Source organism: Polaribacter sp. (assembly GCF_051251875.1).
Taxonomy (GTDB): Bacteria; Bacteroidota; Bacteroidia; order Flavobacteriales; family Flavobacteriaceae; genus Polaribacter.
The window spans coordinates 1-57,671 of sequence record NZ_JBPOGL010000026.1; the positions used below are offsets into that span (position 1 = coordinate 1).

The window sequence follows — 57,671 nt, forward strand, 5'->3', positions numbered from 1 at the left end:
TTACTGATTACTGATTACTGATTACTGATTACTGATTACTGATTACTGATTACTGATTACTGATTACTGATTACTGATTACTGAACACTGAACACTGAATACTGAACACTGAACACTGAACACTGAACACTGAATACTGAATATATGGGAGATATTTCTAAAGACATAAAATCGAAGTTTACAAGTAACAAAATAAAAGCGTTAATCAATATAAAATACACAGCAAACTGGTTAAGCAGTAAAGAAAATGAGTTCTTTAAACCTTACGGTATTTCTCCACAGCAATTCAATATTTTAAGAATTTTACGTGGCGCAAAAGACAAAATTAAGGTTCAAATTGTAAAAGACAGAATGATTGAAAGAGCACCAAACGCTACTCGATTGATGGATAAATTATGTGATAAAGATCTCATAGAAAGAGAACGTTGTGAGCATGATAGAAGAGTTGTATTTGTGAAAATTACACAACAAGGTTTAGACGTATTGGCTACTATTGATGATCATAAACATTTTTCTTTTCTAGAAAATTTAACGGAAGAAGAAGCGGAAGTGTTAAGCAAACTTTTAGATAAAATTAGGTAGAAAAAATTTACATAAATATTTTCCATGGAAAATAAGTGAAATGCAAATAAAATAAATTATGAAAAATTTAAAAAAAATACAACATAAAGTAACAAGTCCGTTGGTAAACATGGGCCCCATAAAATTGCGTCAACCCATACCAACAGAAGGAATAGAAAATGTAGATCCGTTTTTATTATTACACCATTACGGACCTTATGCAATTTCAGAATTTAACAATCCGTTTGATTTAGGTCCGCATCCTCACAGAGGTTTTGAACCCATAAGCTTGCTTTATAAAGGAGAGCAATTACACAGAGATTCTCTAGGTAATGAAATGGTTGTAAAAGCTGGTGGCGTGCAATGGACAACCGCCGGACGAGGAATTATACATGCAGAAGCACCAACCAAAGAATTTGTAAAAAAAGGTGGAGACTTAGAAGGCATTCAGCTGTGGTTAAATCTTCCTGCCAAGGATAAAATGATTCCTCCAAATTATCAACATTTAGAAGAAAATCAAATTCCGAAACTATTTTCAGAAGATAAAAAAGTACAAGTAAATATTGTTGCCGGAAAACAAAAGTTACAAGTTGGTCTTATTAAAACGCAAACCAAGGTAAATGTGTTTACGGCAAAGGCAGCAGAAGGAGGAACGCTATCGTTAGAAATACCAGAAACCCATCAATCCTTAATTTATTTGTTAGACGGAGAAATTTTGGTAAACAATTCTGAGGTTCTTAAAAAAGGCGAAAACCAAATGGTAACCTTTCACCAAGACGGAAATTTAATAGAGTTTACCGCTACAAAAGAAAGTACGTTGTTAATTCTTTCCGGAGAACCAATTCAAGAAAAAATTACACAATACGGGCCTTATGTGATGAATACGCAAACCGAAATTTTAGAAGCAATGCGAGATTATAATCAAGGAAAAATGGGGTATTTATATTAGGGCGTTACCTAAAAAGGTCGGGCTTTTCACTATATCTTTTTTCTTCTGTTCTCGATACAAATTTTTCATTCTTCAAAATTCACTCGAACTGACAGAAAAAAGGATGTCGTTTCAATCCCTAACGCAAAAAAGCAACCGTTAGCAAATATCATTTAGTTCATACCCATAAATAAAGTGTTTAAAATTAGAAAAATTATGAAAAAAATAATTCACAAATCAGCAACAAGAGGTTTTGCAAATCATGGTTGGTTAAAATCACATCATACCTTTAGTTTTGGCAATTATCAGAATTCAGAAAGAATGAATTTTGGAATGTTACGTGTTTTAAATGATGATGTAGTTCAACCAAAAATGGGTTTTGGAACGCATCCACATAAAAATATGGAAATTATTTCTATTCCAATTTCTGGTGCATTATCTCACAAAGATAGCATGCATAACCAAAGAGCTATAGAGGTAGGCGAAGTACAAGTAATGAGTGCTGGTACAGGTTTAACGCATTCAGAATTTAATGATAGTAAAACGGACGCAGTAAATTTTTTACAACTTTGGATTATTCCAGAAGTAGAAAATGCAACACCGTATTACAATCAAAAAATGTTTGATAAAGCAGATAGGAAAAATAAAATTCAGGTGTTAGTTTCACCAAAAGATAAACAAATAGAAGGCTCTTTACCCATCAATCAGCAAAGTATTATTTCTATGATAGATGTAGACCCAGGGTTTAATACTGAATATCAACTTAAAAAAGGCGCTTATTTTTTCTTAATTGAAGGAGAAATTTCTGTAGAAAATGAAATGCTAGAAAAAAGGGACGCTATTGGAATTACAGATACAAACAACGTTTCTATACAAGCAATAAAACAAAGTAAGTTATTAGTGATAGATGTTCCTATGCATTAAACTTATTGTTTTTACATTTGTAAAAGCCAAAGAATCAATTTCTTTGGCTTTTTCTTTTCAAAAAATAAGCATATCTTGCAAAGTGCTATGCATGCATAGTAAATTTAAATAAGAGATATGAAATACAAACATATATTTGAACCCTTAGATTTAGGTTTTACTACCTTAAAGAATAGAATTTTAATGGGTTCTATGCATACAGGTTTAGAAGAAGAAAAAAATGGTATTGATAGAATTGCTGCGTATTATGCAGAAAGAGCTAAAGGAGGAGTTGGCCTCATAGTAACTGGCGGAATTTCTCCTAACATACAAGGTTGGACAGCACCTTTTTCTTCAAGAATGTCTACAGTAAAGCACGCTAAAGAACATCAAAAAATAACAACAGCTGTACATAAAGAAGGTGGTAAAATTTGTATGCAAATTTTACATGCTGGCCGTTATGGTTATCATCCATTTAATGTTGCACCATCAAAAATTAAATCACCAATAACACCTTTTAAACCTTTTAAATTAACAAAATCGGGAATTAAAAGAACCCTTAAAGATTTTGTAAAATCAGCAAAATTATCAAAATTAGCGGGATATGATGGTGTAGAAATTATGGGGTCAGAAGGCTATTTAATCAATCAATTTATTGCAAAAAGAACCAATAAAAGAACAGATGATTACGGAGGAGATTATAAAAACAGAATGCGTTTGCCCATTGAATTGGTAAAACAAACAAGAGAAGCTGTTGGGTTAGAATTTATAATTATCTACCGCTTATCCATGTTAGATTTGGTAGAAAACGGATCTTCTTGGCAAGAAGTTGTACAATTAGGAAAAGAAATAGAAAAAGCAGGCGCAACCATAATTAATACAGGAATTGGTTGGCATGAAGCAAGAATTCCTACAATTTCAACTTCAGTTCCTAGAGCAGCTTTTACTTGGGTAACCAAAAAAATGAAAGAAGAATTATCGGTTCCTTTGATAACTACTAACAGAATAAATATGCCAGAAACGGCAGAAAAAATATTGGCAAACGGTGATGCTGATATGATTTCTATGGCGCGTCCTTTTTTGGCAGATCCTGAATGGGTAAATAAAGCAGCAGCTGATAAAAGTGATGAAATAAATACTTGTATTGGTTGTAATCAAGCGTGTTTAGATCATGTTTTTCAACAAAAAGTAGCAAGTTGTTTGGTAAACCCAAGAGCTTGTCATGAAACTGAATTGGTGTATTCTAAAACCAACAATCCGAAGAAAATAGCAGTAATTGGCGCGGGACCCGCAGGTTTGGCTGCGGCAACTATTGCTGCAGAAAGAGGTCATGTAGTAACTTTGTTTGATGCAGACAAAGAAATTGGTGGTCAGTTTAATATTGCAAAACAAATTCCGGGTAAAGAAGAGTTTTATGAAACCTTACGCTATTTTAACAAACAAATTGAAATTCATAAGGTAACCGTAAAATTAAACACAAGAGTTGCTGTAGACGATTTTAAAGATTCGGATTTTGATGAAATTGTTATTGCAACAGGCATAAAACCAAGAACATTAAACATAGAAGGTATTAATAACCCAAAAGTTTTGAGTTATATTGATGTATTAAAATTGAAAAAACCAGTAGGAAAACGCGTTGCCGTAATTGGTGCAGGTGGCATTGGTTTTGATGTTTCAGAATATTTAACGCATGAAGGAGAATCTACATCCTTAAATATTGATGCTTGGTTAAAAGAATGGGGAATAGATAAAACCTTAGAAGCAAGAGCCGGAATTGAAAATATAAAGCCGGTATTTGAGCCATCTCCAAGAGACATTTTTATGTTTAAAAGAAGCAAAGGAAAATTTGGTGGTAACTTGGGGAAAACCACAGGATGGATTCATAGATCAACCTTAAAAAAGAAAAAAGTACAATTTATAAGTGAAGTTTCTTATACAAAAATAGATGATGAAGGTTTGCATTTTACTCAAAATGAAGAAGAAAGATTATTAAAAGTAGACAATATTGTAATTTGCGCAGGCCAGGTTCCATTTAAAGAATTGTATCAACCTTTACTAGATGCAGGTAAAAAGGTGCATGTTATTGGAGGAGCAGATTATGCAAGTGAATTAGATGCGAAACGTGCTATTAATCAAGGAGCAAGATTGGCGGCGGCTCTGTAATTTTTTTATTCTAACTTTAAAATAGAATTCAGCAAGTTTTTTACGATTTTTACATCTAAATAGAAAATACAACTCTAAAAATAAAAACAATAATGAAGAACATCTTTTTTATATTCATATCTTTTTTAACCATTAATCTCTTTGCACAACCACCTGGAGGAGGAGGAGGTAGAAGATCGCAAGGCGGAAATCAAGAATCAAGTCAAGCTAAAGAAGTACAGAAGTTTAGTGCAAACGATGTTGCAGGTATTTTTTATTATGATATTGATGATGTTATAAAAAAAGTAAAAGTTAAAGATACCGATAAGCAGTATTCTCTAAAAAAAGCACTGAGAAATTATAATTTTAAAGTAAAAGAAATTTCATTTTTAAATTCTATAAAATTTTCTGATTTAGATGTTTTTGTGAATTCAATGTCTAAAGGAAAAGATAGCGAGTCTAGAAAGGAAATGAGAAAAAAAGTTGAGGAAGCTATTCGGCCTGTTAGAGATAGTATTCATGAACATGAAAAAGTGTTAAATGAAATTTTAGAGGGGTTGCTGTCTGAAAAACAAACTAAAAAATGGTTAAAATATCAAAAGAAAATGAAACAAAGTTTAGAGCCAGAAAAACCACAAAATAATAATAGAGCAGGTTCTAATTCAAATGGTGGCGGAAGGAGAAGACAATAAGTTGAATAAAAAAATCTATGGAAACATAGATTTTTTTTCACTTAAAAAATAAAATTTATTATGAAAATGTTTTCTCTTGAAGAAATAACATCTCGGATAAGCAGTGAATAAATTGGGTTTTACAATGATGAAATTCATGCTTCTTATCAACTTGAAAACGCCGTTAACAGTAAGTTTATTTTAATAGGAAATTCTAAAAAAAAAAAGATAGCGGACTTCAAAAATAATTCAATTTCTAAAATTTGAATGACAGAACAATAGGCATCATAACGCTTACAACTTTTTAAACTCTGTAGTGCAAAGACTTTTTTAGTAAATCTATAACGCAACAGTATCAAATAAATAACGATATTTGCCAATCAAACTAACTAATTAAGAATTATGGGAATGAATAAAAATACTGTGTTGGGATGGGCAACAATGTTAATGTTATTAATGGGAATTGTACTAATTTTAATGGGTGCATATAGATATGAAGATGTAGCTGGTTGGGGTTTTGCAACAGTTGGAATTGGTTTTTTCTGTATCGCCTGGGTATTTAATGCTTTAAAAGGAAGAGTGTAAAACCGTAAACAGTTTTAGTTTACCGTTATAGTTTAGATTTTAAGTAGTTGCTTAGAATCATTTAATTTTTCAATTTTTTAATATATATTACAAATGAGCGACGATAAGAAAGTAATCTTTTCGATGAATAAGTTGTCTAAAACTTATCAATCTACAGGAAAACAAGTTTTAAAAGATATTTATTTAAGCTTCTACTATGGAGCAAAAATTGGTATTCTAGGTCTAAACGGATCTGGAAAATCAACCTTATTAAAAATTATTGCAGGTGTAGAAAAGAATTATCAAGGAGATGTAACCTTTGCACCAGGTTATAAAGTTGGATATTTAGAACAAGAACCACAGTTAGATCCAGAAAAAACAGTTTTAGAAATTGTAAAAGAAGGAGTTGCAGAAACAGTTGCAATTTTAGATGAATACAATAAAATAAACGACATGTTTGGTTTAGAAGAAGTGTATTCTGATGCCGATAAGATGGAAAAACTAATGAACCAACAAGCTGAATTACAAGACAAAATTGATGCAGCAAATGCTTGGGAATTAGATACCAAACTAGAAATTGCCATGGATGCGCTAAGAACACCAGATTCTGATAAGAAAATTGGTGTACTTTCTGGTGGTGAGAAAAGACGTGTTGCCTTGTGTAGATTATTATTACAAGAACCAGAAATATTGTTATTAGATGAGCCTACCAACCACTTAGATGCAGAATCTGTACACTGGTTAGAGCATCATTTAGCACAATATAAAGGAACTGTAATTGCGGTTACGCATGATAGATATTTCTTAGATAATGTTGCTGGTTGGATTTTGGAGTTAGATAGAGGAGAAGGAATTCCTTGGAAAGGAAATTACGCTGCTTGGTTAGATCAAAAATCTAAGAGAATGGCGCAAGAAAGCAAAACGGCTTCTAAACATCAAAAAACATTAGAAAGAGAATTAGACTGGGTTCGTCAAGGAGCAAAAGGTCGTCAAACAAAGCAAAAAGCACGTTTGAAGAACTATGACAAATTAATGAGTCAAGACCAAAAACAAGTTGATGAAAAATTAGAAATATACATTCCTAATGGTCCACGTTTGGGAACAAATGTAATTGAAGCAACTGGTGTTTCTAAAGCTTTTGGCGATAAATTGTTATATGATAATTTAGAATTTAATCTTCCGCAAGCAGGAATTGTAGGTATTATTGGTCCCAATGGAGCTGGTAAAACTACTATTTTTAAAATGATTATGGGAGAAGAAAAGCCAGATGCGGGTAGTTTTGCAGTGGGTGAAACTGCTAAAATTGCGTATGTAGATCAGGCACATTCAGATATTGATCCAGAAAAAACTATTTGGGAAAATTTTTCTGACGGACAAGATTTAGTAATGATGGGAGGTAAGCAAGTAAATTCTAGAGCTTATTTAAGTCGTTTTAATTTTTCTGGAAGTGAGCAAAATAAGAAAGTAAATACCCTTTCTGGAGGTGAGCGCAACAGATTGCATTTAGCCATGACTTTGAAAGAAGAAGGAAATGTTTTGTTATTAGATGAGCCAACAAACGACTTAGATGTAAATACATTAAGAGCCTTAGAAGAAGGTTTAGAAAATTTTGCAGGTTGTGCAGTAGTAATTAGTCACGATAGATGGTTTTTAGACCGAGTTTGTACACATATTTTAGCTTTTGAAGGGAATAGTGAAGTGTATTTCTTTGAAGGAGGTTTTTCTGAATATGAAGAAAATAAAAAGAAACGTTTAGGCGGAGATTTAATGCCAAAACGAATTAAATATAGAAAATTAATTCGATAGTATTTTATCGATAAATGAACATGATTATGTTTAAATAATTAATTTACCATATAGAAAAATAGGGATTTTTATCTATGTTTTTATATGGTAAATTTTTAAAAATAAATTGTCAAAATCAAGAATAAAAACAATTTATTTATAGTTTATCCATCTTGATTTTAAAATAAAAAGTATGAAAAAAATATTCACCATCCTGTTTTTAACATTCAGTTTAGGTATATTTTCTCAAATATTAGATCCCATAAAGTGGGATACTTCAGTACAAAAGGTATCGGAAACAGAATACATTCTTGTTACAAAGGCAACATTAGAAAAAGGATGGCATTTGTATTCTCAAAATGTACCGGAAGATGGTCCTATACCAACTTCATTTACCTATGATACTTCTAAAAATGATTTTAAGCTAATTGAAAATACTTTAGAAGAAACAGGCGTCACTATAGATGATCCTGTTTTTGGTATGGTTATTAAGTTTTTTGAAAAAGAAGCAGTTTTTCAACAAAAAATTAACATCTTAAAAAACAGTACAGAGATAAAAGGAACTGTTTTTTTTATGGTGTGTGATGATACCCAATGTTTAGCACCAGAAGAGATAGATTTAGTTTATAATTTACAAAATGTAAGTACAGTAACGGATAGTTTTCAATCAGATTCTAACCAAAATGAAGAGGAGGATAAAAATTTATGGGCTATTTTTATAGTAGCGTTTTTATCTGGTTTTGCGGCATTATTAACACCATGTGTGTTTCCTATGATTCCTATGACCGTTAGTTTTTTTACAAAACAAAGCAAGTCTAAATCTGCAGGTTTTAGAAATGCTATTATTTATGGGGTTTCAATAATTATTATTTATGTTTTATTAGGGGTTTTTGTAAGTTTAATTTTTGGGGCAGATGCTTTAAATGCTTTATCTACAAATGTCTGGTTTAATGTTGTGTTTTTTCTTTTACTTGTGGTTTTTGCTGTTTCCTTTTTAGGTGCTTTTGAAATTATGTTGCCAAATTCTTGGGCTAATAAAGTAGATTCACAAGCAGATAAAGGTGGTTTAGTTGGTATCTTTTTTATGGCGTTGGCATTGGCCATTGTTTCATTTTCTTGTACTGGACCAATTGTAGGAACTTTATTGGTACAAGCTGCAGCTGGTGGAAGTCAAATAGGTCCTATTGTAGGAATGCTTGGTTTTTCTTTAGCCATTGCGTTGCCTTTTGCTTTATTTGCGGCTTTTCCGGGTTGGTTAAATTCATTACCAAAATCTGGTGGTTGGTTAAATACAGTAAAAGTAGTTTTAGGATTTTTAGAATTGGCATTGGCTTTTAAATTTTTATCAAATGCAGATTTAGTATTAGACCTACATTTATTAGAAAGAGAAGTTTTTATTGCTATTTGGATCGCTATTTTTGGCACATTAGCCTTATATCTTTTTGGTAAAATACAATTACCACATGATTCTCCCAGCAAACATATTTCCGTTGGAAGGTTAAGTTTAGGATTAATTTCATTGAGCTTTACATTGTATATGTTACCAGGATTATGGGGAGCTCCTTTAAATTTAATTAGCGCGTTTCCGCCACCGCAACATTATAGCGAATCTCCTTACGGAGTAGGTTTTATGAAAGTTTCAAGCGCTCAAAATCATTCAAATTCAGATATTCCCGAAGGAGCGCATTTAATGGCGCCACATGATATTTTAGCATTTAATGATTACGACAAAGGTTTAACTTATGCAAAAAAAGTAGGCAAACCTGTAATGATAGATTTTACAGGAAAAGCCTGTGTAAATTGCAGAAAGATGGAACAAAACGTTTGGGTAAAACCAAAAGTGCTAGATATATTAAAAAATGATGTTGTTTTAATTTCTTTATATGTTGATGATCAAAGAAAATTAGAAGACGATGAAATTGTAGACTCTAAATTAAAGCCAGGTAAAAAGTTGAAATATATTGGTCAGAAATGGAGTGAATTGCAAACAATAAAATACAAAACAAATTCGCAACCTTTTTATGTTTTAATGAATCATAAAGAAGAAAACCTCATAAAACCAGTTGCGTATACACCTAATGTAGACACGTATTATAATTGGTTAAAAAAGGGAATAAAGAGTTTTAATTAGTTATTTTTGAAAGAATAGTAACCATAAAAAGTGTATCAATTATGATTTCTTCAAAAGATTCTATAAAAAAATCAGATTTAGAACAGCATTTTTCTGAGTTTAGAAAGCATATTGTTGGCATCAATCAAACTTTTCAATCTCCGTATGGAGAACAACAATTAGTATATACAGATTGGACCGCAAGCGGAAGATTGTATAGACCTATTGAAGAGAAATTACTAAATGATTTTGGTCCATTTGTAGCAAATACGCACACAGAAACTTCAACTTCAGGTGCTGCTATGACTTTGGCGTATCATGAAGCCAGAAACATTATAAAAAGGCATGTAAACGCTAATAAGAATGATGTTTTAATAACTTCTGGTACAGGAATGACAGGTGTTGTAAATAAGTTTCAACGAATATTGGGCTTAAAAATTTCTGAAAATTTAAAAGAACACACCAACATTCCGGAAGCTATAAAACCTATTGTGTTTATCTCTCACATGGAGCATCATTCTAATCAAACATCTTGGTTAGAAACCATTGCAGATGTAGAGGTTGTGCCTTGTAACGATGAGGGTTTACTTTGTTTAAAAGAATTTGAAAAAGCTTTTAAAAAACATGAACATAGACCGCTTAAAATTGCTTCTATTACGGCCTGTTCAAATGTTACTGGTATTAAAACCGATTTTCATAAAGTTGCAGCACTTATTCATAAATACAATGGTTTGTGTTTTGTAGATTTTGCTTGTTGTGCACCTTATGTTACAATAGATATGCATCCAGAAAATGAAGATGAATATTTAGATGCTATTTTCTTTTCTCCACATAAATTTTTAGGAGGACCCGGAACTTCTGGAGTTTTAGTTTTTAATAAAAAACTATATAAAAATATGGTGCCAGATAATCCTGGAGGAGGCACAGTAAGTTACACAAATCCTTGGGGACAACATGATTATTTTGATGATGTAGAAACAAGAGAAGATGGTGGAACACCCGGCTTTATGCAAGCAATTAAAATTGCACTTTCCATTCAGTTGAAAGATAAAATGGGCATAAAAAACATTAAAAATAGAGAAGACCAAATAAATAAAATACTTTTTAAAACCTTAGAAAGTCTTCCTGGCGTTTATATTTTAGCGCCTAAACAAAAAAATAGACTTAGTATTTTTTCTTTTTATTTTGAAAAATATCATTTTAATCTGGTTGTAAAATTACTAAATGATAGATTCGGAATTCAAACAAGAGGCGGTTGTTCTTGTGCAGGAACTTATGGGCATTTTTTATTAAATGTAAATCAAGAGACTTCAAATAGAATAAAAGACGAAATTTTACACGGTTGTAATACCGATAAACCAGGTTGGATTCGCTTGTCTATTCATCCAACAATAACAGCAGAGGAAATTCAATTTATTTGTACATCGTTACAAGAATTATCAGAAAACATTCATACATGGTCTAAAGATTACGAGTATGATGCTATTAAAAATGATTTTGCACACAAAACAATTGCGCCTATTGAAAAAGAATTGGTAAAGAAATGGTTTTCCTTATAATAGGGCTGCGTTGTTCTTTATTTTTATAGGAAATGTAACCAATGAAATTAAAATTGTGCAATCTCTTTAATATAACAAATGGACTTATTTTCTTCAGAAAGAATCATCAATATTTTACCTTTTGATGGAGTAACAAATTACCACGGAATTATACTTTCTAAGGCACAAACATCTTTTTATTATCAACAATTATTAAATAATATTCTTTGGAAAAATGATGAAGCAATTATTTTTGGTAAAAAGATAATTACCAAGAGAAAAGTAGCCTGGTATGGAGAATCTGAATTTTCCTACACCTATTCTAAAGTAACAAAAACGGCAACTATATTTACCAAAGAATTATTAGAATTAAAAGAAATTGTTGAAAAGGAAAGTGGAGAAACGTATAATTCTTGTCTTTTAAATTTATATCATTCTGGTGCTGAGGGAATGGCTTATCATTCCGATGGAGAAAAAATGTTAAAGAAAGATGGCGCAATTGCATCTTTATCTTTAGGAGCAACACGTAAATTTTCTTTTAAACATAAAGAAAACAATCAAAGAATAGATGTGGTTTTAGAAAATGGTAGTTTATTGGTGATGAAAAAAGGGACACAAACCAATTGGTTACACAGATTACCGCCTACAAAAAAAGTAAATTCTCCAAGAATTAATTTAACATTTAGAAGTATCATGATAAATGATTGATTTAAGCCAATTTTGTTTCATGTGTAAGAATAAATAAAAATCAATATGTTTTCTTGAGAACTCTAAAAAATTATCAACCATAAATAATTGTTTGAAGTGTTGTTGTTAAATCCAAACAGAGAAATTATATAAACTATTTGGTTTTCTAGAGGATTAAAATTCTACAAAGATTTATGTAATATTTACACATTTTTCAACAACTTTTACACCTTAAAATAGGATTAAAACCTTTATTAATTGTCAATTTTTTTGATGAATTCGTCTCTATAGTTAAGGCCAATTGGTATCCAATTATCATCTATAATAATTCTATTTCTTTGCACAGAATAAATATGTTTTAATGAAACAATAAAAGATTTATGCACGCGTATAAAATTTGTTTTGCCTAATTTTTCTTCAAAATTCTTAAGACTACTTAATGTTAAAATTGGTTTTTCTCTATTGGTGTGAATTTTAATATAATCCTTTAAAGATTCTATATATTTTATATCGGCTAAGTTTATTTTTAAATTCTCATATTCAGATTTCACAAAAATAAATTCTGGACATACTTCTTGAGTTACCACTGTGGTTTCTTCTTCCTTTTTTGATTTTAATAAATTTTGGGCTCTTGTAGCTGCTTTTAAAAAACGATGAAAAGGGATGGGTTTTACAAGGTAATCTATTGCATTTAGGTTAAAGCCTTCTACAGCATAATGCGAGTACGCGGTAGTAAAAATAAACATGGGTTTGGTGTCTAATGATTTTATAAAATCGATTCCAGAAATATCTGGCATTTCTATATCTGTAAAAATGAGATCTATTTGATGTTCTTGTAAAATGGTACTTGCTTCAAAACTGTTAGAGCAAGAACTTACCAATTCTAAAAATGGCACTTTAGATATAAAGTCTTCTAATAATTCAAGAGCTAGCGGTTCATCATCAATAATTATACACTTCATTTGTTATTTTTTTAGATTGATTTTTAAATTTACTTGAAATGATTTTTTTGTGTTATTAATCTCTAATGTGTGAGCGTTTGGATATAATAAGTTTAACCTATTTTTAATATTTTCTAAACCAATACCAGAATCTTTATTGATAGCGTTTTGTAAGGAAGAAAGGTTGTAAACCTCTAGTTGTAATTCATCATTAATAATAGAAATTTTAATGGTAATGTCTGTTTTTCCTTTATAATCTGTGCCATACTTAAAGGCATTTTCTATAAAAGAAATAAGTAGTAAGGGTTCTATTTTATAATTTAAATTTCCATGAACATTTATTCTAACTCCACTAGAATCTTTTAATCGTAATAACTGTAAAGAGATGTAGTTTTTTATATAATCTATTTCTTTTTCTAAAGAAATAAATTCTTCATTGGCTTCGTAAATCATGTAGCGCATAAGTTCAGAAAGCGTAACAATTGCCACGGTTGTATCATCAGATTTTTTATTGGCTAAGGAATAAATACTGTTTAGTGTGTTAAATAAAAAATGAGGGTTCAACTGTGCTTTTAAAAAAGATAATTCTGATGTTACTTTTTGAGAGGCAACAATAGTTCTTTCTTTTTCTGATTTGTACCATTCTGCAACTAACTTTATACAGGTACTTAAAGCAAAAAACAATAACAGTAAAATAGGAGGTCTTAAATTCATACCACCTTCTCTGTGGTTTGGTAGATTATTCTTAAAACCTTGATCTTCAAAAGTTGGTTTTAAAGGAAGCTTTAAAAAGTTTTCTAATATAAAAATAACAGAAATTATAAGGCCTAAAGAAATGATAACGTACAATATAATTTTTTTATTCAGTAAAAATTTAGGAATTAGCACTAAATAATTAAAATAAAAAACGGCTATAAAAATGAAGTTTAAAATGTAAAATTCATTATTAATTGTACTAAACCTAGCATAAGATTGTGTGGCTATAATGGCTAAAAAGAAAACCCATAAAAGAATATGGACTATAATTGATGTGTTTGATTTTTTTAGAATAGTACTCAAATTATTCATTATTTAACAGGTGTAAAAGTATGGCAGTAGAGTCTTAAAAATCTCCCAACAAACTGTTGTTTTTATCACAAAAAAGATTAAAAATTAAGAAACTTAAAATGAGTTGCTCAATTTTTAATCTTAGCATGAAAACATAACTTTTACAAGTTTAAACTATAAAAAGCTCATTTGTGTCTAAACTTTTGTAAAAGCTATGTCAAAAAAAAAAGAAACAATTAATTTAATAAAGATTAATCATCTTCATTTTCGTATTCTTCTGGTTTAAATTCCCAAACGTCATCAAAATAATAGCTACCACTTCTTCCCATTAAAACATAAGCTTTATCATCAAAAGAGAAAGCAGAGGCATTTTGTCTTGCAGAACCTTCAAAAACAGGCAGTTCATCCCACGTATCTGTTGTTGGGTCATAAGACCAGGTTTCTGTAGTAATTGACCCTGCAATTCCGGTAGTTATATATCCCATTCCGTTTAAAGAAAAACCAACACCACTACTTAAAAGAATTTCATAATCGTCATCGTCATCGTCATCATCATCTAAATCTGTTAAACGTGTCCATGTAGTTCCGTTAAAAGAATAAAAATCTTCTTCGTAAGCTCCATTATGAATTCCTAATCCAATATATGCTACATTATTAATTGTAAAAACAGCAGCATCTTGGCGTTTTTGTCCACCAAAACCAATAGATTGTTCCCAAGAATCTGTGGCAACATCGTATTTCCAGAAATCTTTTTGTTCACTTCCATCGTACCCGGTACCAATATAGCCATTGTTATCAATAGCAAAACCAATAGCGCCGTATCTTGCGGTTCCTCCAAAATCTGCTTTTTGTGTCCAAGCATCTGAAGTTGGGTCATATTCCCAGAAATCATTTAATTTAAGACTACCGTCATAACCAGTACCTAAATATCCTTTTCCGTCTATAGAAAAACCCACAGCACCACTTCTGGCAACCCCTGGAAAATTTGCTCTTTGCACCCAGAAATCTCCGTCAGAATTGTACTCCCAAGTATCAGATAAATAATCATCACCATCGTACCCAGTTACCAAATATCCTTTTGTACCAATGGTAAAACTTACAGAATTTGCTCTCGAATTACCATCAAAGGTTGAGCTTTCTACCCAGTTACCTAATTCATAGTCATCGTCATCATCATCACTACAACTTACAAAGAATAATGTGATTAATGTAGCTAAAAATAGAACGCTACTTTTTTGTATTAAATTTGTTTTTCTCATTAGATTTAATTTAGTCATTTGCTTAATTAGTGAGCAAAATTAGAAGCAATTATATTGATAAAAGCACGAAATAGACAAACAAGTATATTTTATAGATGAACATGTAAACCAAATGTTAATTTTCTTAAAAGCTGTTAATTATTGGGGTTAAAGGTGTTTTATAATCATAAGTCTATAAAAAAGTACTGTTTATATATTTTATGATTTCTTATAATAGCGTTCCTAATATTTTTGCCTGAAAAAGTAACATGAAGTATTTAATTATTGGTGTTTTAAGTTTTGTTTTTCTAGCATCTTGTGCTACAAATGATGCCACTTATGAAGTGGGAAGCGATTTTATAGAAAATAATATTCAAGTGAGAGTGATAGATACTTTCTCTATAAAAGCAGGAACTTTTAAACAAGATTCTTTAGTAACATCTAGCACAAATAGAATTTTACTTGGTAGTATTAAAGATGCGCAATGGGGTAATTTATCTGCAAAATCGTATCTACAATTATTAAGTACTAATTTTTCTATTGGCTCTAATGCAGTGTATGATTCTATAGGTATGATTTTAAATTATGATACGTATTATTATGGAGATACTACCAAAATACAAACCTATAAACTTCATAGAATTTCGGAAACGGTAAAAGCAGAAGATAATGGAAGTTTTTACAACACTTCTTCCTTAGAATATGATGATGCTGTTTTAGGACAGCTTTCATTTACGCCAAGACCTAATAGAGCAACCGATTCTTTATTTATTAAAATGGATGATACTTTAGGCGATGAAATTTTTAATAAAATTGTAGATAATGAGATTAATACTTCAGATGACTTTTTACAATATTTTAAAGGATTAGCAATTGTGCCAGATACATCAGAAAATAACCATGTTTTAGGTTTTAATGTACAAACAACTGCAAGTACTCCTGGTAATTCTAGTATGAGGTTGTTTTATAGTATAAATGATGATGATAGTGAAGACAATAATTATTACATCGATTTTGTAATTTCTAGCGCAGCACAACAGTTTAATGAAATTACCACAGATTTATCAGGCACAACTATGGGTGATTTTGAAGATGGAGAAGAAATTAAATTAAGTACAAATACAGACAATTTAATATTTGCGCAAGGCGGAATAGGCATTACGCCAAGAATAGAAATTCCGGCAATTAGAAGGCTTTCTGAAGTTTATGAAAATGCCACTACATTAAGTGCAACCTTAACTTTTAATCCACTACAAGGAAGTTATGATGAAGATAATCCGTTGCCAGAATCTTTAACGGTTTATGTGGTAGATCATAAAAATAGAATTCTTCAACAACTTACAGACTTAGATGGTGTTGCTGTTTCTGCAATCTTAAATCAAGATGATGATGAGTTTCAGAATAATACCTATTACAGTATAGATTTAAGCGGCTATGTAGAAGAAATATTCTATTCAGATACCGACTTAAATTATGCCTTAATGATTGAATATAATGATTACGCAAAAAAAGTAAATAGAATGATTATAGACAATAATTCTAGTACTAAAACTGAAATTAAATTATCAGTCAAATATTTAAACTATTAGGAATGAAAAAAAACATATTAGTACTAGTATTAGTGGCATCAATAAATGTTTTATTTGGGCAAAATAATACAAATACACCCTATTCTTTATATGGATTAGGTGTAGAAAACAAAACAGCAACAGGAGGTTTAACAGGGCTAGGAAATACAGGTATTGCACAATCAAATCCGTTTGAAATTAATTTATTTAATCCAGCAAGTTTGGGAAATATTTTGCAAAAATCATTTTTATATGAGTTTGGTTTAAATGGAACCTACACAACTTTAAAAACCCAGAATATTAGCGAAAGTAGTAGTAATGGTAATATTTCGCACATTGCCATTGCATTTCCTATTAAAAAAGATTGGGGTTTGGGCGTTGGTTTGCTTCCTTATACAAAAACAGGATACAATATTGATGTAGAAAATGCCATTGAAGGATCTACAGATACGTATATTACTAGAATAACAGGAGTAGGAGGTTTGAATAAATTTTATATCTCTACAGGATTTAAAGTAATAAAAGACTTAACTTTAGGAGTAGATATTTCTTTTCTTTTTGGATCTATAGAACAAGAAAGTCAAATTTACACAGACTCTTATGTTTCTATTACAGATCAAAATCATTATGGCGGAGTAAAACTAAAAACAGGTTTTCAGTACAAATTACCAACAATTAAAGGCATAGAAACTACACTTGGTGGTACCTTAGAATTGCCGTCTTCGTTAAGTGGCAACCAAACAAGAACTTCTTATAAAACCTCTTCTGGAGACACATCGGTTTCAATAGAAGATGAAGTAGAAAATGACTTAGATAATTTTGAACTTCCGTTTACCTATGGATTTGGAATTACATCTTTAATCAATAAAAAATTTACCACTAGTTTAGATTATAGAAAACTATTGTGGAATGATACAAAGCAAGAACAAAATAATGAAAGTTACGCAAATCAATCTATTTATGCTTTTGGTTTACAATACATGTCTGCAAAAAATAAATACGATTATTGGTCTAATGTAAAATATAGGTTTGGACTTAATTATAACACAGGTTTTTTAAAAATATCTAACCAACAGATAGATAGTTATTTTGTTTCTGTTGGAGTAGGTATGCCAATGAAAAAGTATAGTAACGATAATTTTAATATTTCATATTCTTATGGGAGAGAAGGCACGTTAGAAAACAAATTAATTCAAGAAAATTTTCATAAAATTACATTAAATTTAAACTTTGTTGGCAAATGGTTTGATAAAAGGAAAATAGATTAATAATCTTATACTTACTTTTGCAGAAAATATTTTTCATTGAATACTACAAATCAACAATCTATAAACCTTAATAAATACATCAGTTCTTCCGGAATTTGCTCTAGAAGAGAGGCAGAAAAATTTATAAATGAAGGCAGAGTTACCATCAACGGTAAACCAACGCAATTAGGAAACAGAGTTGCTAAAAAAGACGTTGTAAAGTTAGATGGTAGACTAGTAGAACCTAAAAATGTTACGCTATACATTGCTTTAAATAAGCCGGTGGGCATTGTTTCTACCACAGATGAAAGAGAACCAAATAATATTGTAAAACACGTAAATTATCCAGAAAGGTTATTTCCTATTGGGCGTTTAGACAAACCCTCTGAAGGTTTAATTTTTTTAACAAATGATGGAGACATCGTAAATAAAATTTTACGCGCAGGCAACAATCATGAGAAAGAATACTTTGTAACAGTAAACAAATCTATCACGGCAGAGTTTATTCAAGAAATGGGAAATGGAATTCCTATTTTAGGAACAATAACCAAAAAATGTTTGGTAGAAAAAGTGAGCGATAAAATTTTTAAAATCGTTTTAACCCAAGGTTTAAATCGTCAAATTCGTAGAATGTGCGAATATTTAGACTATGAAGTTACCAAGTTAAAACGTACAAGAATTATGAATGTAGAGCTTGGCTACTTACAAGCAGGAGATTGGCGAGAATTATCAGAAGAAGAAATGAAAGAAATTAATAAAATGATTTCTACATCGTCTAAAACCCAAGAAGCATCTGTAGTTAAGGAGAAACCTAAAAAGCAAGTTTCAAAGAAAAAAGCGGCTCCAACTAAAAACGATTTCAATAAAAAAAGCGCTTCTTTTAGAAAATCATCACCAAAAAGTAAAAGAAACAACTCAAGTTTTTCATCAAAAAAGAAACGTTGGTAAATTTATTTTGGGCGTTCCCTTGCAGGTCAGGCTTTACGCTATATCTTTTTTAAACGTATATATGCAAAAGCATATATAAGCTTAAAAAAGGATGCCGCTTCAATCCTTAACGCACTTTTTTGCCAATTAAAAGCTATACCCCATCTTTTTGCCTTTTTTATAACACTTCATTTTATTTTTCAATTCTTAAATAATAGTATCTTTGCACGCAATGAAATAAAATTTTATTTATATCAAAATAAATAAAATAGAGAACAAAGTGGTTACACGCGTTCTTAATTTTGTGATTAATTTTAGTTACAAAAATCATCAAAAAATAAACGATTGAAATTCGACTTAAAAATTACCGACCCAAAATCTAAGGCAAGAGCAGGAAGTATAACTACAGATCATGGAGTCATAGAAACGCCAATTTTTATGCCTGTAGGAACTGTTGGAACCGTAAAAGGAGTACATCAAACAGAACTAAAAAACGAAATAAATCCTGATATTATTTTAGGAAACACCTACCATTTATACTTGCGTCCGGGTTTAGATATTTTAGAAAAAGCAGGTGGTTTGCACAAGTTTATGAATTGGGATAGAAATATTCTAACAGATTCTGGAGGATACCAAGTATATTCTCTTTCTGGAAGAAGAAAAATTAATGAAGAAGGGGTAAAGTTTAAAAGTCATATAGATGGTTCTATGCACTTTTTTACGCCAGAAAATGTTATGGAAACCCAACGTACAATTGGTGCAGATATTATTATGGCATTTGATGAATGTACACCATATCCTTGCGATTATAATTACGCAAAACGTTCTATGCATATGACGCATAGATGGTTAACTAGATGTATTAATCATTTAGATAAATTACCTTACAAATACGGTTTTGAGCAAACTTTTATGCCCATTGTACAAGGAAGTACCTATAAAGATTTACGTAGACAATCTGCAGAATATATTGCAAATTCTGGTCAGCAAGCAAATGCAATTGGAGGCCTTTCTGTAGGTGAACCCGCAGAAGAAATGTATGCAATGACAGAAGTTGTTACAGAAATTTTACCAGAAGACAAGCCACGTTATTTAATGGGCGTTGGTACGCCAATTAACATTTTAGAAAACATAGCTTTAGGTATAGATATGTTTGATTGTGTAATGCCAACAAGAAACGCTAGAAATGGTATGTTGTTTACAGCACATGGAAGCATCAATATAAAAAATAAAAAGTGGGCAGAAGATTTTTCTCCAATAGATGATATGGGAATTACTTGGGTAGATACTATGTACTCTAAAGCTTATTTGCGTCATTTATTTGCAGCTAAAGAAATGTTAGGAAAACAAATTGCCTCTATCCATAATTTAGGTTTTTACGTTTGGTTAACTAGAGAAGCAAGAAAACATATTATTGCAGGAGATTTTAGAGAGTGGAAAGATATGATGGTAAAACAAATGGATAATAGACTTTAATTATGAAGAACAACTTATTTTAAATACCAATAAAGCTGCGCTCTTGAAAATAATAGATAAATACATATTAAAACGTTATTTGGTAACATTTTTGTTTACCTTATTAATCTTGATACCTATTGCCATTGCAATAGATATTGCAGAAAAAATAGATAATTTTTTAGAACATGTAGATCTAGGCTTCTATCAAATTATAGATGAATATTATATTAATTTTGTAATTTATTACGCCAATACTTTTATGCCCTTGGCGCTGTTTATTGCGGTAATTTTATTTACATCAAAATTATCTAATAACACAGAAATCATTGCAATTACCAATGCAAAAGTATCTTTCACTAGATTTTTATACCCCTATTTTTTAGGAGCTACTTTGGTAACGGTAGTTTCTTTATTAATGAATCATTTTGTGGTTCCTAATAGTAGTAAAGAAAGAAAAAAGTTTGAAAATACCTATGTAAGAAATAAATGGCAAGCTAATGAATTAAAATATGTAAAAGAGTTTAGTTTACAATTAACCGATAGCACATATATTTTCATTAGAAATTTTAATACAGAAACCAATTCTGGTTATGATTTTACTTCCGAAGTTTATGATGGATTAAAATTAAAATCGAAGTTAGTTGCAGACAATATTAGATTTAAACCAAAAGATTCTACTTTTACTTTACTGAATTGGAAAAAAAGACAAATTTACGAGAATAGAGATAGTATTTTTTCAGGAAATAAGATAGATACAGTTTTTAATTTTACACCCAAAGATTTAATATACAAATCTGCTTTGGCGCAGGAAATGCCATCTAATGAATTACTTACGTTTATAGATATTTCTAAGAAAAGAGGCGTTAAAAATCTAAATGCGTATTTGGTAGAATTTTATAAAAGAACCAGTTTACCATTAGCCTCTTATATTTTAACAATTATTGCTGTGGCCTTGGCGTTTAGGAAGCGTAGAGGAGGTACAGGAGTTAATTTAGCATTGGGAATTGGTATTATGTTTTTCTATGTTTTTTTAATGAAAATTTCAGAAGTTTTAGGAGCCGTAGCTGGCGTAAACTCACTTTTATATGTATGGCTTCCAAATATTTTCTTTGGCTGTTTAGCCATTTATTTGTATAATAATGCTAGAAAGTAGACTCAAAAATTACTTGCTATTACACTTTATTGTTTTTATTTGGGGGTTTACCGCAATTTTAGGAGCATTAATTTCTATAGATGCCATACCTTTAGTTTGGTATAGAATGTTGTTGGCAGTTATTTTTATTGTTTGTTATTTTATCATCAAAAGAAAATCTTTTAAAATTGAAAATAAAGCAATTGTAAAGTTTTTTTTTACAGGAATTCTTATAGCATTGCATTGGATTTTCTTTTTTAAAGCCATAAAAGTTTCTAACGTTTCAGTAGCATTGGTAACCATGAGTACCGGGGCTTTTTTTACCTCTTTAATAGAACCTCTTTTTTTTAAAAGGAAAATTAATGCAATAGAAATACTACTGGGATTACTGGTTATACTGGGGTTGTATATTATTTTTAATTTTGAAAGTCAATTTAAATTAGGAATTATATATGCGTTAATAGCTTCGTTTTTAGGTACTTTATTTTCTGTTTTAAATGGACTTTTTATTAAAAAACATTCGGCAGACACAATAACATTATATCAATTAATTTTTGGTGTTTTAGGGGTTACTTGCTATTTATTATGTACAAATAAATTTTCTGCGGAGTTTTTTCAACTTCCAAAAATGGATTGGATTTATTTACTAATTTTAAGTAGTATTTGTACAGCCTATGCTTTTGTTATCTCTGTAAAAGTTATGAAATATTTATCGCCATATACCGTTATGCTTACCGTAAATTTAGAGCCTATTTATGCTATAATAATGGCGTTATTTGTTTTTGGTGATAAAGAAAAAATGAATCCTACCTTTTACGTAGGCGCTTTTTTGGTGTTATTTGTAGTTTTATTAAATGGAATTATTAAGAACAGAAAATACATCAAAAATAAAATTATTGAAAAAACGAATCGAAAAAAGTGAGAATTTATTGTAAATACAGCCAATTTTTATAGTATGTTTGTTTCTGCAATTAACTAAATAATATAACTACAAGATGGAATATTTAGAATTCGAAATGCCCATTAAAGAACTTTTAGATCAATTACAAAAGTGTGAAATTATAGGTAAGGAAAGTGACGTTGATGTAACTGGTACCTGTAAAAAAATTGAAAAAAAACTAGATAAAGCTAGGAAAGATATATACAAGAATTTAACTCCTTGGCAGCGTGTACAACTATCTAGACATCCGAATAGACCTTACACCTTAGATTATATTAGAGCAATTTGTGGCAACACTTTTATGGAATTGCATGGAGATAGAAATGTAAAAGATGACAAAGCCATGATTGGTGGTTTGGGTAAAATAGGAGACCAGTCTTTTATGTTTATAGGTCAACAAAAAGGATACAATACCAAAACAAGACAATATAGAAATTTTGGAATGGCAAATCCAGAAGGATATAGAAAAGCATTGCGTTTAATGAAAATGGCAGAAAAATTTAGAATTCCTGTTGTTACTTTATTAGATACTCCAGGCGCTTATCCAGGATTGGAAGCAGAAGAACGCGGACAAGGAGAAGCAATTGCTAGAAATATTCTTGAAATGACACGTTTAAAAACACCTATAATTACAGTAGTAATTGGTGAAGGAGCTTCTGGTGGTGCTGTTGGTATTGGTGTTGGAGATAGAGTTTATATGATGGAAAATACTTGGTATACTGTAATTTCTCCAGAATCTTGTTCTTCAATTTTATGGAGAAGTTGGGAATTTAAAGAACAAGCAGCTGAAGCGTTAAAGCTAACAGGTGCTGATATGGTAAGATTGAAATTAATAGATGGTATTATAGAAGAGCCAGTTGGTGGCGCACATACTAATAGAGAAGATGCTTTTAAAGCTGTAGAAAATCAGATTTTAGCGGCTTTTGAAGAACTAAAAAACTTAAATGATACTGATTTAGTTATAAAAAGGATGGACAAGTATGCAGCAATGGGTATTTATAAAGAATAAATAAAAGTGATTAACTATTATACCAACTATTCTATATTCAGAAGAAGTTAAGAACTTCTTGTACTAAATTTTCTTTTAGAAAAAAAGAAAGAAAATAGTAGTAAGAAAATACATAAAATGAGTCAGCTAAAAATAGCTATTATAGGTTTAGGCTATGTGGGGTTACCATTAGCAAGATTATTCGCTACAAAATATGCCGTAGTTGGTTTTGATGTTGATGCTAATAGAGTCTCAGAAATTCTATTAGGAATTGATGATACACAAGAAATATCTAAAGAAACCCTACAAGAAGTATTAGTAGAAAAACCATCAGATAAAAAAGGATTGTTTTGTACAACTTCTGTACATGAAATTAAAGATTGTAATTATTATATCATTACAGTTCCTACTCCGGTAGATAAAAAAAATAGACCAAATTTAAAATCTTTAATAAAGGCAAGCGAAACGGTAGGTGCAGTTTTAAAAAATGGCGATGTTGTAATTTACGAATCTACTGTGTATCCGGGGGCAACTGAAGAAGAGTGTGTTCCTGTTTTAGAAAGAGTATCTGGTTTGCAGTTTAATAAAGATTTTTTCTGTGGATATTCTCCGGAAAGAATTAATCCAGGAGATAAAGAAAGAACTGTAGAAAAAATATTAAAGGTTACTTCTGGTTCAACTTTAGAAATAGGGAAAAAGATAGATGAGTTATACAAATCTGTAATTACGGCAGGTACACATTTAGCGCCAACAATAAAAGTAGCTGAAGCTTCTAAAGTGATAGAAAACTCACAAAGAGATGTTAATATTGCCTTTGTAAATGAATTGGCTAAGATTTTTGGCTTAATGAATATTAATACATACGATGTTTTAGCAGCAGCAGGTACAAAATGGAATTTCTTGCCATTTACACCGGGTTTGGTTGGCGGACATTGTATTGGAGTAGATCCGTATTATTTAGCTAGAAAAGCACAGGAGTTAGGCTATAATCCAGAAATAATTTTAGCAGGAAGAAGAATTAATGAAAGCATGGGCAGATATGTATCTAGCCAAGTAATTAAGTTAATGATTCAAAAAGAAGTAGAAATAAAAGGAGCCGAAGTGTTAATTTTAGGAATTACTTTTAAAGAAAACTGCCCAGATTTAAGAAACACAAAGGTTTTAGATATTATTAAATCTTTAAAGGAGTATGGTGTACAAATTACGGTTTATGATCCTTGGGTTCATAAGGAAGAACTGGCAGCAAAACATCAATTAAAATTGATAAAAAATACTCCTGAAAATAAATTTGATGCCATAATTCTAGCTGTAAACCATAAAGAATTTAAAGATTTAGACTATCGTAATTTACGGAACGATAAGTCCGTAATTTACGATGTTAAAAATAGTATTCCAACACAAATAAAAGATGGAGGATTATAAAATGAAAAATTTCGCATTAATAGGAGCCGCAGGTTATATTGCGCCAAGACATTTAAGAGCAATAAAAGATACTCATAATAATTTAATAGCGGCGTTAGATAAATTTGATAGTGTTGGTATTATGGATAGTTATTTTCCAAAAGCCGATTTTTTTGTAGAATTTGAACGATTTGATCGTCATATAGAAAAATTAAAACGCCAGCAAAATGTTCATTTAGATTATGTAAGTATTTGTACGCCAAATTATTTACATGATTCTCATATTAGAATGGCATTGCGCAGAGGTGCAGATGCTATTTGTGAAAAACCATTAGTCTTAAACCCTTGGAATGTAGATGCTTTAAGTGATATTGAGCAAGAATACGGTCAAAAAATAAATACAATTCTACAATTACGTTTACATCCAAGTATTATTGCATTAAAGCAAAAAGTTGTAGCCGCAAACAAAAAGGAAAAATACGATGTAGATTTAACCTATATTACTTCTAGAGGTAATTGGTACGACATTTCCTGGAAAGGAGACGCCTCTAAATCAGGAGGAATAGCCACTAATATTGGTATCCATTTTTATGACATGCTTTCTTGGATTTTTGGCGAAGTACAAGAAAATAAAGTACATTTAAGAGAAAAAGACAAATCTGCCGGATATTTGGAGTTTGAAAATGCTAGAGTAAGATGGTATTTGTCTATTGATGAAAATTCCTTGCCTAAAGAAGTTCAAGAAAAAGGACAAAGAACCTATAGATCTATAACTGTAGATGGAGAAGAAATAGAATTTAGCGGAGGATTTACAGAATTGCACACAAAAAGTTATCAAGGAATTTTAAAAGGAAATGGTTTTGGTCTAGAAGATGCTAGAAATTCTATAAATATTGTACATGCAATTCGTAATAATGGCTTGGTAACTCAGGGAGAAAAACATCCTTTTGTAAGATGAAAATAGCAGTAATTGGTACAGGTTATGTTGGTTTGGTTACTGGAACTTGTTTTTCCGAAATGGGAAACACAGTTACTTGTGTAGATGTAACAAAAGGTTAAAAGTGTATTGAATTGTAGACTGTTTTTTTGAAACTAGAAAGCAATACTTCAACTTTAATTAACTTGGGTTTAAATAGTATCAGTTTATCAATTGATTGAAATGAAGAAGAAAATCCTTATTATTTTTGGAACACGACCTGAGGCAATTAAAATGGCGCCATTAATCAATAAGTTTTTAGGTGATAGTAGGTTTGAAACGAAGGTTTGTGTAACTGGTCAACATAAAGAAATGTTAAACCAAGTTTTGAGTTTTTTTAATATTATTCCAGATTTTGATTTGAGTTTAATGAAACCGAATCAGAATTTATACAACTTAACAGCGGAAGTACTTGAAGGATTAAAACCTATTTTAGAATCATTTAAACCAGATTTTGTATTTGTTCATGGAGATACAACTACAAGTATGGCTGCAAGTATTGCTGCTTTTTATGCAAAATCAAAAGTTTGTCATGTAGAAGCAGGCTTAAGAACAAATAATTTATTGTCTCCTTTTCCTGAAGAAATGAATAGGCAAGTAACAAGTAGAATTGCAAGTTATCATTTTGCACCTACAAGTAAAGCTCAACAGAATTTATTAAAAGAAAATGTTGTAAAAGAGACTATTTTAGTTACCGGAAATACAGTAATTGATGCATTATTAGAAAGTTCTTTGAAGGTTGTAGATTTAGAAAATGAAGAAATTATTTCTATAAAAAAGACAATTCCGTTTAAGAATAAAATTATTTTAGTAACCGGACATAGAAGAGAAAATCACGGTCAAGGATTTTTAAATATTTGTGAGGCTCTTAAGAAAATTGCAATTCAAAATCCTGATGTAGAAATAGTGTATCCAGTTCATTTGAATCCGAATGTTCTAGAACCAGTAAATACACTTTTAGGAGGTGTTAAAAATATCCATCTTTTACAACCGCTTTCTTATCCTACATTTGTTTGGTTAATGAAACTGTCTTATTTAATTATAACAGATAGTGGTGGCGTACAAGAAGAAGCACCAAGTTTGGGAAAACCCGTGTTGGTAATGAGGGACACAACTGAAAGGCCTGAAGCGGTAGAAGTTGGTACGGTTATTTTGGTGGGCACAAATACCAAAAAAATTATACAAGAAACACAAGAATTATTAGATAATTCAGTTAAATATAACTCTATGAATTCTTTACATAATCCTTATGGAGATGGAAAAGCTTGTGAAAGAATTATTGATTTTATTTCAAATTTATAAATGAGTAAAGTAAAAGTAGTAACAATTGGATTGGGGTATATTGGTTTACCTACTTCGGCATTAATTGCTAAAAGTGGTATTCATGTTCATGGGGTAGATATTGATGAATCCATTGTAAATACTATTAATCAAGGGAAAACACATATTGTAGAGCCAAGTTTAAATATTGCAGTAGAAAATGCTGTTAACAATGGATTTCTAAAGGCTAGTTCAGCACCTGTTGAAGCTGATGTTTATTTAATAGTTGTACCCACTCCGTTTAAAGGAAATCACGAACCTGATATTTCTTATATAGACGCAGCTACAAGAAATATTATTCCGTTTTTAAAAGAAGACGATTTATATATCATAGAATCTACATCACCAATTGGCACAACAGAAAAAATGATGAATCTTATATATACAATAAGACCATTATTAAAAGGAAAATTAAACATTGCTTATTGCCCAGAAAGAGTTTTACCAGGAAATATAATGCACGAATTGGTGCATAATGATAGGGTTATTGGTGGTATTGATGAAAAATCTACACAAAAAGCGATAGAATTTTATAAGCAATTTGTAAAAGGAGAATTGCATGCTACAAATTCAAAAACAGCAGAAATGTGTAAGTTAATAGAAAATTCATCTAGAGACGTTCAAATTGCATTTGCAAATGAACTTTCTTTAATTTGCGATAAAACGGGTATTAATGTTTGGGAATTAATAAGTTTAGCAAACAAACATCCAAGGGTAAATATTTTGCAACCTGGTTGTGGCGTAGGCGGACATTGCATTGCTGTAGATCCCTATTTTATTGTGTCAGATTACCCAATGGAATCTAAAATTATTGGAATGGCAAGAGAAGTAAATAATTACAAGTCTTTTTGGTGTGCAGAAAAAATTCAGAATGAAAAGTTGAAATTTGAATTAAAACATGGTAGAAAACCTAGTATTGCTTTAATGGGATTGGCTTTTAAGCCCAATATAGATGATTTACGCGAATCTCCAGCAAAATACATTGCTCAGAAAGTTTTACAAAATACCAACAATGAAGAATATTTTATTGTAGAACCCAATATTACAGAACATACTATTTTTAAACTTACAAATTATAAAGAAGCATTTAAAAAAGCAGATATTGTAGCGTATCTTGTTGCCCATAATGAGTTTAAAACATTGCCTGTAGATGCAGATAAAGTGGTTTTAGATTTTTGTGGTGTTAATAAATGATTAAATTTTTAGTAAAAATTTTTTATTGAAGCTTGCTTTTTTATGAAAGATAGAATCTTTGAAATCCCTTTATTAACAAGTGAAAAAAGCAATGGCTTATCTTGATAGAATTCGTTTTAGAGTTTTATTTATAAAAGTGGTATTTTCTTTAAATTTTGAAAATACGGCTTTTCCTGATTGATTTAGATTTATATTTTTGTAAGTTGTTAGATGTAAGTCTCTCTTTATGAGATTCTTAGGTTTATATGGTTGTTTTTTTCATTGTTATCAAATTTAATATTGAAATTATCCCCGTTTAGAAAGCACTATTTATTATAAAATAATTAACATATATTTGCAAAAAAAATAAATTTATGAAAATCGGAATTACCTTTAGTGCTTTTGATTTATTTCATGCCGGACATGTAAAAATGTTAGAAGAGGCAAAAATGGAATGTGATTATTTAATTTGTGGATTACAGACCAATCCTACTTTAGATCGTCCAGAAAAAAATATGCCAGTACAATCGGTTGTTGAGAGATACATACAGTTAAAAGGATGTAGGTTTGTAGATGAGATTGTGCCTTACGCAACAGAACAAGATTTAGAAGATATTTTAAGGTCTTTTAAAGTAGATGTGCGTATTATAGGAGATGAATATGCTAGCAAGCAATTTACTGGAAGAAAATATTGTGAAGAAAAAGGGATCGATTTGTTCTTTAATAAAAGGGAGCACCGTTTTTCAAGTAGTGGACTCCGTAAAGAGGTTCAAGAGAAAGAAAATTTAAAAAAGAAGGACAAATAAAGTAATATTTACTTTTTTATTGTGCTTTAAATATGGATTTCTTATTTACTACTATTAAAGGAGAAAAGAATGGGAAACCTATTTTGACACTTAAAAATTAAACATATATTTGCAAAAAAAATGAAAAAGCTAATCATAGTTTCTGGTTATTTTAATCCTATTCATAAAGGACATTTAGAGTATATTAATAATGCAAAAGCTTTGGCCGATGAATTGTTGGTAATTGTAAATAGCGATTTTCAAAGGGGTTTAAAAGGTTCTAAGGAGTTTCAAAAGGAAGAAGAACGTTTGTTTATTGTACAAAATATTAAGTCGGTAGACAAAGCCATGGTTTCTGTAGATAAAGATAGAACCGTTTGTGGATCTATACGTGCTATTCATGAGAAGTATGGAAATGAATATCAATTGGGTTTTGCAAATGGCGGAGATCAAGATAATAATTCTATTCCAGAAGCACCTGTATGTAAAGAGTTAAATATTGATTTAATAGATGGTTTAGGAGATAAAATTCAATCATCTTCTTGGTTGTTAAAAAATAATTAGATTTAAAAAAGAAGCACTTATTTCTAAGTGTTTTTTTGTGTCTTAATTAGAATGAAATTACCATAGATTTATAAAGAGGTATTTAGACGTAGAAGCTAAATATTAAATCAGTTTTCTAATAATAAGTATTTAGAAAATTAAATAGTTGCACAGTTTTAAGTAAAGTCTTGTTTACAAATTGTGAAAAAAGAAAGAAATTTTAAAAAAAAAAATAAATAGTATGAATGTTACTGTAGTTGGGTCAGGTTATGTTGGTTTAGTTTCTGGTACTTGTTTCGCTGAAATGGGGAACAAAGTTACGTGTGTAGATATAGATCAAAAGAAAATTCAAAAATTAGAGGAAGGAATTATTCCAATTTTTGAACCAGGTTTAGAACAAATGGTTTTAAAAAATGTAAAGAATAAAAATTTATTTTTTACGACCAATTTAGGAAATGCTATTAGTGATGCAGAGATTGTTTTTATAGCGGTTGGTACGCCAATGGGCGATGATGGTTCTGCTGATTTACAATATGTTTTAGCTGTAGCAAAGTCTATAGGTGAAACAATGAATAAAAGATTAATTGTTGTTGATAAATCTACTGTTCCTATTGGTACGGCAGATAAAGTAAAGGCAACTATTCAAGCAGAGCTTGATAAAAGAAATGAAGTGATTGAATTTAGTGTAGTTTCTAATCCTGAGTTTTTAAAAGAAGGGGCAGCTATAGATGATTTCATGAAACCAGATAGAGTAGTGATTGGAGCTGATTCTGAGTATGCTTTTGAGTTAATGAAGCAATTATACTCTCCATTCTTTAGAACTCATGATCGTTTTATAACGATGGATATTCGTTCTGCAGAAATGACAAAATATGCTGCAAACACCATGCTAGCAACAAAAATTTCATTTATGAATGAGATTGCTAATATTTGTGAAAGAGTAGGCGCGGATGCAAATATGGTTAGAATAGGTATTGGTTCAGATAAAAGAATTGGTTACAGTTTTATATATCCAGGAGCAGGTTACGGAGGTTCTTGTTTTCCTAAAGATGTAAAAGCTTTAAAGAAAATTGCAGAAGAGAACGGATATAAAGCAAACTTAATAGAATCTGTAGAGAATGTTAATGATGCTCAAAAATTGGTGATTGCAAATAAAATTGTAAAACGTTTTGGAGAAGATTTATCAGGAATGACTTTTGGTTTATGGGGATTGGCTTTTAAGCCAGGTACAGATGACATGAGAGAAGCACCAGCAATTTATATTGTAAAAGAATTGGAAAAAAGAGGGGCAAAAGTAAAAGCTTATGATCCAAAAGCAATTGAGGAATCAAAAGAATTTTACTTAAAAGATGCTAAAAATATAACGTATTGTACTTCTAAATATGAAGTGTTACAAGATGCGGATGCTTTAATTTTGTTAACGGAATGGAAAGAGTTTAGATCTCCTGACTTTGTTGAAATTAAACAACAACTAAAGAATCCAATTATTTTTGATGGTAGAAATCAATACAATGCTTTTAACTTAGAAGAAAAAGGATTTGAATATTTTCAAATAGGGAAATAAAACAGATGAAAAAAGATACTAAAATTTATATTGCAGGGCATAGAGGTATGGTAGGTTCTGCGGTATGGAGAACTTTAGAAAAAAAAGGGTATACAAACTTAATCGGAAAATCTAGTAAAGAACTTGACTTAAAAGATCAGGTAGCGGTACTTAATTTTTATCATACAGAAAAACCAGAAGTAGTTATAGATGCCGCAGCAAAAGTAGGAGGTATTTTGGCTAATAATAATTTTCCATATCAGTTTTTGATGGAAAATATGCAGATTCAAAATAATTTAATTGACAGTGCTTTAAAAACAGGAATTGATAAGTTTATATTTTTAGGGAGTTCTTGTATTTATCCAAAATTTGCTCCACAGCCTTTAAAGGAAGAGTATCTGTTAACAGATACTTTAGAACCAACGAATGAGTGGTATGCAATAGCAAAAATTACAGGAGTAAAAGCATGTCAGGCCATAAGAAAGCAATTTCAAAAAGATTATGTAAGCTTGATGCCTACAAATTTATATGGAACACATGATAATTTCGACTTAAAATCATCTCATGTATTGCCTGCAATGATTCGTAAATTTCATGAAGCTAAACTTAAGAACAATGAGCCTGTTGAATTGTGGGGTAGCGGAACTCCTATGCGCGAGTTTTTATATGTAGATGATATGGCGGAAGCTGTAGTTTATGCATTGGAAAATGAATTACCAGAATATTTATACAATGTAGGTTCTGGTAAAGATATTACTATTAAACAATTGGCAGAAACCATTCAAAAGGTAATAGGTCATCAAGGACAAATTGTTTGGGATGCAGAAAAACCGGATGGAACTCCACGAAAATTGATGGATGTTTCTAAAATGAAAGAAATTGGATGGCAATATTCAACAGAATTAGAACCAGGAATACAAAAAACGTATACTTGGTTTTTGGAAAATATAGAAAATTTTAAAGAAGTTAAATTATAAAAAATCGTATTTCGTCTTTCGTTTGCCGTCCATCGAACAACGAACAACGAACAGCGAACAACCAAAAACGAACAACGGATAACGAAATCGTTTCTCGTACATCGCTTTTCGTCCATCGACTAACGACCAACGAACAACGAACAACGAAAATCGACCATCGAAAGACGACCAACGACCAACAAATATGGAATGTAAACTAGAGGTTTGGAAACTAGCGCATCAGTTAACTCTTGATGTATACCAAGTTTCAAAAAACTTTCCTTCTTCAGAAAAATTTGGATTAACCAATCAGGTAAGAAGAAGTTCTAGTAGTGTTCCAACAAATATCATAGAAGGGCAAGGGAGGCAGTATAAAAAGGAATTTATTCAGTTTTTATATATTGCTAAAGGCTCGTTAGAAGAAGCCAATTATCAATTGTTCTTGGCAAAAGATTTAGAGTATATTTCTAAAGAAGAATATAAGAAATTGTTTGATCTTTGTACGAGAATTAAAATGATGTTATATAAATTAATAAAATCACTAAAGTGAAAAATTGTTTTTCGTCCATCGTTTCTCGTCCAACGTCCATCGAACAACGAACAACGAATAACGACCAACGAATAACGACCAACGAAAAACGAATAACGACCATCGAACAACGAATAACGACCAACGAAAAACGAACAACGATCAACCAACAAAGAACAACGAACATGAAAGTAGCATTAATTACAGGAATTACAGGTCAGGATGGATCTTATTTAGCAGAATTGTTATTAGAAAAAGGATATATAGTACACGGTGTAAAAAGGAGATCATCTCTTTTTAATACCAATAGAATAGATCATTTATACCAAGATCCACACGATCCAGATCAAAGATTGAAATTACATTATGGAGATTTAACAGATTCTATGAATTTGACTCGTATTATCCAAGAATGCCAACCAGATGAAATTTATAATCTAGGAGCCATGTCTCACGTAGCGGTTTCTTTTGACACACCGGAATATGTAGGTAATGTTGATGGATTAGGAACGCTAAGAATCTTAGAAGCTGTAAGGATTTTAGGATTAGAAAAGAAAACAAGAATTTACCAAGCATCTACCTCTGAGTTATATGGTGGTATGCCAGAAAATAAAAATGAAAGAGGTTTTTATGATGAATCTTCTCCATTTTATCCACGTTCTCCATACGGAGTTGCAAAAATATATGGTTTTTGGATTACTAAAAACTATAGAGAAGCCTATGACATGTTTGCATGTAATGGTATTTTATTCAATCATGAGTCACCTAGAAGAGGGGAGACTTTTGTAACAAGAAAAATTACGCGTGCAGTAGCTAAAATAGCTTTAGGATTACAAGAAAAAGTATTTTTAGGAAATTTAGAAGCAAAACGTGATTGGGGCCATGCCAAAGATTATGTTCGAATGATGTGGATGATTTTACAAGCAGATAAACCAGAAGATTGGGTAATTGCAACAGGTGTAACAACAACTGTAAGAGACTTTGTACGTTTGGCTTTTGAGGAAGTTGGCATCGAAGTAGAATTTAAAGGAGAAGGTGTTGATGAAAAAGCTTTTGTAGTAGCTTGTAACCATAAAGATTTTCAAATAGAAATAGGGAAAGAAGTGTTATCTGTAGACCCATCTTATTTTCGTCCAACAGAAGTAGATTTATTAATTGGAGATCCAACAAAAGCTAAAAAAGAATTAGGATGGATTCCTGAGCATGATTTAGCTTCTTTAGTGAAAGACATGATGGAAGGAGATGTTGCATTAATGAAGAAAGATGTTGATTTATTAAAAGCAGGTCATGAAATTTTAAAGCAGGCTGAATAAAGTTAAAAGAATAAGAATGATTTTCAATAAAAAAAATTGGTGATTTTAGTTTTTTTTGATTGAATAATAATAATAATAATAATGAATATGGAGTTAAACAAGAATATTAGAAAGTCAGTAGCTATAATTCCATTGAGGAAAGGTTCTAAAGGAATTCCTGGTAAAAATAAGATGAAGATCTTAGGAAGAAGACTTTATCAATGGTGCTTAGGTGAGGCAATTTTTTCAAAATTGGATGAGGTTTATATTTTTACTGATGATGAAGAAATTATTGATCAAGTTGAAAAAGAATACCATTGGACTGATAAAGTAAAGGTAATTAAAAGGTCTGCGGAAAATGCAAATGACATAGCTAGTACAGAGGCTGCCATGTTTGAATTTGCAGAAAAAATACAATGGGATTTCGAAATTATTTGTTTATTACAAGCTACATCGCCTCTAACTTGTAGAAACGATATTAATAATGTTTTGGCTGATATTAATGATAACGATTTTGATTCAGTGTTAACCGTAGTGAAAACAAAGCGTTTTATTTGGAGTGAAGATTCAAAAAGTATAAACTATGATTACAAATCTAGACCTAGAAGGCAGGATTTTGAGGGACTAAGAATAGAAAACGGAGCTGTTTATGCCTCAACAAAAGAACAGTTTTTAAAATCTAAAAATCGTTTAGGAGGTAATATCTCTATGATAGAGATGCCTGAGGATACTTTAACAGAGATAGACGAAATTAGTGATGTATTGATAATAGAAAAATTATTATTAAATAGGCTTAACTCTTTTAAAAAATCAATTTCTAAAATTAAGTTGTTAGTATTAGATGTAGATGGTGTTTTTACACCTGGTACTGTTGGGGTAACTGGAAGTGGAGAGCTTGAAAAGTTTTTCTCTTTGCGTGATGGTATGGGATTAGAAAATTTAAGGCTAAGTGGTGTTAATGTAATTGTAATGACTTCTGAAGATTCACCAATAGTTGCCTCAAGAATGGCTAAATTAAAGTTAGAACTTTATATGGGGGTTAAAGATAAATACTCTAGATTAGACAACGTTTTAAAGCAATACTCTCTAACAAGAAATGAAGTTGCTTACGTTGGAGATGATGTAAATGATTTGGTTAATATTAGCTCTGTATTATGGGGGTTTTGCCCCAATGATGCTGTAAACGAGGTAAAGCCCTATTGTGATTTTATATTAAATAATAATGGAGGAGACCAAGCAATAAGGGAAGCTTGCCAGTTTATTATAAATTATAATAAAAGAATAATTGAATAATTGAATAATTAAATTTTTAAAAAATGAATAGAGCTAAAGTAATTGCTGAAATAGGTTGCAACCATAAAGGAGATATGGAAATTGCAAAGGAATTGATTAAAGTTGCAAAAATATTTTGTAAAGCAGATGTTGTAAAGTTTCAAAAGAGAAACAATAAAGAACTTTTAACAGAAGAGCAATACAACGCAGTTCATCCAAATCCTGTAAATTCTTATGGAGAGACTTATGGAGCTCATAGAGAGTTTCTAGAGTTTTCTTTAGAACAAAATAAAGAGCTAAAAGAATATTGTGAGGATTTAGGTATTGTTTGGTCTACTTCTACTTGGGACTTAACATCTGCAAAAGAAATAGCAAGTTTAAATCCTGAGTTAATAAAAATACCATCTGCATGTAATAATAATTATGAAATGTTAGGTTATTTATGTGAGAATTATGGAGGAGAAATTCATTGTTCTACAGGAATGACTACTAAGGATGAAATAGAAGACTTGGTTTCTTTCTTTGAAAGCAAAGGGAAAAATAAAGACTTGGTATTGTATAACTGTACATCAGGGTATCCAGTTCCTTTTGAGGACGTTTGTTTGTTAGATATTACACTTTTAAAAGAAAAATATGGACATAGAGTAAAGGAAATAGGTTTCTCAGGTCATCACCTAGGAATAGCTGTTGACATTGCAGCGTATACTTTAGGTGCTACATGGGTAGAAAGACACTATACTTTAGACAGAACTTGGAAAGGTACAGACCATTCTGCTTCTTTAGAGCCAGCAGGTTTACGTAAGTTAGTAAGAGATTTGAGAGCTGTTGAAAAAGCACTTACTTACAAGCAAACAGATATTTTAGCTATAGAAGCTGTTCAAAGAGAAAAGTTGAAAAATAGAAAATAATTAATCATATTAAAATAATTAAGAAGAAATACTTATTTGTTTAATTACTGAAGGTATTTCTTCTTTTTTAATTAAATTATTTTCCTTTTTTTAGGAGTCAAAAGAAAATAAATGTTAAAAAAATTAGTTTCTCATACTGCCATATACGGCTTAGCACCACAGATCCCAAAAATTTTTAGTTTACTTGCATTACCAATAATAACAAAAGATTTAACGGATGTAGATTACGGAGTTTTTGGAGTAGTTACGGCTTATACAGCTGCTGTTTCAGTTCTTTCTACATTGGGACTTAGGTTGATTTTAGTAAATGGTTTTTATTATTATCCTGGTCAATATAAGTGGGTTTGGAGACAGATCTATGGTTTTTTAAATATTTGGAATCTCTTATTTTCTTTTTTATTAGGTTTTTTTGTTTATTTAATAATTCCAATTGAAGCTATTGAGAATAGGATTACATTAGTTTTATTAATTGTAACACCATTTATTTTTTTCAAGGCAACTTCATTAGTTGGAATGACCTATTATCAATTACAACAAAAACCTTTACAAATCGCATTAAGAACTTCGGTTTTTGGAATTTTGACTGTTATTATGAACTTGTTTTTTATAAGTTATTTAAAAATAGGGTTTATGGGGTGGTTTTGGACAAACTGTATTGTTGGATTATTAACTAATTTTTCTTATTTGTATCCGATAAATATAAAATATAAAATTTCTCCTATTTATAATTTCAAATATAGGTTAATAAAAAAAAGTTTAAAAGTTTCAATTCCCATAATTCCACATCATTATTCAGCTTACTTGGTAGAAAGCTCAGATAGAATGGTAATGGATGTAGTTGAAACATCAACAGGAGATATAGGTAAATACAATATTGCCTATAGCATTGGGAATCTTTATAGTTCTTTGGGGGTTGCAGCAGGTTATGCCGTCGGGCCAATGATGAATAAAATGTATAAAGAAAAGAATGATAGAGGAGCTAGAGATTTAATTTTTATATTACAGATAGGTTTCTTTTACATTACATTTGTAAGTTGTATGTGGATGAAAGAAATATTTAATATTTTAATTAATAATGATGTATTAAATAAAATGTATTATTTGGCTATAATTATAGCCATGTCTTACAATTATAGACCCATGTATTTAGGTGCTGTAAACAAACTATTTTATAAAGAAAAAACTAATTTTTTATGGAAACTAACATTTACTGTTGGTCTAATTAATTTAGGGTTAAATTTTATCTTTATTCCCGTGTTTGGTTTTGAAGCTGCTGCTTTTACTACATTCTTATCTTTAATGTTAATGGGGTATGCCGGCTATTATCTAAAAGTGTTTAAGGAAGAGAATGAAGTTAATTACTATCAACTTTACTGGCTTTTGACAACAGTACTATTAACTGTAATAGTTTATTTTATTGTAGAATTCAATACTTCGTTAAAATTTTTATTATCTATAATCTTTACATTAATAACATTGGTAATTTTATATTTTTTTATAAAAACAAAGAAAATTCATGATTTTAATTAAAATTTATTTCAAATTATTAAAAATTCATCAGAAATATTTAAATAAATACTACCATTATAATATTATTAAAATGGCAAAATCAGTAGGTTCAGGTCTAAAAGTTAACGGAAAATCATTAGTTAACAATAAAACATTTTTAGGTAATAATGTTAATTTTAATGGCATGATGTTTAATGGTAAGGGAAAGGTTGTTATAGGAAATAATTTTCATTCAGGTAAGAATTGTCAAATAATAACAAGTATTCATAATTTTGATAAAGGAACTGCAATACCTTATGATAATACTTATATTCTAAAAGAAACATTTATAGGAAATAATGTTTGGTTTGGAAATAATGTTATAATTCTAGGAGGTGTTACCATCGGAGAAGGTGCGATAATACAAGCAGGTAGTGTAGTGGTTAATAACATACCAAAATACTCAATAGCTGGAGGACATCCAGCTAAAGTTTTCTCTCAAAGAGATATTAATCACTATGATAAGTTAAATGAAATTGGTCAATATCATTAAATTTAGTAATTATAATGGAGTTTAAAGAAAGAAAAAAGATAATAGATTTACTTGGTTCAATAGAAAAGAATCACCCTGTTCATGAATGGAATTATAAGGGTGTTCCCATATGGCTTATTTTGAAGATGAAAGGTTTTTTTGTTAATTATGATAAATCAGAAAGGAAAAAACCAAGTAAAATTAGTATTTATAAAGGTAAAATTTTAAGAGGCTTTAAGCTTATTTATAACTATTTTATCGGTTTTTATAATGTAAATATAAGTAAACCAAAAAGTGTTGATAATTTATTTTTGAGTGAAGAACATTTTAGAGTTTCTTGGGAAGGTAATACATTTAATAAACATTTTGATCCTATGATGGATTTTTATGAAGCTGAAAATTCAGAGAATTCTTTATCTCTAGGTATGTTTCAAGTAAATAGAAATTATTATAAGAAACATAGATTGATGAATTTGGAAAGCTATCATGCTTATTTTAGAATAAATGGAAAAAGTCAATCTTTGTGTTTTAAAGATTTTAAAGATTTTAATTATGTAATAGAAAAAATATCAAAACAGATTGAAGTTCCTTCAGAAACAATAAAAAAAGATATAAATGAAATGTTTAATCGATTACTCCTGTGGGAAAAAATAGCTAATTTCCTTCTTGAAGAAATAAGACCTAAAAGAGTTTTTTTATTATGCTATTACACTATTACACATTTTGGTTTTATTTTGGCAGCTAAAAAGAGAGGTATTACTTCTATAGATATGCAGCATGGTGGTCAAGGAGAGTTTCATCCTTTTTATAATTTTTTAAATATTCCTGAAAATGGATTTACAATTTTACCTAATGTTTTTTGGAGTTGGGATAAGAGTTCTTCTAATTCTCTAAATAAAATGTTTTCTAAAACTAAAGACCATAGAACAATACTGGGTGGAAATATTTGGGCGGATTATTTGTCTGATGCCAGAATAGATTTAAATACAGAAAAAAAAATTATTATGTATTCTATGCAAACTAATAGTATTCCAGTTTTACATGATTACATAATTAAGGGAATTAAAAGTAGTTCAAATGAATATATTTGGTGGTTGAGATTACATCCAAGAATGAAAAAACTAGAAATTGAAGAGTTGTTATTAACATTAGAAAGTGAAAATCTTTCAGATAAAGTCAAGATAGATTATGGTACAGAAACTCCTTTACCACTTATTCTGACAAATTGTTATGCACACTTATCTCACTTTTCAGGATGTATTTTAGAAGCGACTTTATTAAAAGTGAACATTAATGTAGTAATAGGAGAAATAGGATATAATTTTTATAAAGAATTAATTGATAATAAGGAAGTTCTTTATTTTAACCCAACTAAAAAGAATAACTTGTTTACTTATATAGAAGAAATTGCAGGAAAACTTGTTATAGACAACAAAAATGATGAATCTTTAAATTATAAAAAAATAATTAAAGAAAAGTTAATTTAGCTTATGAACGAATCTAAACAAATACAATTAGAAAAATTAGATTTTTATTTTTGTTTAATAAGTTTTAAAGTTAGTAATAATTATTAATAACAAGAGTTTATTGTGTTTATCACGTAAAAATAATTAATTTATAATAATTCTATGGAAGAATGTATAAAACCATTAGTTTCAATCTTGATTCCTATGTATAATTCGGAGGATTATATTAATGAAACATTAGATTCTTGTTTAAGTCAAAAATATAAAAATATTGAAATTATTATCGTTGATGATGAGTCAACAGATTCGAGCTATAAGATTTGTGAAACATATGCTGCGCAATACAAATTTATAAAGGTATACAAGCAGTTAAATTCTGGAGCACCAGCTGCTAGAAATTTAGCATTTAAAAAATCTAAAGGAGAATTTATACAATATTTAGATGCAGATGACTTATTGAGTGATGATAAAATTGAGGGCCAAATAAATATATTAAAAAATGAAGATGATTCAACTATTTCTTATTGTAAATACAGTAGATTTACAGATGATATAGAGAAATCAATATTGAATCAGAATTCTATATCTATAAACTATACTAGGTCTATTACTTTTTTTAATTATTTATTAAAAACAGGTTGGTTGCAAACCAGTTGTTGGTTAGTCCCTAGAAAACTAATAATTTCTACTGGAGATTGGAGGCAAGATTTATCTAGAAATCAAGATGGGGACTTTTTTGGACGGGTTATTTTAAATTCTAAAAAAGGAATTTATTCTAATAAAGGAGAGGTCTTTTACAGAATATTAAATCCAAACTCCATTACAGCTAAAAAGAAAGATGTGTTGTATTTTGAGAGTTATATAAAATCCTTTTATCTTTGCGCGGATTTTATTATCCTGAATGGAAAATTAAATGAGAATTATTATATAGCTAAGATGATGAATGGTCTTTGTGAAAGACTTGTTGTGATGAATTCGAAAGAGGTGCAAAATGGAATTGATAAAATTAATGATTTGGGTTTTGCAAGTTTAAATAAGTTACAGCATCCTATTATTAGAATTTTAAAATATGTTTTTGGATATAGAATTTCTATTCTCATAAAGATGAAAATTCTTAAGTTATTAAAGTAAATATTATAGAAAAAATTGTAATAAGTAAAGACCGTGGTTTATTTTTTTGGAGATGTTGTTTTACAGAACATAAATAATTAGCTTCATAAAGGTTTATTTTATTAAGAAAAAAGAATAAATTAAAAATTAAGAAAGAGTTATGATAAATCGGGAAAGGGTTGTTTTTTTCTTTGTAATATTTATATTGTTTTTAGCAATTTATTTCCCACCTTTAAAATTTTTAGTAATATCACCAGAATATTTACTAATATTTTTAGGGTTTGTATGGTCTATTATACATTTTAAATGGTTTTTGAGTGCATTTCTTAAAAAAGGAATTATTTTATATTTTATTATACAAATTATTATAATAGCCTATTCTTATTATATAGATTCAATTCATACACATGCGTACCGCATGGAATTAGTAAGTTTGTATTACTTTAAGCAATTGAGGCTTTTAGTAAACGCATTTTTTATATGTCTAGCATTAGCGGTATATTTGCATCATAAAAAATGGTCGGTGGATAAGTTATTAGAAGGTTTTGTAATAGTTGGGTTTGTACAAGGTATGATAGCTTCTATTATGTTTGTTGCACCAGCTGCAAAAAATATGCTTTTAGGATTAATGAATCTTACTTTTTTAGAGGAGTCTAAAGAAGGTATTTTTATGTTTAGAATTTTCGGCCTTTCATCTGAGTATTTATTTGCCTTTCCTGTTTTTCAGGGTTTAGTACTAATGATTATTTTTCTTGAGATTATAAATAGAAAATATAGGTACGTAAAATACATTCCCTTTATTTTAATTAGTATTATTTTTAATGCAAGAATTGGCTTGTTTGCTTTACCTGTGGTCTTTTTAGTTTACTTTTTGTATTTACCTTCCCAAAGAAATTCTTTCAAACTAATATTTAAATATCTTAGAATTTTAATTTTTGCAGGTTTTTTTTTAGCTTTTTGTGGTTTTTTAATGATTCAAGTTATAGGTTTTGAGAATTTTGAACAAACATTTTTTAGAGGAGTTGGCTCTGGTAAGTCTAAAGGACATTTGTATACACTTTTTGATAAAATGGTTTTTTGGCCAAAGACAACTTCAGGTTTTATTTTTGGTGAGGGTAGATACTTGTTTGGCAATGAATATGATGAAAATTCTGATATGGGGTATATTAATTATCTTTTATTTGGAGGTTTAGTTTATATTTTTGTTTATTTCTATAATCTAAAAAGAGTATTATTTCGAAATATGAAAAATGTAAACATTAGGTATAAAGTTTTAATTACAAGTTCATTTGTTTTAATCCTTATTAGTAATTTTAAAGGCTCTATTTTATCTAATAATGGTTTTATTAGAGCATTGTTAATTTTGGTGTTTTTACATATTCTGAATGCAAATAAAAATAATTTTATTAAAATTAATAACTAATTTTCATATTACGATCTTAAAAAAAACATGAACTTATTATTTTTTGACATACAAATTACAGGACATCATATAGAATATATAAATCATATTCTAAAATATTTGTCTACTAATAACAACTCCCAAAATAATTATTATTTTGTGGTGCATCAAAATTTTTTATCAACCAATACAGAGGGAGTTAAGTTAGTGTCTGCATTTAAGAATATTATTTTTATAGAAGTCTCTACATTACAAATTGAAAGTATAGAAGTTGGTAATAAGGTTAAAAAATCAATAAATAATACAAAACTTGTAAAAAGTTATGTAGATCAATTAAATATAGATGTTTGTTATTTAATGTTTTTCAATAATTTTCAAATTGGGCTAGGATTTGTAAAAATGGCTTGTAGAGTAAAAGGTATTCTATTTATGCAATTTACAAATATGAAAATAAGTTCTTTAAAAAGTTATTATTACTATTTAAGAAGATTGTATCCTCTTCTTTTGGCGATGCATAATAAAAGTATAGATTCAATTTTTTTATTAAACGATAAACAAAGTGCATTAATGCTTAATAATAAGTTTAAAAAGAAAGATGTATTTAAGTACTTGGTAGACCCAATACCAATAATAAAACCAATTAAAAATTTTTCTTTAAAAGATCAATATGATATTGCTGCAAATAAAAGCGTTTTTTTACATTTTGGATCATTGTCAGATCGTAAAGGTGTGATAGAGATTATTGCTGCTACATATTTATTAGAAGAAAGAATTCAAAAAAAAACTACTATTTTAATAGTGGGTAAAACGAGTGATAAAATTTTAGAAAAACAAATTTTAGAAGATATAGAATTGGCAAATAAAAAAACATTCACACAATTGATTTGGGATAATAGTTTTGTAGCTAATTCCAAAATGGCTTCTTTGTTTCTAAAAAGTAATTATATTTTAATGCCCTACAAAAATCCAGAGGCTTCTAGTGGTATTTTAGGACATGCTATGTATGCGAATAAGCCAGTAATAGGACCATCATTGGGTTTAATTGGTCGAATCATAAAAGAGAATAAAATGGGGGTTTGTTTAGCTAGTATCGATCCTAAAAATATAGCAGATGCCATGAGTAAAATTGAAACAATTGAGTACAATAGTAGATCTACAGATACATTTTTACAAGAACATACACCTAAAAACTTTGCTCATACTCTGCTATCATAAAATGAATATATCTTATAGAGTTAAAAATTAAATACTATATGAAAAAGAATGAAGAATACGCACCTATATGCCTTTTTACATATAATAGATTTGAAGAAACAAAAAAAACTGTAGAAGCTCTTCAATTAAATAATTTAGCACCCAAAAGTGTTCTCTACATTTTTTCTGACGGTTGGAAAAACGAAGAAGGAAAGGAAAAGATAAATAAAGTTAGATCCTTTTTAAAAACAATTACAGGTTTTAAAAAGATTACTATTTTTGAGCCTAAAGAGAATAAAGGACTTGCTAAATCAATAATAACAGGAGTAAGTCAGGTTATAAATCTATATGGTAAGGTAATTGTTTTAGAAGATGATTTAATTACATCACCTAACTTTTTAGATTTTATGAATCAGGCTCTTGATTTTTATAAAGAAAATAATCAGGTATTTTCAATTTCAGGATATTCAATGAATTTAACATCATTAAAAAAAACAAAAAAAGATTATTATATTGGTTATAGAGCTTCTTCTTGGGGTTGGGCAGCTTGGAGTAGATCTTGGAATGATATTGATTGGGAGATTAAAGATTATCATGAATTTAATAAATCTATATTTTCAAAAATTAAATTTAACAGAGGAGGTAGTGATTTGTCTAGGATGTTAAGTAATCAAATGAAAGGAATTATTGATTCATGGGCTATTAGGTGGTGTTACAATCAATTTAAGAGGAACCAATATACTATTTTTCCTTCTTTATCAAAGGTTGTAAGTATAGGTTTTGGAGAGGAAGCAACTCATACAAAAAACACAATACGTTTTGATACTGTTCTAGATACAAGTAATCAATCTATTTTTGTTTTTGATACAGTAGTCAAGGCTGATAAAAAATTATTAAAAGAATATAAAAGCAAGTTTTCTGTCTATTCAAGATTGAAAGATAGGTTATTATAATATAATGAATCATAGAAATAAAATTTTATGTTTGAAATAAGATTAAAGAATAATAAGACCTTTTCTTGCGAAAAGGAAACAACTATATTTGATTCAGCAAAATCAGCTGGAATCATTTTAGAGCATAGTTGTCTTACGGCTAGATGTAGAAGTTGTGTAGTAAAAGTGTTAGAAGGAGATACTTTTAATAAATTAGATGAATTGGTTTTATCGGATGAAGAAAAAAGTAAGGGATTTGTATTGTCCTGTAATGCCAAACCATTATCAAATCTATCTTTAGATATTGAAGATTTAGGAGATATTGTTTTATACGATAAAAAGATTGTTCCTGCCAAAATCAATTTAATTGAGAAGATTACCAAAGATGTAATTAAAGTAATTTTAAGGTTACCACCAAATGCTAATTTTAAATTTATTTCGGGTCAATACGTAAATTTAATAAAAGGAAATATAACTAGAAGTTACTCTGTTGCTAATAATTTTTTAAATAATAATCAATTGGAGTTTTATATCAAAAGATATGAAAATGGTTTGATGAGTAAATATTGGTTTGAGGAAGCTAAAGTAAATGATTTGTTAAGAATAGAAGGTCCATTAGGTTCTTTTTTTCTTCGAGATTCCGATAGTGAAAATATTATTTTTTTAGCAACAGGTACAGGAATAGCTCCAGTAAAGTCTATTATTGAAGGGATTTTAGAATTTCCGGAGAACTTTAAAGAAAAACAAATATGGATATTCAATGGAGCTCGATATGAAGAAGATTTGTTTTGGAACCCGGGATTGTTAAGTAATCTTGACATCAATTATGTACCCGTTTTATCGAGAGCTAATGAAACTTGGAATGGAGCAACTGGTTATGTTCAAGATGTAGTTTTAAAGCATGATATTAAATTAGAAACTTCACAAGTTTATGCTTGTGGCTCAAATGAAATGATTGAATCATCAAAAAAACTTTTTATAAAAAACTCATTGTCAGAAAATAATTTTTTCTCTGATGCATTTATTTGTACTAATTAAAAACAAACTATGAAAGCAGTAATTTTAGCAGGAGGTCTAGGAACAAGACTAAGTGAAGAAACGGTATCAAAACCTAAACCTATGGTAGAAGTTGGTGGTAAACCAATTTTATGGCACATTATGAAAACTTATTCCCATTATGGAATCAATGAATTTATTATTTGTTGTGGATATAAAGGTTATGTAATAAAAGAATATTTTGCCAATTATTTTAAGCATCAATCAGATTTAACTTTCAATATGAAAGATAATAAAATGATTGTACATAAAAAAAGAGCAGAACCATGGACGGTTACTTTAATAGATACTGGTGATGAATCTATGACAGGAGGGAGATTAAAAAGAGTATTACCTTATCTAGAAGAAGAAGAAGCTTTCTGTTTTACGTATGGAGACGGAGTTGCAGATATTGATATAAAGGCATTATTAGAGTTTCACAAATCACATGGAAAAGACGCTACGCTTACCGCTACCTTTCCTCCAGGAAGATTTGGAGCATTGGAAATTGTAAATGGAGCAGTAAAACAATTTCAAGAAAAACCAAGAGGTGATGGTGCATTGATAAATGGAGGCTTTTTTGTGTTATCTCCTAAAGTAATTGATAGAATTGATGGAGATAAAACAGTTTGGGAGCAAGAACCCCTTAAAGGATTGGCAAAAGACGGTGAATTAATGTCTTTTAAACATGAGGGTTTTTGGCAACCAATGGATACATTAAGAGATAAAACGCATTTGGAAGAATTGTGGGATACAAATAAAGCACCTTGGAAAGTATGGAAGGATTAAAAGGAAAAGTGAATGCTTCTTTTTGGGCAGGGAAAAGAGTTTTTTTAACTGGTCATACAGGATTTAAAGGAAGTTGGGTTACTTTATGGCTCGAATCTATGGGAGCTATTGTAAAAGGGTATTCTTTAGAAGCAAATACAGAACCTGCTTTGTTTCATAAAGCTCAAGTAGCAAAAGGTATAGAATCTGAAATTGGAGATATTAGAGATTTGAAAAAAATTTCTAAAAGTATGTCAGATTTTAGTCCAGATATTTTGATTCACATGGCTGCGCAGCCATTGGTACGCTTGTCATATATAGAACCTGTAGAAACCTATACAACAAATGTTATTGGAACGGTAAATGTTTTGGAAGCAGCAAGGTTATGTTCCAACTTGAAAGCAATTGTTTCTGTTACTACGGACAAATGTTATGAAAATAAAGAATGGGAATGGGGCTATAGAGAAAATGAACCTATGGGAGGTCATGATCCATATAGTAGTAGTAAAGGGTGTGCCGAATTGGTAACTTCAGCCTATAGACGATCTTTTTTTAATACAAAAGAAACAGCTTCTTTAGCTTCTGCAAGAGCTGGAAACGTTATTGGTGGTGGTGATTGGGCAGATGATAGATTGATACCAGATATTTTAAATGCTTTTGAAAAATCTGAACCTGTAGTTATTAGAAATCCCTTGTCTACCAGACCTTGGCAGCATGTATTGGAACCGCTTTCGGGATATTTGGTTTTGGCAGAAAAATTATATATTCATGGAGATGAATTTGCTGAAGGTTGGAATTTTGGTCCTAAAGATGATGGTTGTAAACCTGTAAATTGGATTTTAGATAAAATGGTCTCTAATTGGGGAGAAGGAGCTAGTTGGGAACTAGATACCAATAGCAATCCTCATGAAGCTGGGTTTTTAAAATTAGATTGTTCAAAAGCTGCAACCAGATTAAATTGGCAGCCAAATTGGAACTTAGAAGAAACATTAGAATTAATAATTAACTGGCATCAAAAATTCCTTAAAGGAGCTGATGTTAGAGAAGAATGTATAAAAGAAATTAATAAATATTACCAATAATAATGGAATCACAACAAAAATTAGATAATTTAAGATTAGAAATTTCAGGTTTAGTCGCTAAATACGCTGAAGAAGTATACAAACCAAAAGGATTTGTTCCTAATGAAACAGTGATTCCTCCTTCAGGAAAAGTATTGGGAGAAGAAGAATTGCAAAATATGGTATCAGCCTCTTTAGACGGATGGCTAACTACTGGTAAATGGAATAAAGAATTTGAAGAAAAATTAGCAGCTTTTTTAGGTGTTAAGTACTGTTTGTCTGTTAATTCTGGTTCATCGGCTAATTTGGTTGCATTTAGCGCGTTAACATCTCCAAAATTAGGAGATAGAGCAATTAAAAAAGGAGACGAAGTGATTGGTGTTGCGGCAGGCTTCCCTACTACTGTAAATCCAATTGTACAATTTGGAGCAATTCCTGTTTTTGTAGACGTAGATATTGCAACACACAATGTAAATGCAGATCTAATAGAAGCTGCAATTACTCCGAAAACAAAAGCTATTATGTTGGCTCATGCTTTAGGGAATCCTTTTAATTTAGGTAAGGTTGTTGAACTTTGTAAGAAATACAACTTGTGGTTGATTGAGGACACTTGTGATGCCTTAGGTGCAGAATATGATGGACAAAAATGTGGTACTTTTGGCGATATTGGTACTTTAAGTTTTTATCCTGCTCATCATATGACTATGGGAGAAGGAGGAGCCGTTTTTATGAATGACCCAGAATTGAAAGCAATTGCTGAATCTTATAGAGATTGGGGTAGAGACTGTTATTGCCCACCAGGATGTGACAATACTTGTGGTTGTCGTTTTGAACAAAAACACGGTGAATTACCATTTGGCTATGACCACAAATATGTATATTCACATTTAGGATATAATTTAAAAATTACGGACATGCAAGCCGCTTGTGGAGTTGCACAATTAGGGAAGTTAGAAGGTTTTATTAAAGCTAGAAGAGCTAATTTTGCTTATTTACATGGTAAATTACAAAGTTTAAATGATTTTATACACTTGCCAGAACCAACACCAAATAGCAATCCTTCTTGGTTTGGTTTTCCAATAACATTAAAAGAGGGCTGTGGTGTTAAAAGAGTTGATGTAACAAAATTTTTAGATTCTCATAAAATAGGTTCTCGTTTGTTATTTGCAGGTAATTTATTAAAACAACCTTATTTTAAAGATATTGAGTATAGAGTTGTAGGAGATTTAACGCACACTGACAAAACGATGAATGATACTTTTTGGATTGGAGTACAACCAGCACTTAATCAAGATCATTTAGATTTTGTGGTAGAGAAATTAGAAGAATTTTTTGGATTAAATTTTTAATTGAATTATGAATATACTCTTAACTGGAGCTACAGGTTTCCTAGGAAGCTATTTATTGGAAAGTTTTGTATCAAGAGGTTTTAAAGCTGTAATTTTAAAAAGATCAACTTCTCAGACTTACAGAATAAATCATCTTTTAAAAGAAGTTAAATCTTACGATATAGATTTATTATCAAGTTTAGATATCGTTTTTGAAGAAAATAAAATAGATGTAATTGTACACACAGCCTGTAGTTATGGAAGGAGAAATGAAAGTTTGGTAGAAATAGTTAATTCAAATTTAATTTTTGGATTAACTTTAATGGAGTTAGGAATTAAAAATAAGGTTAAAACTTTTATTAATACAGATTCATTATTACCAAGAAACTTAAATAATTATAGTTTGTCTAAATCTCAATTATCAGATTGGTTGCAAAAATTCTCGAATGATATTCAAATTATAAATTTAAAGGTTGAACATATGTATGGTCCTAAAGATGATACTAAAAAATTTCTGCCGTGGTTGATTGATGAAATGATCAATGGGACAAAAGCAATTAATTTAACATCAGGAGTTCAAAAAAGAGATTTTATTTATATTGATGATGTCGTTTCAGCCTTTAATTCCGTAATACAATCTAGAGATAATCTAGATAATTGGAATGAGTTTGATGTTGGAACAAACTTATTTATAAGAGTGAAAGATTTTGTATTGTTAGTTGCTAACCAATTAGAAAAAGTAAATAATATTAAAATAATTACTAAACTTAAATTTGGGGCTATAGCTTATAGAGATTCAGATATAATGGTTCCAGAATTAGATAATTCAAATTTATTACGTTTAGGGTGGAAGCCAAAAATTTCCATTGAAGAAGGAATTCAAAAAATTTTAAAAAAATAACATGAAGTATTTAATAACAGGAGGTTGTGGTTTTATAGGTAGTAATTTAGCTGCGGAAGTCTTAAAAAGAGGTGAAGAATTAGTCGTATTTGATAATTTATTCAGACACGGAAGTTCATTAAATTTAGAATGGTTAAAAGAAAAAGGAGAATTTAAATATTACCCTTTTGATATTCGTAATTTAAATGATATTGAAACTGTTATAAAAAATGAAAAACCAGATGTTGTTTTTCATTTAGCAGGTCAAGTTGCAATGACAACATCAATTTCTAATCCAAGACTGGATTTTGAAATCAATGCAATGGGAACCTTTAATTTACTTGATTCAATAAGAAAATACTCGCCAAATACAATGGTTCTTTATTCTTCATCAAATAAAGTATATGGAGATTTTGAAGAATTGACCTTTATTGAACAAGAATCAAGATATATCTGTAAAGAGTATCTTAATGGCTTTGATGAAAGTTTACCACTTAATTTTCACTCACCTTATGGTTGTTCTAAAGGTGCAGCAGATCAATATTTACTAGATTTTAATAGAATTTATGGAATTAAAACGGTAGTTTTTAGACATTCATCTATGTATGGTGGTAATCAACATTCGACTATAGATCAAGGTTGGATAGGTTGGTTCTGCCAAAAAGCTATAGATATTAAGAATAAAGTAAATAAAGATAAGTTTACAATATCTGGTTCTGGAAAACAAGTAAGAGATGTTTTGCATTCAGAAGATGTTGTTTCTCTTTATTTTGCCAGCGTAGAGAACATCGATAGTGTAAAGGGAAAAGCATTTAATATTGGTGGCGGTATTAGTAATAGTCTTTCTCTTTTAGAACTTTTTAAGTTCTTAGAAAAAGAATTAGATATTAAAATGGATTTCAAAAGACTTCCAGAAAGAGAGAGTGATCAGTTGTTGTTTGTTGCTGATAATACTAAAATATCTGATTTAACCAATTGGAAGCCCAAAGTTAAAACTAAAGAGGGATTAGTAAAAATGTTAGAATGGTTATCATAATTTTGCTTTTTTAAACTTAAATATAATAATTAAATATTAATCCTGAATAATGAATAGTTCGAATTTAGTAAGTATTTTAATACCAACATATAATAGGAGGGACTTGGTTGTAAGAGCTATAGACTCTGCTTTAAATCAAACTTATAAAAATATTGAAATAATAGTTTCTGATAATTGTAGTTCAGATGATACTGTTAAACATCTCAAAAAATTATATATCAATAAAGAACAAGTTAAAATATTCGAAAGTTCTACAAACACGGGGCCAGTAAGTAATTGGGTAAATTGCATAAAAAAAAGTTCCGGAGATTATTTGAAACTTCTTTTTTCAGATGATACTTTACATGAAAATTATATTGCTGAAACCGTAAAAGTTTTGAAAGAAAATGATAATGTAGGTTTTGTATATACACCTATAATCATTGAAACAAATTCTAAAAAAAGACTTTTTTACAGAACATATAATTTTTCTAAAAAAGTATTATCAAAAAAAATTGAAAATAGATTTTTATTAGATATTAATGTCCCAGTTTCTCCAGGTGCAGCTTTATTTAGAAGAAAAGACTTGCTTTCTAGTATAAAATATACAATCCCTAATAAGAAAAACTTAGATTTTACAGTATATGGTGCAGGTATTGATTTAAATATATATTTTGAAATTATAAAAAAATATAAATATGTTTATTTTTTAGATTCTACAAAAGCCTTTTTTTACGGACATAATACTTCCTTCACAATTAATAATAATTTGGATTATTATTACAAAACAGTAAGGATGAATTTTTTACAAAATAAAAAACCTTCGTTTAAAAAATTATATATTTCAATTTTAATAAATCTTAAATTCACTAAAATATTTAATTATTTTTCCCCTTATTTTAATTAAAATGGGTATTTATAGTTTATGATAAACTTAAATCAAATTAACTAATTTTTAAAAAAGTAAACTTTTATAAGTTTAGAAAAGTCTTTGAATGATATTGACAAAATTAGAAATATAGAGCATCAAGGTGTTTTCAAATCACCATTTTTAAAATAAGAGGTATTCTTACATTTACTATTAAAAGTAAAAGGTTTTAAACATTGAAGAATGCAAATTTCATTTAATCATGATTTAGGTTTAAATTATGATTAAATGGCATAGAATTTGGCATAAAATATTCAGATAGGTTTTTTTAAAATCGGAAAAATCTAAATAATATATATATTATTTTAATGCTAATACTAGCAAAAAAGGTAAAAGATAAATTTTTTATCACAAACTTAGACGTTCCGTTAGTAGATGATTAAAAAAAACTTGTGAATTTAGAAATAACCATTAATTTAAAACAGGACTATAATTAAATTCTATTAATGCATGAAGAGTATATGTTGCAACTACTAAAAAAAAAATGCACAATCAAAACTGTTAAATGTGTGATACAAATACCTGGTTGCTTCTTAATTTCCCAAAGAAAAGAATACTTAGCAAAGTTAAAATAATTCTTTATGAACCTTCCCAAAAGTCATGTTTTTGGTTTGAATGGGTAAAATATTAGTTTATTTTAAATTTATAAAAGGTATATTTAATTTACTGGTATTGAATTAAATTTTAAGAAAAAAAAGGATTGTATGTATTAGAGTCAGAATATAATTGAAAAGTTTAGCAATTCACAAGTAATTAATAATAATATCTAATGAAAAAGTATTTCAACATAAATTTAGAATTCGATCACTACAAGTTAGAACAAATAGTTGAACAAACGGCAAAGCAAAAAAAAGGATATTGTTGTTTTGTAGATTTAACATCGTTAGTATATTCTTACAATCATTATGATTTTAGAGAAACATTAAATAATGCATTTGTAAATTCGTGCGACGGAAGTTATATTGCAATGTCAGCTTCAAAAATTCATAATGAAAATTTAAAACAGTATATTGGTCCAGAGTTTTTTGAGAAATTTATTTTTAAACCAGGAAATCATATTATTTTGGGTAGTACACCAGAAGTATATGAAAAAATAATTGAAAGAGTTGAGTTAGAAGGAGGTGATAAGAGCTCGATGAGCTATTTAGGGCTGCCTTTTAAAGCTGTAGATGAATTCGATTATAAAAGTATTTCTGAAACTATAAATGCTATTGAGCCCAATTATATTTGGGTTTCATTAGGGGCACCAAAACAAGAATATTTTATGAGTAAATTATTACCTTTTATAAATAAAGGGGTAATGTTAGGCGTTGGTGCTGCTTTTAATTATTTTTCAGGAGAAATAAAAGATATTCCTAACTGGACAAAAAAACTCCATGTTGTCTGGGTATACAGACTATTGACAGAACCTAAAAAGCAGATTAAAAGATTAAAAACAATTTTATTGACATTTCCAACTATGATTAAAGAAGAAAAGAAGAAGGTAAAAAATAACATAAATATTTCATAATTTTTTTGATTAATTAAATGAATATCATTACAGGTAATAAAGGTTTCGTAGGTTTAAACCTTATTGGTTATTTAAACCAAAGTGGTAAGAAGACTATTGGTGTTTCTAGAACTCCAATTTTAGATGAGTTGAGTTACCAGACTTTAAATATAGAAAATCTAAATAAGTCACAAAGTTTTATTCATTTAGCTGGTAAAGCACACGATTTAAAGAAAACTTCAGAAGATAAAGAATACTTTGAAATAAATACAGACCTTACAAAAAAACTTTTCGATCAATTTTTGGATAGTGATTGTGAAGTTTTTATTTATATGAGTTCTGTAAAGGCCGCGGCAGACGTTGTTGAAGGGAAATTAACAGAAGATGTTGTGCCTAATCCAGTTACTGTTTATGGCAAATCTAAACTTGCTGCCGAAAATTATATTTTATCAAAAGAAATTCCAAAAAACAAAAGAGTTTATATCTTAAGACCTTGTATGATTCATGGTCCTAATAATAAAGGAAATCTTAATTTATTATATAGTTTTGTTACTAAAGGAATTCCATATCCCTTTGGTAAATATGAGAACAAGAGATCTTTTGTTTCAGTTGATAATTTATGTTTTGTAATTAATGAATTAATAGACAATAAAACCATAATTTCTGGTATTTATAATATTGCAGATGATAGTTCTTTATCTACAAATGATTTAGTAAGTATTATTGGTGCTACTATAAAAAAACCTGCAAAAATTTTAAACACACCAAAATTTTTAGTAAATATTTTGGCTAAAATAGGAGATGTTGTACCACTTCCTATAAATACTGAAAGGTTGCAAAAACTTACAGAAAATTATGAGGTTTCTAATGATAAGCTTATAAAAGCAATACAGAAGAAATTACCCTTAACTGCCGAAAATGGGTTAAAAAAAACAATTTTATCTTTTTAATACATGGAAAAATATTTACTAGTTTTATTCGTCTTAATAGCCTCTTCATATTTATATCTGAAATTAGCTAAAAAATATAATATTATAGACAAACCCAATGAAAGAAGCTCCCATACAAAAATAACTGTTAGAGGAGGTGGAATTGTCTTTACAATTGCAATAGTTTTATTTTACTTATTAAACAATTATCAATATCCTTATTTTTTTACAGGTGTTTTTATAATTTCTGTGGTAAGTTTTTTAGATGATATCTATACATTAAGTTCTAAATTAAGGTTCCCCTTTCAGTTTTTTGCTGTTTTTTTAATACTATATCAAATTTCAATACCATTTTTCCCTATTCCAGTTTTCTTTTTATATTTAATATTAGGAGTTGGTCTTGTGAATATGTTTAATTTTATGGATGGTGTGAATGGTATAACGGGGCTTTATAGTATTGCAGTACTTTCTGGTTTATATTTAATAAACAGTGAAGAGCAAATTATAAATTCAGAACTTATTATTTATGTTTTAGTATCAATTTTAGTGTTTGGATTTTATAACTTTAGAAAAAAGGCACTATTTTTTGCAGGAGATATAGGAAGTATAGCTTTAGGAATGTTAGTTGTTTTTCTTGGATTTTATTTGGGAACAGAATTAAAATCTCCACTAATCTTATTATTAGTAATTGTATATGGTGCAGACGCTAGTCTTACAATGTTGTATCGATTAATTTTTACAAAAGAAAGTGTATTTGACCCGCATAGACACCATATCTACCAAAAATTAGTAGATGTTTATAAAGTTTCTCATTTAAAAATTTCAATCATTTATGCCATTTTACAAATTATAGTAAATTTCATAGTTTATAAAACATATAATATAGACATCCAATATCAATTAATACTATTTTTTGGGTTAATACTTATTTGTTGTTCTTTATATATAATTATTTTTAAAAGAATTAAAAGCAAACAAAATTACATAAACGCTGTATAAGTTACCTTAATATATAATAGAAATAAATTGAATGTTAATCAGTATTTCTTTTTTTTTATTGATTATTTTGATAAAAAAAAGAAAACTATCTTATTTATGGTAGAATAATAAAATTATTATGGGAGTAGTTAATTCTATTAATAATTAAGCTTAAATGATTTAGGTAGATTAATAAGTGCAACGGAGAAAAATTATGTAATTTTGCAAAAAAAATAATAGAGGAAAAATAAAAATATGGTAAAGAATATTTTTTTAAAAGTGTTAAATAGGTATGCTTCTAAATGGGTTGTGTTATGTTTCGATTTGGTTTTAATAAATTTATGTTTTGTTTTTGCATATTTTATTAGGTATATAGACATAGGTTTTAAGTTGCCCGTTTTATTAAAGCAGCTGCCCGTAATTTTTGTAATAGCACTATTTAGTTTTTTATTGGTTGGTTCTTATAAAGGAATTATTAGACATACAGGAACAAAAGATGTCTTTAATGTTTTCTTCGGAGTTTCAATATTTAGTTTAATTCTTAGTTTTTTGGTTCTTGCTAATAAGTTGTTTAATATAAGTGACAATTTAATTATTCCAAGGTCCATTCTACTAGTACATTATTTAATATCTGTTTTTGTACTTATTATTAGTAGATACATCTTTAAGGCTTTTTATGAAACAATAACAACCGAATTAAAATTAATAAAAAATGTTTTAATATTCGGAGCTGGAGATTCTGGAATAATAACCTATGGTGCTATAACTAGAGAAACAAAAAATAATTATAATGTTATAGGTTTTATTGATGATGATAAAAATAAAATAAATAAAAAAATTGATAGGATTAAAATCTACAACCCAAAAAATATAGATTTTGAATTTATTGAAAAGAATGGAATAACTGAAATTATTATTTCTATACAAAATATTAAATCAGACAGGTTATTAGAATTAACAGACAGGTTTTTAAATTTTGATGTAGAAATTAAAATTGTACCGCCTTTATCTAAATGGATAGAAGGAGATTTTCAGGCAAATCAGATCAAACAAATAAATATAGATGATTTGTTGGATAGAAAAGAAATTTCTATTAATAATCCTATTGTAAAAAGTAAGGTAACAGACAAAGTTATTTTTGTTACTGGTGCAGCAGGTTCTATTGGTAGTGAAATAGCACGACAATTATCTTCCTATTCATTAAAAAAATTGGTACTTATAGATCAGGCAGAATCACCCTTGTATGATTTACAGCAAGAATTATTACAAAATGATAGAAATAATTTTGTAACGATTGTTGCCGATGTTCGAGATAAAAAAAGAATGCAAGAAATTTTTGAAGAATATAAACCTCAAAGGGTATTTCACGCAGCGGCTTATAAACATGTTCCCTTAATGGAACAAAGTCCTTATGAGGCGGTGAAAATTAACGTTGGAGGAACAAAGATTATTGCTGATTTATCTGTAAAATATAACGTTAATAGGTTTGTAATGGTTTCTACAGACAAAGCTGTAAACCCAACGAACGTAATGGGTGCTACAAAAAGGGTTGCAGAAATGTATATAAGCTCATTAAGTAAAGAAGAAGGTATTACTAAATTTACAATTACACGTTTTGGAAACGTATTAGGTTCTAACGGTTCTGTGATACCTTTATTTAAAAAGCAAATTGAAAAAGGAGGACCTCTAACAGTAACTCATAAAGAAATAACAAGATATTTTATGACGATACCAGAAGCTTGTAGACTAGTACTAGAAGCGGGTACCATGGGAGTAGGTGGTGAGATTTATATATTTGATATGGGGAAATCCGTTAAGATTTTTGAAATGGCAAAAAGAATGATTTCACTTTCAGGTTTAAAATACCCGGATGATATTGATATTAAAATTACAGGATTAAGACCGGGAGAAAAATTATATGAAGAACTACTGGCAAAAGGAGAAGATACCACCAAAACATATCATGAGAAAATAATGATTGCCAAATCTCAAAGTGATGAGGGAGATGGTGTTAAGAATGAGATTAATAAATTAGCAATTGATTGTTTTACTATCTCTAATAATGATATAGTTCAGCGTATAAAAAATATAACTCCAGAATATATATCTAATAATTCGGTTTTTGAAAAATTAGATATTAATTAAGTTCTAATTAAATTAAAATATTATTTTTACCAAAAATTTTTTTTACATGAATAGTTTAAGACTTAGTAGTAAAATTCTTATTAGAACTATAATAATATGTATATTATTTAGTTCTTGTGTTTCTAAGAAAAATATTACTTATTTTCAATATGATGAAATCGATCAAGAAAAAGTGAGTAATAATTATCAAACCATTTTTAAACCAGATGATTTATTGCAGATTACTATATCTTCTGAAGATACAGAAGCAGCTAGACCCTTTAATTTATCAGCGGCTGCGTATGCTGCATCAACAAGTTCTGTTGTGGGTACTCCAGTGCAACAATCTTATTTAATAGATAGTAAAGGAGAAATAGATTTTCCTATTTTGGGGAAATTAAAATTAGGAGGATTAACAAGAGAACAAGGTTTGGAACTTTTATTTAATAAATTATCTCCAGATTATATTAAAAATCCAACTATCAACATTCGAATTTCTAATTTTAGGATTACCGTGAATGGAGACGTATCAAGACCTGGAGCTTACACGGTTGCCAATGAAAGAATTAGTATTTTAGATGCACTTGGTTTGGCAGGAGATTTAAATATTTCGGCTAAAAGAGATAATGTATTAGTGCTAAGAGAAGAGGGTAATAAAAAAGTACCGTATAGAGTTAATTTATTATCTAATAAAATTTTTACTTCACCTGTATATTATTTACAACAAAATGATGTAGTATTTGTTGAGCATAATAAAGCAAGAATACAATCTGCTTCTTCTAATACAAATACCAGTCTGTTTATTTCGGTAACAGGCCTTATTATAACTATAGTTTCTATATTAACAAGATAAGAATGAACAATAATTTAAATAATAATTCAAGCTTTACTGAAAATAATGACTCTATAGATATTAGAGAGGAAATTGAAAAATTTCTG

General features: G+C 29.4%; 52 protein-coding genes and 1 pseudogene (1 of these 53 running past the window's edge). 50 read left to right on the forward strand and 3 right to left on the reverse strand.

The annotated features are described in order from the left end of the window. Positions 1 to 144 precede the first annotated feature (144 nt). From ACSHW5_RS11785 to ACSHW5_RS11830, 10 genes are all read left to right on the forward strand, one after another. Positions 145 to 582, forward strand: a complete 438-nt coding sequence (locus tag ACSHW5_RS11785; RefSeq protein WP_435676337.1) for a MarR family winged helix-turn-helix transcriptional regulator — start codon at positions 145 to 147, stop codon at positions 580 to 582. A 58-nt stretch (positions 583 to 640) separates the two neighbouring features. Next, on the forward strand, positions 641 to 1,510 hold the full coding sequence (locus ACSHW5_RS11790; RefSeq protein ID WP_435676338.1) for a pirin family protein: 870 nt from the start codon (positions 641 to 643) through the stop codon (positions 1,508 to 1,510). A 195-nt stretch (positions 1,511 to 1,705) separates the two neighbouring features. Next, on the forward strand, positions 1,706 to 2,413 hold the full coding sequence (locus tag ACSHW5_RS11795) for a pirin family protein (protein ID WP_435676339.1): 708 nt from the start codon (positions 1,706 to 1,708) through the stop codon (positions 2,411 to 2,413). 117 nt (positions 2,414 to 2,530) lie between these two features. Next, entirely contained in the window at positions 2,531 to 4,555 is a 2,025-nt protein-coding gene (locus tag ACSHW5_RS11800; RefSeq protein ID WP_435676340.1) for an FAD-dependent oxidoreductase, read from the forward strand. A 92-nt stretch (positions 4,556 to 4,647) separates the two neighbouring features. Continuing rightward, positions 4,648 to 5,226, forward strand: a complete 579-nt coding sequence (locus tag ACSHW5_RS11805) for a hypothetical protein (RefSeq protein ID WP_435676341.1) — start codon at positions 4,648 to 4,650, stop codon at positions 5,224 to 5,226. 381 nt (positions 5,227 to 5,607) lie between these two features. Beyond that, positions 5,608 to 5,790, forward strand: a complete 183-nt coding sequence (locus ACSHW5_RS11810) for a CAL67264 family membrane protein (RefSeq protein WP_435676342.1) — start codon at positions 5,608 to 5,610, stop codon at positions 5,788 to 5,790. Positions 5,791 to 5,883: 93 nt separating this feature from the next. Continuing rightward, positions 5,884 to 7,575 (forward strand): energy-dependent translational throttle protein EttA, encoded by a 1,692-nt coding sequence (gene ettA / locus ACSHW5_RS11815; RefSeq protein WP_435676343.1) that lies wholly within the window; start codon positions 5,884 to 5,886, stop codon positions 7,573 to 7,575. Positions 7,576 to 7,747: 172 nt separating this feature from the next. After that, positions 7,748 to 9,685 (forward strand): cytochrome c biogenesis protein CcdA, encoded by a 1,938-nt coding sequence (locus tag ACSHW5_RS11820; RefSeq protein ID WP_435676344.1) that lies wholly within the window; start codon positions 7,748 to 7,750, stop codon positions 9,683 to 9,685. A gap of 41 nt (positions 9,686 to 9,726) precedes the next feature. Continuing rightward, positions 9,727 to 11,223, forward strand: a complete 1,497-nt coding sequence (locus ACSHW5_RS11825) for an aminotransferase class V-fold PLP-dependent enzyme (protein WP_435676345.1) — start codon at positions 9,727 to 9,729, stop codon at positions 11,221 to 11,223. A gap of 78 nt (positions 11,224 to 11,301) precedes the next feature. Further along, positions 11,302 to 11,910, forward strand: coding sequence for an alpha-ketoglutarate-dependent dioxygenase AlkB family protein (locus ACSHW5_RS11830; protein WP_435676346.1), 609 nt, complete (start codon positions 11,302 to 11,304; stop codon positions 11,908 to 11,910). A gap of 233 nt (positions 11,911 to 12,143) precedes the next feature. On the opposite strand, the gene ACSHW5_RS11835 is transcribed toward ACSHW5_RS11830, so the two are convergent. The 3 genes from ACSHW5_RS11835 to ACSHW5_RS11845 form a co-directional block, all read right to left on the reverse strand. Continuing rightward, complete coding sequence (locus ACSHW5_RS11835; RefSeq protein ID WP_435676347.1) at positions 12,144 to 12,851, reverse strand: LytR/AlgR family response regulator transcription factor; 708 nt, start codon at positions 12,849 to 12,851, stop codon at positions 12,144 to 12,146. 3 nt (positions 12,852 to 12,854) lie between these two features. Beyond that, positions 12,855 to 13,889: a sensor histidine kinase gene (locus ACSHW5_RS11840; protein WP_435676348.1), complete on the reverse strand. Its 1,035-nt coding sequence runs from the start codon at positions 13,887 to 13,889 to the stop codon at positions 12,855 to 12,857. A 239-nt stretch (positions 13,890 to 14,128) separates the two neighbouring features. Continuing rightward, positions 14,129 to 15,136: a Kelch repeat-containing protein gene (locus tag ACSHW5_RS11845; protein ID WP_435676349.1), complete on the reverse strand. Its 1,008-nt coding sequence runs from the start codon at positions 15,134 to 15,136 to the stop codon at positions 14,129 to 14,131. Between the two features lie 248 nt (positions 15,137 to 15,384). Here ACSHW5_RS11845 and ACSHW5_RS11850 point away from each other — a divergent pair, with 248 nt between their 5' ends. The 40 genes and pseudogenes from ACSHW5_RS11850 to ACSHW5_RS12045 all read left to right on the forward strand — a co-directional run. Further along, positions 15,385 to 16,704, forward strand: coding sequence for a DUF4270 family protein (locus tag ACSHW5_RS11850; RefSeq protein ID WP_435676350.1), 1,320 nt, complete (start codon positions 15,385 to 15,387; stop codon positions 16,702 to 16,704). 2 nt (positions 16,705 to 16,706) lie between these two features. Further along, complete coding sequence (locus ACSHW5_RS11855) at positions 16,707 to 17,951, forward strand: hypothetical protein (protein WP_435676351.1); 1,245 nt, start codon at positions 16,707 to 16,709, stop codon at positions 17,949 to 17,951. Positions 17,952 to 17,987: 36 nt separating this feature from the next. Beyond that, positions 17,988 to 18,878 (forward strand): 23S rRNA pseudouridine(2604) synthase RluF, encoded by an 891-nt coding sequence (gene rluF / locus ACSHW5_RS11860; RefSeq protein ID WP_435676352.1) that lies wholly within the window; start codon positions 17,988 to 17,990, stop codon positions 18,876 to 18,878. A gap of 324 nt (positions 18,879 to 19,202) precedes the next feature. Continuing rightward, a complete protein-coding gene (tgt, locus tag ACSHW5_RS11865; protein ID WP_435676353.1) occupies positions 19,203 to 20,333 on the forward strand; it encodes a tRNA guanosine(34) transglycosylase Tgt in 1,131 nt (376 codons plus the stop codon). A gap of 43 nt (positions 20,334 to 20,376) precedes the next feature. After that, on the forward strand, positions 20,377 to 21,468 hold the full coding sequence (locus ACSHW5_RS11870; protein WP_435676354.1) for an LptF/LptG family permease: 1,092 nt from the start codon (positions 20,377 to 20,379) through the stop codon (positions 21,466 to 21,468). After that, entirely contained in the window at positions 21,455 to 22,369 is a 915-nt protein-coding gene (locus tag ACSHW5_RS11875; protein ID WP_435676355.1) for a DMT family transporter, read from the forward strand. Before ACSHW5_RS11870 ends, ACSHW5_RS11875 begins: the two co-directional genes overlap by 14 nt. A gap of 73 nt (positions 22,370 to 22,442) precedes the next feature. Then, positions 22,443 to 23,396 (forward strand): acetyl-CoA carboxylase carboxyltransferase subunit alpha, encoded by a 954-nt coding sequence (locus tag ACSHW5_RS11880; RefSeq protein WP_435676356.1) that lies wholly within the window; start codon positions 22,443 to 22,445, stop codon positions 23,394 to 23,396. Between the two features lie 117 nt (positions 23,397 to 23,513). Continuing rightward, complete coding sequence (locus tag ACSHW5_RS11885) at positions 23,514 to 24,797, forward strand: nucleotide sugar dehydrogenase (protein WP_435676357.1); 1,284 nt, start codon at positions 23,514 to 23,516, stop codon at positions 24,795 to 24,797. 1 nt (position 24,798) lies between these two features. Next, entirely contained in the window at positions 24,799 to 25,734 is a 936-nt protein-coding gene (locus tag ACSHW5_RS11890; protein ID WP_435676358.1) for a Gfo/Idh/MocA family protein, read from the forward strand. Further along, positions 25,731 to 25,823, forward strand: a pseudogene (locus ACSHW5_RS11895) (NAD-binding protein); the annotation flags it as partial. The gene ACSHW5_RS11890 and the pseudogene ACSHW5_RS11895, both read left to right, overlap by 4 nt. A gap of 112 nt (positions 25,824 to 25,935) precedes the next feature. Next, positions 25,936 to 27,054 carry a non-hydrolyzing UDP-N-acetylglucosamine 2-epimerase gene (gene wecB / locus ACSHW5_RS11900; RefSeq protein ID WP_435676359.1) on the forward strand — a complete coding sequence of 373 codons (1,119 nt, stop codon included), beginning with the start codon at positions 25,936 to 25,938 and terminating at the stop codon, positions 27,052 to 27,054. Beyond that, a complete protein-coding gene (gene wecC / locus ACSHW5_RS11905; RefSeq protein ID WP_435676360.1) occupies positions 27,055 to 28,266 on the forward strand; it encodes a UDP-N-acetyl-D-mannosamine dehydrogenase in 1,212 nt (403 codons plus the stop codon). A 353-nt stretch (positions 28,267 to 28,619) separates the two neighbouring features. Further along, the gene (locus ACSHW5_RS11910) at positions 28,620 to 29,051 is read left to right on the forward strand and encodes an adenylyltransferase/cytidyltransferase family protein (RefSeq protein ID WP_435676361.1); all 432 of its coding nucleotides are present in this window, start codon (positions 28,620 to 28,622) and stop codon (positions 29,049 to 29,051) included. Positions 29,052 to 29,171: 120 nt separating this feature from the next. Continuing rightward, positions 29,172 to 29,594: an adenylyltransferase/cytidyltransferase family protein gene (locus ACSHW5_RS11915; protein ID WP_435676362.1), complete on the forward strand. Its 423-nt coding sequence runs from the start codon at positions 29,172 to 29,174 to the stop codon at positions 29,592 to 29,594. A 220-nt stretch (positions 29,595 to 29,814) separates the two neighbouring features. Further along, positions 29,815 to 31,137, forward strand: a complete 1,323-nt coding sequence (locus tag ACSHW5_RS11920) for a UDP-glucose dehydrogenase family protein (protein ID WP_435676363.1) — start codon at positions 29,815 to 29,817, stop codon at positions 31,135 to 31,137. Between the two features lie 5 nt (positions 31,138 to 31,142). Beyond that, a complete protein-coding gene (locus ACSHW5_RS11925; RefSeq protein ID WP_435676364.1) occupies positions 31,143 to 32,093 on the forward strand; it encodes a GDP-L-fucose synthase family protein in 951 nt (316 codons plus the stop codon). Positions 32,094 to 32,277: 184 nt separating this feature from the next. Beyond that, positions 32,278 to 32,622: a four helix bundle protein gene (locus tag ACSHW5_RS11930; RefSeq protein WP_435676365.1), complete on the forward strand. Its 345-nt coding sequence runs from the start codon at positions 32,278 to 32,280 to the stop codon at positions 32,620 to 32,622. 164 nt (positions 32,623 to 32,786) lie between these two features. Beyond that, a complete protein-coding gene (gene gmd, locus ACSHW5_RS11935) occupies positions 32,787 to 33,914 on the forward strand; it encodes a GDP-mannose 4,6-dehydratase (RefSeq protein ID WP_435676366.1) in 1,128 nt (375 codons plus the stop codon). An 87-nt stretch (positions 33,915 to 34,001) separates the two neighbouring features. Then, positions 34,002 to 35,186, forward strand: a complete 1,185-nt coding sequence (locus tag ACSHW5_RS11940) for a cytidylyltransferase domain-containing protein (RefSeq protein WP_435676367.1) — start codon at positions 34,002 to 34,004, stop codon at positions 35,184 to 35,186. A gap of 23 nt (positions 35,187 to 35,209) precedes the next feature. Then, positions 35,210 to 36,073: an N-acetylneuraminate synthase family protein gene (locus tag ACSHW5_RS11945; RefSeq protein WP_435676368.1), complete on the forward strand. Its 864-nt coding sequence runs from the start codon at positions 35,210 to 35,212 to the stop codon at positions 36,071 to 36,073. A gap of 111 nt (positions 36,074 to 36,184) precedes the next feature. Further along, the gene (locus ACSHW5_RS11950) at positions 36,185 to 37,603 is read left to right on the forward strand and encodes a lipopolysaccharide biosynthesis protein (protein ID WP_435676369.1); all 1,419 of its coding nucleotides are present in this window, start codon (positions 36,185 to 36,187) and stop codon (positions 37,601 to 37,603) included. A gap of 70 nt (positions 37,604 to 37,673) precedes the next feature. Further along, positions 37,674 to 38,114 carry an acyltransferase gene (locus ACSHW5_RS11955; RefSeq protein WP_435676370.1) on the forward strand — a complete coding sequence of 147 codons (441 nt, stop codon included), beginning with the start codon at positions 37,674 to 37,676 and terminating at the stop codon, positions 38,112 to 38,114. A 125-nt stretch (positions 38,115 to 38,239) separates the two neighbouring features. Then, positions 38,240 to 39,580 (forward strand): hypothetical protein, encoded by a 1,341-nt coding sequence (locus ACSHW5_RS11960; protein ID WP_435676371.1) that lies wholly within the window; start codon positions 38,240 to 38,242, stop codon positions 39,578 to 39,580. A gap of 141 nt (positions 39,581 to 39,721) precedes the next feature. Next, positions 39,722 to 40,690, forward strand: coding sequence for a glycosyltransferase family 2 protein (locus ACSHW5_RS11965; protein ID WP_435676372.1), 969 nt, complete (start codon positions 39,722 to 39,724; stop codon positions 40,688 to 40,690). A 502-nt stretch (positions 40,691 to 41,192) separates the two neighbouring features. After that, entirely contained in the window at positions 41,193 to 42,092 is a 900-nt protein-coding gene (locus ACSHW5_RS11970; RefSeq protein WP_435676373.1) for a hypothetical protein, read from the forward strand. A 27-nt stretch (positions 42,093 to 42,119) separates the two neighbouring features. Next, on the forward strand, positions 42,120 to 43,286 hold the full coding sequence (locus ACSHW5_RS11975) for a glycosyltransferase (protein ID WP_435676374.1): 1,167 nt from the start codon (positions 42,120 to 42,122) through the stop codon (positions 43,284 to 43,286). Between the two features lie 38 nt (positions 43,287 to 43,324). Further along, on the forward strand, positions 43,325 to 44,218 hold the full coding sequence (locus tag ACSHW5_RS11980) for a sugar transferase (RefSeq protein ID WP_435676375.1): 894 nt from the start codon (positions 43,325 to 43,327) through the stop codon (positions 44,216 to 44,218). A 27-nt stretch (positions 44,219 to 44,245) separates the two neighbouring features. Continuing rightward, positions 44,246 to 45,235: an FAD-binding oxidoreductase gene (locus ACSHW5_RS11985; protein WP_435676376.1), complete on the forward strand. Its 990-nt coding sequence runs from the start codon at positions 44,246 to 44,248 to the stop codon at positions 45,233 to 45,235. 9 nt (positions 45,236 to 45,244) lie between these two features. Beyond that, on the forward strand, positions 45,245 to 46,021 hold the full coding sequence (rfbF, locus tag ACSHW5_RS11990) for a glucose-1-phosphate cytidylyltransferase (protein WP_435676377.1): 777 nt from the start codon (positions 45,245 to 45,247) through the stop codon (positions 46,019 to 46,021). Beyond that, positions 46,009 to 47,082: a CDP-glucose 4,6-dehydratase gene (gene rfbG, locus ACSHW5_RS11995; protein ID WP_435676388.1), complete on the forward strand. Its 1,074-nt coding sequence runs from the start codon at positions 46,009 to 46,011 to the stop codon at positions 47,080 to 47,082. The genes rfbF and rfbG overlap by 13 nt, the downstream gene beginning before the upstream one ends. A 2-nt stretch (positions 47,083 to 47,084) precedes the next feature. Then, complete coding sequence (gene rfbH, locus ACSHW5_RS12000; protein WP_435676378.1) at positions 47,085 to 48,410, forward strand: lipopolysaccharide biosynthesis protein RfbH; 1,326 nt, start codon at positions 47,085 to 47,087, stop codon at positions 48,408 to 48,410. Positions 48,411 to 48,417: 7 nt separating this feature from the next. Continuing rightward, a complete protein-coding gene (locus ACSHW5_RS12005; RefSeq protein WP_435676379.1) occupies positions 48,418 to 49,290 on the forward strand; it encodes an NAD-dependent epimerase/dehydratase family protein in 873 nt (290 codons plus the stop codon). Position 49,291: 1 nt separating this feature from the next. Beyond that, positions 49,292 to 50,305: a GDP-mannose 4,6-dehydratase gene (locus ACSHW5_RS12010; RefSeq protein WP_435676380.1), complete on the forward strand. Its 1,014-nt coding sequence runs from the start codon at positions 49,292 to 49,294 to the stop codon at positions 50,303 to 50,305. A gap of 49 nt (positions 50,306 to 50,354) precedes the next feature. After that, positions 50,355 to 51,191: a glycosyltransferase family 2 protein gene (locus ACSHW5_RS12015; protein WP_435676381.1), complete on the forward strand. Its 837-nt coding sequence runs from the start codon at positions 50,355 to 50,357 to the stop codon at positions 51,189 to 51,191. 790 nt (positions 51,192 to 51,981) lie between these two features. After that, complete coding sequence (locus ACSHW5_RS12020) at positions 51,982 to 52,722, forward strand: WecB/TagA/CpsF family glycosyltransferase (RefSeq protein WP_435676382.1); 741 nt, start codon at positions 51,982 to 51,984, stop codon at positions 52,720 to 52,722. 17 nt (positions 52,723 to 52,739) lie between these two features. Beyond that, the gene (locus tag ACSHW5_RS12025) at positions 52,740 to 53,651 is read left to right on the forward strand and encodes an NAD-dependent epimerase/dehydratase family protein (RefSeq protein ID WP_435676383.1); all 912 of its coding nucleotides are present in this window, start codon (positions 52,740 to 52,742) and stop codon (positions 53,649 to 53,651) included. A 3-nt stretch (positions 53,652 to 53,654) separates the two neighbouring features. Further along, on the forward strand, positions 53,655 to 54,629 hold the full coding sequence (locus ACSHW5_RS12030; protein WP_435676384.1) for an MraY family glycosyltransferase: 975 nt from the start codon (positions 53,655 to 53,657) through the stop codon (positions 54,627 to 54,629). Between the two features lie 234 nt (positions 54,630 to 54,863). Beyond that, positions 54,864 to 56,753 (forward strand): polysaccharide biosynthesis protein, encoded by a 1,890-nt coding sequence (locus ACSHW5_RS12035; RefSeq protein WP_435676385.1) that lies wholly within the window; start codon positions 54,864 to 54,866, stop codon positions 56,751 to 56,753. 46 nt (positions 56,754 to 56,799) lie between these two features. Beyond that, positions 56,800 to 57,585 (forward strand): polysaccharide biosynthesis/export family protein, encoded by a 786-nt coding sequence (locus ACSHW5_RS12040; RefSeq protein WP_435676386.1) that lies wholly within the window; start codon positions 56,800 to 56,802, stop codon positions 57,583 to 57,585. 2 nt (positions 57,586 to 57,587) lie between these two features. Beyond that, on the forward strand, positions 57,588 to 57,671 hold the 5' end (the start) of the coding sequence (locus ACSHW5_RS12045; RefSeq protein ID WP_435676387.1) for a GumC family protein. It continues 2,301 nt past the right edge of the window; the window shows 84 of its 2,385 coding nt (coding positions 1-84); its start codon is at positions 57,588 to 57,590; its stop codon lies beyond the right edge, outside the window.

What these genes read in the sequence shown, in the direction of transcription:
- ACSHW5_RS11785 (WP_435676337.1), top strand. Translation starts at nt 145, where the DNA reads ATGGGAGATATTTCTAAAGACATAAAATCGAAGTTTACAAGTAACAAA.
- ACSHW5_RS11790 (WP_435676338.1), top strand. Translation starts at nt 641, where the DNA reads ATGAAAAATTTAAAAAAAATACAACATAAAGTAACAAGTCCGTTGGTA.
- ACSHW5_RS11795 (WP_435676339.1), top strand. Translation starts at nt 1,706, where the DNA reads ATGAAAAAAATAATTCACAAATCAGCAACAAGAGGTTTTGCAAATCAT.
- ACSHW5_RS11800 (WP_435676340.1), top strand. Translation starts at nt 2,531, where the DNA reads ATGAAATACAAACATATATTTGAACCCTTAGATTTAGGTTTTACTACC.
- ACSHW5_RS11805 (WP_435676341.1), top strand. Translation starts at nt 4,648, where the DNA reads ATGAAGAACATCTTTTTTATATTCATATCTTTTTTAACCATTAATCTC.
- ACSHW5_RS11810 (WP_435676342.1), top strand. Translation starts at nt 5,608, where the DNA reads ATGGGAATGAATAAAAATACTGTGTTGGGATGGGCAACAATGTTAATG.
- ettA (WP_435676343.1), top strand. Translation starts at nt 5,884, where the DNA reads ATGAGCGACGATAAGAAAGTAATCTTTTCGATGAATAAGTTGTCTAAA.
- ACSHW5_RS11820 (WP_435676344.1), top strand. Translation starts at nt 7,748, where the DNA reads ATGAAAAAAATATTCACCATCCTGTTTTTAACATTCAGTTTAGGTATA.
- ACSHW5_RS11825 (WP_435676345.1), top strand. Translation starts at nt 9,727, where the DNA reads ATGATTTCTTCAAAAGATTCTATAAAAAAATCAGATTTAGAACAGCAT.
- ACSHW5_RS11830 (WP_435676346.1), top strand. Translation starts at nt 11,302, where the DNA reads ATGGACTTATTTTCTTCAGAAAGAATCATCAATATTTTACCTTTTGAT.
- ACSHW5_RS11835 (WP_435676347.1), bottom strand. Translation starts at nt 12,851, where the DNA reads ATGAAGTGTATAATTATTGATGATGAACCGCTAGCTCTTGAATTATTA.
- ACSHW5_RS11845 (WP_435676349.1), bottom strand. Translation starts at nt 15,136, where the DNA reads ATGAGAAAAACAAATTTAATACAAAAAAGTAGCGTTCTATTTTTAGCT.
- ACSHW5_RS11850 (WP_435676350.1), top strand. Translation starts at nt 15,385, where the DNA reads ATGAAGTATTTAATTATTGGTGTTTTAAGTTTTGTTTTTCTAGCATCT.
- ACSHW5_RS11855 (WP_435676351.1), top strand. Translation starts at nt 16,707, where the DNA reads ATGAAAAAAAACATATTAGTACTAGTATTAGTGGCATCAATAAATGTT.
- ACSHW5_RS11875 (WP_435676355.1), top strand. Translation starts at nt 21,455, where the DNA reads ATGCTAGAAAGTAGACTCAAAAATTACTTGCTATTACACTTTATTGTT.
- ACSHW5_RS11880 (WP_435676356.1), top strand. Translation starts at nt 22,443, where the DNA reads ATGGAATATTTAGAATTCGAAATGCCCATTAAAGAACTTTTAGATCAA.
- ACSHW5_RS11885 (WP_435676357.1), top strand. Translation starts at nt 23,514, where the DNA reads ATGAGTCAGCTAAAAATAGCTATTATAGGTTTAGGCTATGTGGGGTTA.
- ACSHW5_RS11890 (WP_435676358.1), top strand. Translation starts at nt 24,799, where the DNA reads ATGAAAAATTTCGCATTAATAGGAGCCGCAGGTTATATTGCGCCAAGA.
- wecB (WP_435676359.1), top strand. Translation starts at nt 25,936, where the DNA reads ATGAAGAAGAAAATCCTTATTATTTTTGGAACACGACCTGAGGCAATT.
- wecC (WP_435676360.1), top strand. Translation starts at nt 27,055, where the DNA reads ATGAGTAAAGTAAAAGTAGTAACAATTGGATTGGGGTATATTGGTTTA.
- ACSHW5_RS11910 (WP_435676361.1), top strand. Translation starts at nt 28,620, where the DNA reads ATGAAAATCGGAATTACCTTTAGTGCTTTTGATTTATTTCATGCCGGA.
- ACSHW5_RS11915 (WP_435676362.1), top strand. Translation starts at nt 29,172, where the DNA reads ATGAAAAAGCTAATCATAGTTTCTGGTTATTTTAATCCTATTCATAAA.
- ACSHW5_RS11920 (WP_435676363.1), top strand. Translation starts at nt 29,815, where the DNA reads ATGAATGTTACTGTAGTTGGGTCAGGTTATGTTGGTTTAGTTTCTGGT.
- ACSHW5_RS11925 (WP_435676364.1), top strand. Translation starts at nt 31,143, where the DNA reads ATGAAAAAAGATACTAAAATTTATATTGCAGGGCATAGAGGTATGGTA.
- ACSHW5_RS11930 (WP_435676365.1), top strand. Translation starts at nt 32,278, where the DNA reads ATGGAATGTAAACTAGAGGTTTGGAAACTAGCGCATCAGTTAACTCTT.
- gmd (WP_435676366.1), top strand. Translation starts at nt 32,787, where the DNA reads ATGAAAGTAGCATTAATTACAGGAATTACAGGTCAGGATGGATCTTAT.
- ACSHW5_RS11940 (WP_435676367.1), top strand. Translation starts at nt 34,002, where the DNA reads ATGGAGTTAAACAAGAATATTAGAAAGTCAGTAGCTATAATTCCATTG.
- ACSHW5_RS11945 (WP_435676368.1), top strand. Translation starts at nt 35,210, where the DNA reads ATGAATAGAGCTAAAGTAATTGCTGAAATAGGTTGCAACCATAAAGGA.
- ACSHW5_RS11950 (WP_435676369.1), top strand. Translation starts at nt 36,185, where the DNA reads ATGTTAAAAAAATTAGTTTCTCATACTGCCATATACGGCTTAGCACCA.
- ACSHW5_RS11955 (WP_435676370.1), top strand. Translation starts at nt 37,674, where the DNA reads ATGGCAAAATCAGTAGGTTCAGGTCTAAAAGTTAACGGAAAATCATTA.
- ACSHW5_RS11960 (WP_435676371.1), top strand. Translation starts at nt 38,240, where the DNA reads ATGAAAGGTTTTTTTGTTAATTATGATAAATCAGAAAGGAAAAAACCA.
- ACSHW5_RS11965 (WP_435676372.1), top strand. Translation starts at nt 39,722, where the DNA reads ATGGAAGAATGTATAAAACCATTAGTTTCAATCTTGATTCCTATGTAT.
- ACSHW5_RS11975 (WP_435676374.1), top strand. Translation starts at nt 42,120, where the DNA reads ATGAACTTATTATTTTTTGACATACAAATTACAGGACATCATATAGAA.
- ACSHW5_RS11980 (WP_435676375.1), top strand. Translation starts at nt 43,325, where the DNA reads ATGAAAAAGAATGAAGAATACGCACCTATATGCCTTTTTACATATAAT.
- ACSHW5_RS11985 (WP_435676376.1), top strand. Translation starts at nt 44,246, where the DNA reads ATGTTTGAAATAAGATTAAAGAATAATAAGACCTTTTCTTGCGAAAAG.
- rfbF (WP_435676377.1), top strand. Translation starts at nt 45,245, where the DNA reads ATGAAAGCAGTAATTTTAGCAGGAGGTCTAGGAACAAGACTAAGTGAA.
- rfbG (WP_435676388.1), top strand. Translation starts at nt 46,009, where the DNA reads ATGGAAGGATTAAAAGGAAAAGTGAATGCTTCTTTTTGGGCAGGGAAA.
- rfbH (WP_435676378.1), top strand. Translation starts at nt 47,085, where the DNA reads ATGGAATCACAACAAAAATTAGATAATTTAAGATTAGAAATTTCAGGT.
- ACSHW5_RS12005 (WP_435676379.1), top strand. Translation starts at nt 48,418, where the DNA reads ATGAATATACTCTTAACTGGAGCTACAGGTTTCCTAGGAAGCTATTTA.
- ACSHW5_RS12010 (WP_435676380.1), top strand. Translation starts at nt 49,292, where the DNA reads ATGAAGTATTTAATAACAGGAGGTTGTGGTTTTATAGGTAGTAATTTA.
- ACSHW5_RS12015 (WP_435676381.1), top strand. Translation starts at nt 50,355, where the DNA reads ATGAATAGTTCGAATTTAGTAAGTATTTTAATACCAACATATAATAGG.
- ACSHW5_RS12020 (WP_435676382.1), top strand. Translation starts at nt 51,982, where the DNA reads ATGAAAAAGTATTTCAACATAAATTTAGAATTCGATCACTACAAGTTA.
- ACSHW5_RS12025 (WP_435676383.1), top strand. Translation starts at nt 52,740, where the DNA reads ATGAATATCATTACAGGTAATAAAGGTTTCGTAGGTTTAAACCTTATT.
- ACSHW5_RS12030 (WP_435676384.1), top strand. Translation starts at nt 53,655, where the DNA reads ATGGAAAAATATTTACTAGTTTTATTCGTCTTAATAGCCTCTTCATAT.
- ACSHW5_RS12035 (WP_435676385.1), top strand. Translation starts at nt 54,864, where the DNA reads ATGGTAAAGAATATTTTTTTAAAAGTGTTAAATAGGTATGCTTCTAAA.
- ACSHW5_RS12040 (WP_435676386.1), top strand. Translation starts at nt 56,800, where the DNA reads ATGAATAGTTTAAGACTTAGTAGTAAAATTCTTATTAGAACTATAATA.